Annotated in this window: 51 protein-coding genes, 1 tRNA gene and 2 pseudogenes; 32 read left to right on the top strand and 22 right to left on the bottom strand. The window is 65.0% G+C overall.

The features are described 5' to 3' along the window. Together RTN46_RS04365 and RTN46_RS04360 are read right to left on the bottom strand one after the other, a co-directional pair. Positions 1–599: NAD(P)H-dependent oxidoreductase (locus RTN46_RS04365; protein WP_312179306.1), on the bottom strand; the 599-nt coding region annotated here is incomplete at its 3' end. A gap of 2 nt (positions 600–601) precedes the next feature. Then, positions 602–1174, bottom strand: a complete 573-nt coding sequence (locus RTN46_RS04360) for a TetR/AcrR family transcriptional regulator (RefSeq protein ID WP_312179305.1) — start codon at positions 1172–1174, stop codon at positions 602–604. Between the two features lie 192 nt (positions 1175–1366). Between RTN46_RS04360 and RTN46_RS04355 the strand changes: the two genes are divergently transcribed. The 3 genes from RTN46_RS04355 (at position 1367) to RTN46_RS04345 (ending at position 3819) form a co-directional block, all read left to right on the top strand. Then, a complete protein-coding gene (locus RTN46_RS04355; protein WP_396157306.1) occupies positions 1367–1921 on the top strand; it encodes a putative immunity protein in 555 nt (184 codons plus the stop codon). A 130-nt stretch (positions 1922–2051) separates the two neighbouring features. Further along, positions 2052–3098, top strand: coding sequence for a helix-turn-helix domain-containing protein (locus RTN46_RS04350; RefSeq protein ID WP_312179309.1), 1047 nt, complete (start codon positions 2052–2054; stop codon positions 3096–3098). Positions 3099–3396: 298 nt separating this feature from the next. Continuing rightward, positions 3397–3819: a hypothetical protein gene (locus RTN46_RS04345; RefSeq protein WP_312179302.1), complete on the top strand. Its 423-nt coding sequence runs from the start codon at positions 3397–3399 to the stop codon at positions 3817–3819. Here RTN46_RS04345 and RTN46_RS04340 read toward each other — a convergent pair. Both RTN46_RS04340 and RTN46_RS04335 read right to left on the bottom strand, forming a co-directional pair. Continuing rightward, positions 3816–4178 carry a hypothetical protein gene (locus RTN46_RS04340; RefSeq protein ID WP_312179300.1) on the bottom strand — a complete coding sequence of 121 codons (363 nt, stop codon included), beginning with the start codon at positions 4176–4178 and terminating at the stop codon, positions 3816–3818. The two genes, RTN46_RS04345 and RTN46_RS04340, sit on opposite strands and share 4 nt — an antisense overlap. A 73-nt stretch (positions 4179–4251) precedes the next feature. Continuing rightward, a complete protein-coding gene (locus RTN46_RS04335; protein WP_312179299.1) occupies positions 4252–5121 on the bottom strand; it encodes a PhzF family phenazine biosynthesis protein in 870 nt (289 codons plus the stop codon). Positions 5122–5254: 133 nt separating this feature from the next. Between RTN46_RS04335 and RTN46_RS04330 the strand changes: the two are divergent. The 5 genes and pseudogenes from RTN46_RS04330 to nrfD all read left to right on the top strand — a co-directional run. Then, positions 5255–5455, top strand: a pseudogene (locus tag RTN46_RS04330) (VOC family protein); the annotation flags it as partial. Positions 5456–5528: 73 nt separating this feature from the next. Continuing rightward, on the top strand, positions 5529–6098 hold the full coding sequence (locus RTN46_RS04325; protein WP_312179298.1) for a dihydrofolate reductase family protein: 570 nt from the start codon (positions 5529–5531) through the stop codon (positions 6096–6098). 34 nt (positions 6099–6132) lie between these two features. Then, positions 6133–9438 carry a formate dehydrogenase gene (fdh, locus tag RTN46_RS04320; protein WP_312179297.1) on the top strand — a complete coding sequence of 1102 codons (3306 nt, stop codon included), beginning with the start codon at positions 6133–6135 and terminating at the stop codon, positions 9436–9438. Continuing rightward, on the top strand, positions 9435–10421 hold the full coding sequence (locus RTN46_RS04315) for a 4Fe-4S dicluster domain-containing protein (protein ID WP_312179295.1): 987 nt from the start codon (positions 9435–9437) through the stop codon (positions 10419–10421). Before fdh ends, RTN46_RS04315 begins: the two co-directional genes overlap by 4 nt. Then, a complete protein-coding gene (gene nrfD, locus RTN46_RS04310; RefSeq protein WP_312179293.1) occupies positions 10418–11500 on the top strand; it encodes an NrfD/PsrC family molybdoenzyme membrane anchor subunit in 1083 nt (360 codons plus the stop codon). The genes RTN46_RS04315 and nrfD overlap by 4 nt, the downstream gene beginning before the upstream one ends. 37 nt (positions 11501–11537) lie before the next feature. Here nrfD and selD read toward each other — a convergent pair whose 3' ends face one another. Beyond that, complete coding sequence (gene selD, locus RTN46_RS04305) at positions 11538–12542, bottom strand: selenide, water dikinase SelD (protein ID WP_312179291.1); 1005 nt, start codon at positions 12540–12542, stop codon at positions 11538–11540. A gap of 42 nt (positions 12543–12584) precedes the next feature. Between selD and RTN46_RS04300 the strand changes: the two genes are divergently transcribed. From RTN46_RS04300 to RTN46_RS04275, 6 genes are all read left to right on the top strand, one after another. Further along, positions 12585–12679, top strand: a tRNA-Sec gene (locus RTN46_RS04300). Positions 12680–12715: 36 nt separating this feature from the next. After that, positions 12716–14047: an L-seryl-tRNA(Sec) selenium transferase gene (gene selA, locus RTN46_RS04295; RefSeq protein ID WP_312179290.1), complete on the top strand. Its 1332-nt coding sequence runs from the start codon at positions 12716–12718 to the stop codon at positions 14045–14047. Between the two features lie 2 nt (positions 14048–14049). Further along, positions 14050–15867, top strand: a complete 1818-nt coding sequence (gene selB / locus RTN46_RS04290) for a selenocysteine-specific translation elongation factor (protein ID WP_312179289.1) — start codon at positions 14050–14052, stop codon at positions 15865–15867. A gap of 295 nt (positions 15868–16162) precedes the next feature. Continuing rightward, entirely contained in the window at positions 16163–17959 is a 1797-nt protein-coding gene (locus tag RTN46_RS04285; RefSeq protein ID WP_312179288.1) for an ABC transporter family substrate-binding protein, read from the top strand. 202 nt (positions 17960–18161) lie between these two features. After that, a complete protein-coding gene (locus RTN46_RS04280) occupies positions 18162–19703 on the top strand; it encodes an ABC transporter permease (protein ID WP_312179286.1) in 1542 nt (513 codons plus the stop codon). Next, on the top strand, positions 19700–20722 hold the full coding sequence (locus RTN46_RS04275) for an ABC transporter permease (RefSeq protein ID WP_312179285.1): 1023 nt from the start codon (positions 19700–19702) through the stop codon (positions 20720–20722). Before RTN46_RS04280 ends, RTN46_RS04275 begins: the two co-directional genes overlap by 4 nt. A 35-nt stretch (positions 20723–20757) precedes the next feature. On the opposite strand, the gene RTN46_RS04270 is transcribed toward RTN46_RS04275, so the two are convergent. After that, a complete protein-coding gene (locus RTN46_RS04270) occupies positions 20758–21387 on the bottom strand; it encodes a PH domain-containing protein (protein WP_312179284.1) in 630 nt (209 codons plus the stop codon). Positions 21388–21478: 91 nt separating this feature from the next. On the opposite strand from RTN46_RS04270, the gene RTN46_RS04265 reads away from it, so the two are divergent. From RTN46_RS04265 to RTN46_RS04255, 3 genes are all read left to right on the top strand, one after another. Then, the gene (locus RTN46_RS04265) at positions 21479–23311 is read left to right on the top strand and encodes an ABC transporter ATP-binding protein (RefSeq protein WP_312179282.1); all 1833 of its coding nucleotides are present in this window, start codon (positions 21479–21481) and stop codon (positions 23309–23311) included. Between the two features lie 274 nt (positions 23312–23585). Next, entirely contained in the window at positions 23586–25508 is a 1923-nt protein-coding gene (gene typA, locus RTN46_RS04260) for a translational GTPase TypA (RefSeq protein ID WP_066295748.1), read from the top strand. A gap of 10 nt (positions 25509–25518) precedes the next feature. Then, positions 25519–26070 carry a hypothetical protein gene (locus RTN46_RS04255; protein WP_312179280.1) on the top strand — a complete coding sequence of 184 codons (552 nt, stop codon included), beginning with the start codon at positions 25519–25521 and terminating at the stop codon, positions 26068–26070. Here RTN46_RS04255 and RTN46_RS04250 read toward each other — a convergent pair. Continuing rightward, a complete protein-coding gene (locus RTN46_RS04250; RefSeq protein ID WP_312179279.1) occupies positions 26067–26564 on the bottom strand; it encodes a winged helix-turn-helix domain-containing protein in 498 nt (165 codons plus the stop codon). The two genes, RTN46_RS04255 and RTN46_RS04250, sit on opposite strands and share 4 nt — an antisense overlap. A gap of 42 nt (positions 26565–26606) precedes the next feature. After that, positions 26607–26849, bottom strand: a complete 243-nt coding sequence (locus tag RTN46_RS04245) for a hypothetical protein (protein WP_312179278.1) — start codon at positions 26847–26849, stop codon at positions 26607–26609. Positions 26850–26973: 124 nt separating this feature from the next. Here RTN46_RS04245 and fdxA point away from each other — a divergent pair, with 124 nt between their 5' ends. The 3 genes from fdxA (at position 26974) to RTN46_RS04230 (ending at position 29927) form a co-directional block, all read left to right on the top strand. Further along, complete coding sequence (fdxA, locus tag RTN46_RS04240; protein WP_312179276.1) at positions 26974–27297, top strand: ferredoxin; 324 nt, start codon at positions 26974–26976, stop codon at positions 27295–27297. Continuing rightward, a complete protein-coding gene (dapC, locus tag RTN46_RS04235) occupies positions 27294–28448 on the top strand; it encodes a succinyldiaminopimelate transaminase (RefSeq protein ID WP_312179274.1) in 1155 nt (384 codons plus the stop codon). The genes fdxA and dapC overlap by 4 nt, the downstream gene beginning before the upstream one ends. A 186-nt stretch (positions 28449–28634) precedes the next feature. Next, positions 28635–29927 (top strand): citrate synthase, encoded by a 1293-nt coding sequence (locus tag RTN46_RS04230; protein WP_312179272.1) that lies wholly within the window; start codon positions 28635–28637, stop codon positions 29925–29927. A gap of 87 nt (positions 29928–30014) precedes the next feature. On the opposite strand, the gene galE is transcribed toward RTN46_RS04230, so the two are convergent. The 3 genes from galE to dapD form a co-directional block, all read right to left on the bottom strand. Then, complete coding sequence (galE, locus tag RTN46_RS04225) at positions 30015–31028, bottom strand: UDP-glucose 4-epimerase GalE (protein WP_312179271.1); 1014 nt, start codon at positions 31026–31028, stop codon at positions 30015–30017. Positions 31029–31070: 42 nt separating this feature from the next. Next, positions 31071–31898 (bottom strand): hypothetical protein, encoded by an 828-nt coding sequence (locus tag RTN46_RS04220; protein WP_312179270.1) that lies wholly within the window; start codon positions 31896–31898, stop codon positions 31071–31073. Positions 31899–31967: 69 nt separating this feature from the next. After that, complete coding sequence (gene dapD / locus RTN46_RS04215) at positions 31968–32939, bottom strand: 2,3,4,5-tetrahydropyridine-2,6-dicarboxylate N-succinyltransferase (RefSeq protein WP_312179268.1); 972 nt, start codon at positions 32937–32939, stop codon at positions 31968–31970. Between the two features lie 33 nt (positions 32940–32972). On the opposite strand from dapD, the gene dapE reads away from it, so the two are divergent. Next, positions 32973–34064, top strand: coding sequence for a succinyl-diaminopimelate desuccinylase (gene dapE / locus RTN46_RS04210; protein WP_312179266.1), 1092 nt, complete (start codon positions 32973–32975; stop codon positions 34062–34064). A gap of 85 nt (positions 34065–34149) precedes the next feature. On the opposite strand, the gene RTN46_RS04205 is transcribed toward dapE, so the two are convergent. The 4 genes from RTN46_RS04205 to RTN46_RS04190 all read right to left on the bottom strand — a co-directional run bounded on the left by RTN46_RS04205 (position 34150) and on the right by RTN46_RS04190 (position 37482). Further along, positions 34150–35022 carry an amino acid ABC transporter permease gene (locus RTN46_RS04205; protein ID WP_312179265.1) on the bottom strand — a complete coding sequence of 291 codons (873 nt, stop codon included), beginning with the start codon at positions 35020–35022 and terminating at the stop codon, positions 34150–34152. Next, positions 35019–35693 (bottom strand): ABC transporter permease subunit, encoded by a 675-nt coding sequence (locus RTN46_RS04200; RefSeq protein ID WP_312179264.1) that lies wholly within the window; start codon positions 35691–35693, stop codon positions 35019–35021. The genes RTN46_RS04205 and RTN46_RS04200 overlap by 4 nt, the downstream gene beginning before the upstream one ends. A gap of 97 nt (positions 35694–35790) precedes the next feature. After that, positions 35791–36636 (bottom strand): glutamate ABC transporter substrate-binding protein, encoded by an 846-nt coding sequence (locus tag RTN46_RS04195; RefSeq protein WP_312179263.1) that lies wholly within the window; start codon positions 36634–36636, stop codon positions 35791–35793. A 96-nt stretch (positions 36637–36732) separates the two neighbouring features. After that, a complete protein-coding gene (locus RTN46_RS04190; RefSeq protein ID WP_312179307.1) occupies positions 36733–37482 on the bottom strand; it encodes an amino acid ABC transporter ATP-binding protein in 750 nt (249 codons plus the stop codon). A gap of 196 nt (positions 37483–37678) precedes the next feature. On the opposite strand from RTN46_RS04190, the gene RTN46_RS04185 reads away from it, so the two are divergent. From RTN46_RS04185 to RTN46_RS04165, 5 genes are all read left to right on the top strand, one after another. Then, positions 37679–38449, top strand: a complete 771-nt coding sequence (locus tag RTN46_RS04185; protein ID WP_312179261.1) for a TIGR00730 family Rossman fold protein — start codon at positions 37679–37681, stop codon at positions 38447–38449. A 51-nt stretch (positions 38450–38500) separates the two neighbouring features. Further along, complete coding sequence (locus RTN46_RS04180; protein WP_312179260.1) at positions 38501–38968, top strand: DivIVA domain-containing protein; 468 nt, start codon at positions 38501–38503, stop codon at positions 38966–38968. Then, positions 38965–39540, top strand: a complete 576-nt coding sequence (locus RTN46_RS04175; protein WP_312179258.1) for a DNA-3-methyladenine glycosylase I — start codon at positions 38965–38967, stop codon at positions 39538–39540. The genes RTN46_RS04180 and RTN46_RS04175 overlap by 4 nt, the downstream gene beginning before the upstream one ends. 195 nt (positions 39541–39735) lie before the next feature. After that, the gene (locus RTN46_RS04170; RefSeq protein WP_082413265.1) at positions 39736–39903 is read left to right on the top strand and encodes a DUF3117 domain-containing protein; all 168 of its coding nucleotides are present in this window, start codon (positions 39736–39738) and stop codon (positions 39901–39903) included. Between the two features lie 72 nt (positions 39904–39975). After that, a complete protein-coding gene (locus tag RTN46_RS04165; RefSeq protein ID WP_312179255.1) occupies positions 39976–41577 on the top strand; it encodes a leucyl aminopeptidase family protein in 1602 nt (533 codons plus the stop codon). Here RTN46_RS04165 and RTN46_RS04160 read toward each other — a convergent pair. Then, the gene (locus tag RTN46_RS04160; RefSeq protein ID WP_312179253.1) at positions 41574–42242 is read right to left on the bottom strand and encodes an O-methyltransferase; all 669 of its coding nucleotides are present in this window, start codon (positions 42240–42242) and stop codon (positions 41574–41576) included. The genes RTN46_RS04165 and RTN46_RS04160 overlap by 4 nt on opposite strands. A gap of 350 nt (positions 42243–42592) precedes the next feature. On the opposite strand from RTN46_RS04160, the gene sigE reads away from it, so the two are divergent. The 4 genes and pseudogenes from sigE (at position 42593) to RTN46_RS04145 (ending at position 44615) form a co-directional block, all read left to right on the top strand. Continuing rightward, positions 42593–43204, top strand: coding sequence for an RNA polymerase sigma factor SigE (gene sigE / locus RTN46_RS04155; protein ID WP_312179251.1), 612 nt, complete (start codon positions 42593–42595; stop codon positions 43202–43204). A 5-nt stretch (positions 43205–43209) separates the two neighbouring features. Then, positions 43210–43302, top strand: a pseudogene (locus tag RTN46_RS17020) (zf-HC2 domain-containing protein); the annotation flags it as partial. Positions 43303–43359: 57 nt separating this feature from the next. Beyond that, on the top strand, positions 43360–44130 hold the full coding sequence (locus tag RTN46_RS04150; RefSeq protein WP_312179249.1) for a hypothetical protein: 771 nt from the start codon (positions 43360–43362) through the stop codon (positions 44128–44130). A gap of 50 nt (positions 44131–44180) precedes the next feature. Continuing rightward, positions 44181–44615 carry a sec-independent translocase gene (locus tag RTN46_RS04145; RefSeq protein ID WP_312179248.1) on the top strand — a complete coding sequence of 145 codons (435 nt, stop codon included), beginning with the start codon at positions 44181–44183 and terminating at the stop codon, positions 44613–44615. A gap of 149 nt (positions 44616–44764) precedes the next feature. Here the strand turns inward: RTN46_RS04145 and RTN46_RS04140 are convergent, their stop codons facing one another. Genes RTN46_RS04140 through RTN46_RS04130 form a run of 3 tightly spaced genes read right to left on the bottom strand, consistent with a single transcriptional unit; the run spans position 44765 to position 49019 of the window. Beyond that, positions 44765–46483, bottom strand: coding sequence for an amidase (locus RTN46_RS04140; RefSeq protein ID WP_312179247.1), 1719 nt, complete (start codon positions 46481–46483; stop codon positions 44765–44767). Then, a complete protein-coding gene (locus RTN46_RS04135; protein ID WP_312179245.1) occupies positions 46480–47517 on the bottom strand; it encodes an agmatine deiminase family protein in 1038 nt (345 codons plus the stop codon). Before RTN46_RS04135 ends, RTN46_RS04140 begins: the two co-directional genes overlap by 4 nt. Further along, entirely contained in the window at positions 47517–49019 is a 1503-nt protein-coding gene (locus tag RTN46_RS04130; RefSeq protein WP_312179243.1) for a cytosine permease, read from the bottom strand. Before RTN46_RS04130 ends, RTN46_RS04135 begins: the two co-directional genes overlap by 1 nt. A 106-nt stretch (positions 49020–49125) precedes the next feature. Here RTN46_RS04130 and RTN46_RS04125 point away from each other — a divergent pair, with 106 nt between their 5' ends. Next, entirely contained in the window at positions 49126–49794 is a 669-nt protein-coding gene (locus RTN46_RS04125; protein ID WP_312179241.1) for a TetR family transcriptional regulator C-terminal domain-containing protein, read from the top strand. A gap of 130 nt (positions 49795–49924) precedes the next feature. Here RTN46_RS04125 and RTN46_RS04120 read toward each other — a convergent pair whose 3' ends face one another. The 3 genes from RTN46_RS04120 to RTN46_RS04110 are packed head-to-tail and all read right to left on the bottom strand — an operon-like array spanning position 49925 to position 52955. Then, complete coding sequence (locus RTN46_RS04120) at positions 49925–51079, bottom strand: Mrp/NBP35 family ATP-binding protein (protein WP_312179239.1); 1155 nt, start codon at positions 51077–51079, stop codon at positions 49925–49927. Between the two features lie 3 nt (positions 51080–51082). Continuing rightward, positions 51083–51676, bottom strand: a complete 594-nt coding sequence (locus RTN46_RS04115) for a DUF1003 domain-containing protein (protein WP_312179237.1) — start codon at positions 51674–51676, stop codon at positions 51083–51085. Further along, positions 51669–52955, bottom strand: coding sequence for a magnesium transporter MgtE N-terminal domain-containing protein (locus RTN46_RS04110; protein ID WP_312179236.1), 1287 nt, complete (start codon positions 52953–52955; stop codon positions 51669–51671). The genes RTN46_RS04115 and RTN46_RS04110 overlap by 8 nt, the downstream gene beginning before the upstream one ends. Before the next feature lie 132 nt (positions 52956–53087). On the opposite strand from RTN46_RS04110, the gene RTN46_RS04105 reads away from it, so the two are divergent. Beyond that, the coding region (locus RTN46_RS04105) for a general stress protein (RefSeq protein ID WP_312179235.1) at positions 53088–53843 on the top strand (756 nt) is incomplete at its 3' end.

Here is a 53843-nt window from a genome sequence, read left to right as displayed (position 1 = left end):
AAAGCGGAACCGATCTGGCGGGCAGACTGCAGGCCGGTCTCGCGCATAACCGTGTTGTGGTCGCCTTCGACGTCGTAGATCAGGTGGCTCTCGACGTCGTCGATGCCGCAGTACGCGAAAATCCCGACGTCGAGCTGGGTGCGCATCGCCTCGGCGTAACCGTATTTGTTGTAGGTGCGTTCCTTCGATCCGCCGACGCCGATCAGCGTGGTCGGAATGCTGGGCAGGAGTGCGTTGAGCGGCTCTTTGCCCCGGTCTGCTGTCCCTGACCCATACTGGTAGGCCCACCCGCCGGTGAAGACCCGTTCGATCCAGCCCTTCATCAGTGCCGGCATGCTCCACCAGTAGACCGGGAACACGAACGCCAGGCGGTCGGCAGCCTCGACGCGGCGGTGCGCCTGCTCGATGCCGTCGGGGATCGGCCCGCCCCAGAAATGGGCATGGTCGGCCTCGGTGAACCTTGGATCGAAACCTTCCTGATGCAGATCGAGAATGTCGATCGAATGATCGTGTTGCCGGAAGGGCTCGTGAAACGCGTCCATCACGGCGGCGGGATAGCTCGCGGCGATCGGGTGGGAGAAGACGGTCAACAAATGCATTCTTAGCGGCTCTCTTTCGGGGTGTTGTCGTTTGGTGCGTGAGTGCTGCCGCGGCGGGCCAGGGACACCAGGGCCTCAGCTGCGGAGGCGGCAGCTCGAATCGCCCTGGTCCCGTGGTAGGACGAGGCCGAGACTGCGCCCTCGAACAGGACGAGGATCTGCTCCGCCAGCTCGTCGTCGTCCCTGCCCGTTTCGAGCCGGACGATGCGGCGGACCAGATCGTGCAGTTCTCGCCGATAGGTCGAGACGACCGAGGAAATACTGCTGTCCTCAGCGAGCCCCTCACCCTGCGCGCGCAGGAACAGGCACCCGCGGGCGCCTTCGGCCTCGGTCCAACTGGCAAGCGAGCTAAACAGGGCGGCAACGGTCTCGACGTCGAACGCGGTGAAGAACCTGGTGCGGCGGGTCTCCAGGACGACGGCGATGAGTCCGCTCTTGCTGCCCAGGTGCTTGTACAGGGTTCGGGAAGAAACGTTCGCGGCGGCCGTCAGCTGATCCATCCCGGCCGCGGTGAATCCACGGCGGTCGAAGACCCGTTCGGCGGCAGTGACTATGTCCGCTCGTGTTGTGCTCATCGGGCGACGGTACAACGTTCGTTTTACCTAGTCAAAGTCGTCGCTCCCGTGTGCCTTGCTGTTGATCAAAGCCGGAAAGTCGAGAAGGTCCGCTTCAACGTCTTAGCCGTTTAGCTCCGAGGATGACCAAACAGATGCTTGTGCTGGCTTCATGACCTCCCGGCGGCACCTCCCGTGTGACAGGGTCTGAGCGTGGCCTCCCTGCAGACTCTTAGCGATCCGGACCGGCGGACAGCCGCGCGGTGGGCCGTCTGCTGTGCCCAACATGTGCTCCCGCTCTTTGACGGTGACGCAATGTCGAAAGAGCAGGTGCTGGATGCCCTGGCCCGCGCGGGTGCTTACAGCCGTGGGGAAAGCTCCGCAGCCGAGGAGATCGGCAAACGCATGGCCGCCGTGAAAGCGGCGGGTGCCGCGGCGACTCCTGCAGGTGCTGCGGCCGCCCGATCGGTTGCACAGGCTGCAGCGGTCGCTCACATGGGGGCACATGCGCTGGGCGCGGCCGCCTATGCTGCTAAGGCCGTCGCGCTCGCAAACCCCGGCCGGCCGGAGAGGGTGCAGGAAGAGATCCGCTGGCAGCTGGAGCAGCTGACCCCTGAAGAGCGAGCAGTGCTTCGGCGTCTTCCCCCGCTTGGCGCCGACACCTCCGGACCCCTCGGCGCCGGCCTGCTCTCAAGCGGGATCCTGGGCACTGCCATCCGGGAAATCCAGATGCAGCTCAACCGGGTACAGCCCGGTTTGCAGGGGTAGAGACCAGGCGTTCCCGGAACCCCGGTCTGGAACGTCGTGGAAGCACGGGGTAACAGTTCCCGGGGCCGTCCTGCGGGGATGCCATTATTTAGGCTCGGGTTACGTTAAACCGGAAGGTTCCGTGAACTTTATGCTTCCTGCCTGTGACGATGCTCCCGGCTCGAGTTCAGGGTTGCCGCGACGGGGTCGCCTCACCCGTTATCGTGTCCCGGGCAGGTTAAACCCGGACGAGAAATTCGAGCACTGGCGCACGTGGTACGGCTCAGCCGTTGATTTACCCATGCGCCTGGAGAAAACCGACAACGTGGTGCGCCGCAGCTTTAATCCAACCGCGGTAAGCCTGAGCGGCTCGGGGTTCAGCCTTGTGGAACTCACTAATGAGCCGGTCGCCGGCTACTGGGACGGGGATACGCCTTCCGAAGAGATCCGGTTGGTGCATTTCAGAACTGCCTGCGCAGGGTTCACCTTCTCGGGCCGATCAGAAGCCGTTGTGCCAGGTGCGGTGAGGTTTATTGATCTTTCGTCTTCCGGTAGTTTCCACGCGCCAGCCGGACTCGGGGCGGTGCAGATAAATATAGACCGCGGGCTGCTGGGACTGGACGAAAAGTCCGTGCAGCGATTGCAGGCGCTGACAGATATTAGGTCAAACCCTGTGGTGAGATCTCTGATCGTTCCAGTGCTGTCGGGCTGGCAGCATCCGGACATGGATCAGGAAGTGGATCGCCTCCAGCCGGTCGTCCGATCAGTCATGGCGGCCTTGATCGGCTCGCTGTTCGACACACATACTGACGACGCCGACCTTCGAACGGCCCGCATCCTGACGATCAGGAAATTTATGCGGAAGAACGCCAGAAACCCAGCACTGGATGTGGACGCTGTTGTGGAGTACTCGCATCTTTCACGCCGCGCTCTCTACTACCTTTTCGAAGACGAAAAGTTACAGGTAAATGGCTACATTCGGGCGCTCAGGGCGCTGGAGGCGCTGGAGCTCCTCAGTGCCCCGAACCCGCGGAAGACCTCACATACGGCGATAGCTGAAGCGAGCGGATTTCGCAGCGCGGCAGCGATGCGGCGGGCTGTCGAAAGGGCCACGGGAGCCTCCCTGGCGGAAATACAGTCTGATCCTGAAGGACTGCGGTCGGCGACCCTGGTGCTCAGAAAATCGATCGGATTCTAAGGAACTCGCGAACCTCGATGATTCCGGTTGTGGTCCACGCCATTCGCAGTGCACGCGATGGTTATTTTGGCGCACAAGTCTGCACGAAATGGATGGCCTGCTCCTGTTTGGCGGGGTAGGAAGTCCGTAAAATTGATGCAGGCCGGCGGCGGGCTTCCCAGGTGGATACCCCCAAATTCCTGCCTGGTGAGTGTTGCCCCGTCGCCGGCCGGCCAGCGACAGCATCTTGGCTTCCAGAGGTCCGCCTTGTTTGTCTGGTTTCCCCAATTCAGCGATCAAATATGTCTCAAGGCTGCACGTGATCTCAACATACGAACCGAATGGCATCGAAGGCGAACGCCCAGCCTCTACCCAGTCCTGTCGGCCCGAGATCGAGCTCATGCCCAACGGTGTCCTTCTGGTTTGCTGGCCCCCGAATGCAACAATCGAAGTTCCAGAGGCACTGGCTGCCATTGCCCACCTCGAGCAGCTGGGCGGGAACGCGCCACGACCGGTACTGGTGGATATGTGCGGCATGCGTTATGCCAGCTCCGCGGCGCTGAATCGGTTTGCCCGAACCATTTCCGCTACCCGAATGGCCCTGGTCGGGACCTCTCCCGTTGAAAGAACCATCGTGCAGTTCTTTCAGGCTATCCATCGGCCGTCCTACCCGGTCGCATACTTCGCCCAGAACGCGGAGGCTCTGGAATGGCTCGCAGCTGTGGAAACTACCGGTTACTAACGCCGCCGTCGCAGTTCCCGCCAGGCACTCACGACCAGCCCCAGAGACCAGACGCTCCACATCCGCTCCACAGGTGAGCGGGAGACCGCATTCATGACTGTCCCTAAGACGCCGAGTGCAAGGCATCCGCGGAGGGCTGTCCGTCGTGCACCGGGGGAGGTGCGGGAAGACACGAGCGCCCCTGCGCCGGCAGCATAGACGATGGTGGCCACCGCACTGGTGACCCGCAGCGGAACCGGCAGCCTGCCCGGGTGCTGCCCGCCGAATGCGGCACGTCCCCACGGGGCGCCGGCGGCAAGGGAAGCTTGAAAGGCCGACAGGGTGGTGAGCAGCAGGGGAGCAGCGGGGCTGGTTCGCATGCGGTCATGCAAGCATCCCCCGGCGGTTCCGCAAGCCCTCCGTCCGCGGGATAGTTGGGGACCCAGTCCCGAGTCACATGGCTGGCTGGGCCTGTTCGATCTCGGTGGCCGTGCCGGAGACCCGGATGCCGCCGGCGGCGGGGATGTCCACGGTCAGGAGGCTGGGGCGGCCCACATGCCGGCCCTGATGGATAAGCACCCGCCCGGGAACCTCTACCAGACCCAGCTCGCGCAGGTAGGCCCCCACGGAAGCCGCGGCGGAACCGGTGGCCGGGTCCTCGGTAATGGCACCCACCGGGAAGAGGTTGCGCGCCTCAAACTCATTGGGGGAATGAACACGCAGAACGGTCACGGTACCTTTCCAATCCTGTTCATCCATCAGGCCGCGCACGGCGGCCGGAGCGAATGTGAAGCCGTCAAAGACCGCCGTCTCTGCCAGCACGAGAACTGGATGGGTGTTGCCGGCAAAGGACAGCTGCACCGGGTAGGCCTCGTGCAGGTCCGCAGGTGCCAGATCGAGCAGGCCGAGCAGCCGGTCCAGGACACCGGGATCCATGTGCGTGACCTTCGGCTCCACGCTGGTGAAGGAAGCCGTGATCCCGGCGGGCGAAGGGGACGTCGTAATAGGTACTTCGCCTGCGGCGGTCTCGAAGACAAAGTTGTCCGCGACGCCGCGTTCGGCCAACGCGACGGCGGTCGCCACGGTTGCATGACCGCAGAAGGGCACCTCCGCAACGGGTGAGAAATAGCGGACAGCGATCCGGCCCGGTTCCCCGACAGCGCCGGGACGCGTCACGAAAGCGCTTTCCGCATAACCGACCTCCGCCGCGATCCGCTGCATCTGATCTGTGGACAGCGACGATGCATCCAGCATCACCCCGGCAGGGTTGCCGCCGTTGGGCGTGGAAGCGAAGGCGGTCAGACGCAGGATCTCGGGTTTCATAGCGTCTATTCTCCCAGAAGGCGTCCCATTGCTGGATTTACCTGCCGGTACCAGGGCCGGTCAACCACAGGCCCGAGCCTGTGCCTGCCTCGTCGCTGCCCCAGCCCCTGGCCCAGGCTTATATCCGCGGTTCCCGACGCCACCCAATGAGATTGGCATGCACCGCGTCGCATTCTCCGTCGATGATCTGGACAAGGCCCTTGAAATTGCGGCCAAACACGGTTGCCTTCCGCTGCGCGGGGTGGCAACTTATCGGGACGTCTATCGGCTGACGTATGTCCGCGGGCCCAGCGGCATCATCGTGATGCTCGCGGAGGAACTAAGGAAGGCCTGAGGAAGAACCGACTGCGTACCGGGCAGCCGGGGTCGCCGGCGAGGCGAGGCGAGGCGAGGAGATTGGAACGGCTATGGGAACCCTGATATTTACGGCGAACGTGTCCCTTGACGGCTACGTCGCCGATCAAAATGGAGACTTCCAATGGACGGGCCCGGCCGATGAGATGTTTGCAATGCACATCGACCGGATGGCCGAGGTGTCGACTGAAGTGCTCGGCCGGAAAACCTATGCGTTGATGGAGTACTGGGAGAACCTCCCGGACACTGAAGACCAGCCCGCGGCCGAGAGGGAGTTCGCCCGCCGCTGGCGGGGCATCAGCAAGGTGGTGGTGTCATCGACCATGGCGGCCGGGGACCTGGCGTCGGACCGCGCGCGCCTCGTGCCGGACCTGAGCCTGGCCGAGCTGCAGCGCATCGTGGAGGATGCCGAGGGCATGGTCGAGATTTTTGGACCCACGACCGCCGCGGACGCGATCCGTGCCGGCCTGGTTGACGAGTTCCGGCTCTTCGTGGTTCCGAAGCTGGTGGGCGGCGGCCTGCGCGCACTGCCCGACGGCGTCCAGCTCGACCTGAGCCTCGCCGAACAGAGAATCTTCGCGAACGGCACCGCGTACCTGCGGTACCGAACCCGCCGGGTCTGAGCCAAGAGAGAAACGATCAGCTATGGTGGGAGGCATGTCACGGTTCAGCTTCCTTGAGTGGCCGGTGGTACGGCAGTTCCGGTCGGGTGATTCACTCGGCCGCGGAGACGCCGTGACCTCGGCCCAGACCCGTGGGATCACCCCCAGGACGTCCACTGCGGACCGGGTTGTGCAGAGCGTCTGCCCCTACTGCGCCGTGGGTTGCGGGCAGCGCGTCTTCGTCAAGGACGAAAAGGTCGTCCAGATTGAAGGCGACCCGGATTCCCCGATTTCCCGGGGGAGGCTCTGCCCCAAGGGCGCCGCCAGCGAGCAGCTGGTCAACGCTCCGGGCAGGCAAACGAAGGTCCTCTACCGGGCTCCGCACGCCAAGGACTGGCAGGACCTGGACCTGGACACCGCCATTGAAATGCTGGCCGACAGGTTCCTCGCGGCCCGCCGGAAAAACTGGCAGCAGAACGATGAGCAGGGACGGCCGCTGCGCCGCACCATGGGCATCGCCGGCTTGGGCGGGGCCACGCTGGACAATGAAGAGAACTATCTGATCAAGAAGCTCTTCACCGCCGCGGGAGCAATTCAACTGGAGAACCAGGCCCGTATTTGACACTCCGCCACGGTTCCCAGTTTGGGAACCTCATTTGGGCGGGGCGGCGCCACACAATCGCTCCAGGATATGGCCAATGCCGATTGCATTGTCATCCAGGGATCAAACATGGCCGAATGCCATCCCGTGGGCTACCAGTGGGTAACTGAGGCCAAGGCCCGGGGTGCGAAGGTCATCCACGTCGACCCCCGGTTCACACGGACCAGCGCTGTTGCGGACAAACATGTGCCCATCCGCGCCGGTTCGGACATTGTGCTGCTTGGCGCCCTGATTAACTACGTGCTCAGCAACGAGCTGTGGTTTCAGGAATACGTGCTTGCCTACACCAACGCTTCGACGCTGGTCAGTGAAGACTTCCGCGACGCCGAGGACCTCGACGGGCTGTTCTCCGGGTACGACCCGGAGACCGGACACTATGAGACGTCTTCCTGGGCCTACGAGCGGAAGGCCGGCACGGACGACGAACCCGGCCGGCACGAGCACGGGCACGACACCTCGAAGCGTGCCGCCGGCGACCAGTACGGCAGCGGCGGACCGTCCATGGGCAGGCCGGACTTTGAACAGGACCGCACCCTGGAGAACCCGCGGACCGTGTTCCAGATCCTGAAGCGGCACTATGCCCGCTACACCCCCGAGATGGTCCGGGAGGCCTGCGGCATTTCCCTTGAGGATTTCGACTATCTGGCACGGGCCATCACGGAGAACTCCGGACGGGACCGGACCACCTGCTTCGCGTACGCCGTCGGCTGGACGCAGCACACCCTGGGCGCCCAGTTCATCCGGACCGCCGCGATTCTGCAGCTGCTGCTGGGCAATGTGGGGCGGCCCGGCGGAGGGATCATGGCGCTCCGGGGCCATGCCAGCATCCAGGGTTCCACCGACATCCCCACCCTGTTCAACCTGCTGCCGGGCTACCTTCCGATGCCCAAGGCGGAGATGGAGACGCTGGATTCGTACCTGGCCGGAATCGCCTCACCGCAGCAGAAGGGCTACTGGGCGGCTGCCGATACCTACACCATCAGCCTGCTCAAGGCCTGGTGGGGCGACGCCGCCAATGAGGAAAACGAATGGGGCTACCAGTACCTGCCCCGGATCAATGGCCCGCACGGAACGTACAACACGGTCATGAGCATGCTGGACGACGACGTTGACGGCTACTTCGTCTTCGGCCAGAATCCCGCCATCGGATCAGCCAACGGCCGCATGCAGCGGCTGGGCATGTCCCACCTGAAGTGGATGGTGGTGCGGGACTTCAGCCTGATCGAATCGGCGACCTGGTGGAAGGACGGGCCGGAAATCGCCTCGGGCGAACTCAAGACCGAAGATATTGCGACGGAAGTCTTCTTTATGCCGGCAGCAACCCATGTGGAGAAAGCCGGCTCCTTCACACAGACGCAGCGGATGCTCCAATGGCGCCACCAAGCTATTTCGCCGCCGGGCGATTGCCAGAGCGAACTGGAATTCTTCCATGAACTGGGCAAGCGCATCCGCGCCAAGCTTGCCGGGTCCACGGATGAACGGGACCGGCCGCTGCTGGACCTGACGTGGGACTACCCGCTGCTGGAAAACGGTGATGTCGACCCAGAATCGGTGCTCGCCGAGATCAACGGCATGCACCTCACCGGGCCCAAAGCCGGCACCCCGCTGTCCTCCTATACCGAGATGCGCGCCGACGGCTCGACGTCGGGCGGTTGCTGGATCTACACCGGAGTCTACGCAGACGGCATAAACCATGCCGCTGACCGGAAACCGGGGCAGGAGCAGGGCCCCGCCGCGCCCGAATGGGGCTGGGCCTGGCCCGCCAACCGGAGGATTCTCTACAACCGCGCGTCAGCGGACCCCGAGGGCAAACCGTGGAGCGAACGCAAGAAGTACATCTGGTGGGACGCTGAGCAGAACAAGTGGACCGGCGACGACGTGCCGGACTTCCCGGTTGACCGGGCGCCGGGCTCCAGGCCGGACCTCGACGCGGGTGGAGCCGCGGCGCTCGCCGGCGACGACCCGTTCATCATGCAATCTGACGGCAAGGGCTGGCTGTTCGCGCCGAAGGGCATGGTGGACGGCCCCCTGCCGACCCACTACGAGCCACAGGAGTCCCCGGTCGCCAACCCGCTCTACCACCAGCAGGCGAACCCTGCCCGGCTGACCTATCCGCGTGCGGATAACCTCAGCGCGCCCAGCGCCGGAGAGGCCGGCGCATCCGTCTACCCCTACGTGTTCACCACGTACCGCCTGACCGAGCATCACACGGCGGGCGGGATGAGCCGATGGCTGCCCTACCTCTCCGAGCTGCAACCGGAGATGTTCTGCGAAGTCTCCCCGGAACTGGCAGCGGAACGGGGACTGGAGCCCTATGGTTGGGCCACCATCATCTCGCCGCGCTCCGCGATCGAGGCCAAGGTGCTGGTGACCGATCGGGTGAAGCCGCTGACCGTGAGCGGCCGGACCTTCCACCAGATCGGGTTGCCCTACCACTGGGGCGTCGGGCAGGAAGCCGTGGTTTCCGGCGACGCCGCCAACGATCTGCTCGGAGTCACCCTCGATCCAAACGTACAGATTCAGGAGTCCAAGGCCGGGTCATGCGACATCGTCCCGGGGCGGCGGCCGCGGGGCCCCGCACTCCTCACGCTGATCACGCAATACCAGGACCGGGCAGGGGTGACACCGGCGACCGGCAACCAGAAGCTCAGCGGTCCCGGCCCAGCACCGGGCCCCGGGACGAAGGGAGACACAGAATGAACCCGCTGACCGAATCTCCGGACCACCTCCGGCATACCGGGCACCCCCGGAAGGGTTTCTTTACCGATACCTCGATCTGCATCGGCTGCAAGGCCTGCGAGGTCGCGTGCAAAGAGTGGAACCGCAACCCCACCGATTCGGACTACGAACTGCTCGAGTCGTCCTATGACAACACCGGATCCTTGGGAGCGGACACCTGGCGGCACGTCGCCTTCGTCGAGCAGGACGGCGAGCAGATCGACCGGGCCCGCGAATCGGGCCGGGCGCTGGTCAATCTCGGCATGCCCAAGATCGGCGCACCGGGACAGGGCAACCTGGCCGGCACGGACACCACCCCGCCGGATACCCCCGACTTCCGCTGGCTGATGTCCTCCGACGTCTGCAAGCACTGCACCAACGCCGGTTGCCTCGACGTCTGTCCCACCGGAGCCCTGTTCCGGACGGAGCATGGGACCGTCGTCGTGCAGGAGGACGTATGCAACGGCTGCGGAACCTGTGTGGCGGGCTGCCCTTTCGGCGTGATTGAGCGGCGCCAAAACGGCACGGTCCAGCCGAAGAGCGACCGCGACTTCACCCCGGGGGAGCAGGCCCCGACACACAACGTCGGCGTCGCCCAGAAGTGCACCCTGTGCTACGACCGGATCGTCGAAGACCAAACCCCGGCGTGCGCCCAGACCTGCCCCACAACCTCGATCAAGTACGGCGAGCGCGATGACATGGTGGCCACCGCAAAGGAACGGGTGGCCGAGCTGCATGCGCAGGGGATGACGGAGGCAAGGCTCTACGGCGCCAATGATTCCGACGGCGTCGGTGGTACCGGATCCGTCTTCCTGCTGCTGGATGAACCGGAGGTCTATGGGCTCCCGCCGGATCCCCGGGTGCCGACGGCGGACCTGCCGCGGATGTACAAGCGGGCAGGCCTCGCCGCCGCCGGTATGCTGGCGGCTGCCGCCGCGGCGTTCCTTGTAGGAGACCGGGCTTGACCGTCTCCGACTTCGATAGCTACCGCCCGCCCGAACCGCCGCGCCGTCGCAGGCGGGGCGGTAAACGCCGCCGCGCCGGAGCCGGTGGAGGCCGCGGCGAAGTGCCAATGGTGCCGGAAGCGGAGTTCACTTCGTATTACGGCCGTCCGGTCGTCAAGGCCCCGCCGTGGGGGAACCCGATCGCCGCCTACCTCTTCCTGGGCGGCGTGGCCGGCGGGTCGGCACTCCTCGGCGTCGGGGCGCAACTGGCCGGCAAACCACTGCTGCGCCGTAACAGCCGGCTGGGTGCGCTGGCTGCCGTTGGGGTTGGTTCCGTGGCGTTGGTTGCGGATCTGGGCCGGCCGGAGCGGTTTCACCATATGCTCCGGACCTTCAAGCCCACCTCTCCGATGAGCGTCGGCTCGTGGATTCTCGCGGTCTTCAGCGCCGGAGCCGGAGTTGCAGGGGTCTCCGAAATTGACCGGCTGACCGGTTCGCGGCTCCCGCTGGGCCCGTTGCGCCGGCTGCTGCGGGCCTTGGAAGGACCTGCGGGGGTTGAAGCAGCCGTCTTCGCCACCCCTTTGGCTGCCTACACCGCCGTCCTGCTCTCGAACACAGCGAACCCGACGTGGAACGCCGCGCGGGAGGACCTGCCGTTCGTCTTCGTCAGTTCTGCCAGCCTCGCCGCGGGCGGCCTGGCCATGATCACCACCCCGGTCCGCGAGTCCGGACCGGCCCGGGCGCTGGCAGTGCTTGGGGTCGCCGGTGAGCTGACCGCCGTCCGGATCATGGAAAAGAACATGGATCCCATCGCTGCTGAGCCGCTTCACCTCGGTGATCCGGGAAAGATGCTCGTTTGGAGTGAGCGGCTGGCCGTTGCCGGCGGGATTGGCGCACTCCTCGGCGGACGGAACAGGGTCATCGCTGCGATCTCGGGAGTGTCGCTGCTCGCGGCCTCGGCTCTCACCCGGTTCGGCATCCTGCGCGCGGGCATCGCGTCCACCGAAGATCCCCGTTACACGATCGAACCGCAGAAGAACCGTCTGGCAGCACGCCGCCGCGCCGGAATCATCCACGACTCGATTACAACCGGCGAATGATCCCCTCGTAGTCGGCCGCTAGCGGACGGCGATGCCGCTAGCGCACCTCGATGCCGGCGCCCTCGGTTGTGTGTCCGATGACCGGGTACCCGGGCAGTTCACCGACCACCAGCAGGCCGCCGGAAGTCTGGGCATCGGCGAGCACCAGCAGGTCCTCTTCGGAGACCCCCGGGCCGGGCCGCAGATGCGGGCGGACCCAGTCCAGGTTGCGGCGCGTCCCGCCGGAGATGTAACCGTCCCGCAGGGCTTCCAACGCACCGGAAACCAGCGGCACGGCGTTCCGGTCGATGACCGCACCCACGCCGGAGGCCCGGCACATCTTGTGCAGATGCCCCAGTAAACCGAAGCCGGTGACGTCCGTTGCGGCCCTGAAACCGTGCCGCACGGCGGCCTCGGCAGCGTCCCGGTTCAGCTCCACCATCGTCGCGATGGCCTCAGGGAATACTTCCCCGGTTTGCTTGTGCCGGTTGTTCAGCAGCCCCAGGCCGATCGGCTTGGTCAAGGTGATCGGCAGCCCGGGCTGGGCGGCATCGTTACGGAGCAGTTTGCCGGGGTCAGCAATGCCGGTCACCGCCATGCCGTACTTAGGTTCCGGGTCATCGATGGAATGGCCTCCCGTCACCGGGCAGCCGGCTTCGGCGGCAACCTCCAGACCTCCGCGCAGCACCTCGGTCAGCAGCTCCAAAGGCAGCACGTCCCGCGGCCAGCCCACCAGGTTGATGGCGCTGATGGGGCGACCGCCCATGGCATAGATATCCGAGATGGCGTTGGCGGCCGCGATCCGGCCCCAGTCATAGGCGTCATCGACCACCGGAGTAAAGAAGTCCGCCGTCGAGAGCACCGCGAGGTTCTCGCCCACCAGCACGGCCGAGGCATCATCGCCGCCGTCGAGCCCCACCAGGACATTCGGGTTGGCCTGTCCCACCAGTCCCCGGACAACGTCTTCGAGCTCTCCCGGGGGGATTTTGCAGGCGCACCCTCCGCCGTGCGCATAGCCGGTAAGCCGGAGAGTTTCCTGGTCAGGGGCGATGTTCCCGTTCATGGCCCACAGTCTAGGAGAAGCCCGCAGTGTTAGCATCCTCATGGAGGCGTCCGGGTCCTGGTGGGCCCCCCGGTCTTCAAAACCGGTGAGACCGAGCATCTCGGTCTGGCGGGTTCGATTCCCGTCCGCCTCCGCCAACTTCCGCCGCCGAAAGCAAGCACCAAAGGAGGGACGTGGGCAACGACGACCCGCGTAGGCTCATCCCGCGCACCGACAAGATGCTTGCACATCCGGTTCTCCAGCGAGCCCGAAAACGCCTCGGCGATGAACTGATCCGTTCCATCGTTCAGGAACTGCAAGACCAGGCGCGCCGGGGCGAGCTGGCACCGGGAGAGGTGGAACCCGGGGTTCTGGCCGCAGTCTCATCCCGGACAGCGACCTCCCTGCGGCCGGTGCTCAACGCCACCGGCGTCATAGTGCACACGAACCTGGGCCGCGCCCCGCTCTCGGACTCCGCACGGCAGGCCCTGCTGACGGCGGCCGGCTATGTCGACGTCGAACTGGACCTGCAGTCGGGGATGCGGTCCCGCCGGGGGACCGGAGCACGCCAGGCCCTGCTGCGGGCCTGTCCCGCCGCCGAGGATGCCCTCATCGTGAACAACGGGGCGGCCGCGTTGCTGCTGGCCACCACCGCCCTGGCCGGCACCGGCGAAGTGATCGTCAGCCGCGGGGAACTCGTGGAAATCGGCGCGGGCTTCCGGCTGCCCGAACTGATCGAATCGACCGGTGCACGCCTGCGGGAAGTGGGCACCACCAACCGGACCCACCGGCAGGACTATGAGTCAGCCATCGGCGCGCAGACCGGATGCCTGCTCAAGGTGCACCCGAGCAACTTCCTGGTCAGCGGCTTCACCTCCAGCGTCGGCGTCAGCGAGCTCCGTTCCCTGGCAGAGACACACGATGTTCCCCTGGTGGTGGACCTCGGCAGCGGTCTGCTCACCCCGGACCCGGTGCTGCCGGCGGAACCAGACATCGCCACCGCGCTGGCCGACGGCGCCGACGTCGTTATTGCCAGCGGTGACAAACTCCTGGGCGGCCCCCAGGCCGGGCTCCTGCTCGGACGGGCCGACGTTATCGCCCGGCTGGCGCGGCATCCACTGGCCCGGGCGCTGCGGGCGGACAAACTGACCCTGGCGGCCCTGGAAGCGACGGTGTCCGGTGAAGTGCCGCCGGTGGCCCAAGCCCTGCATGCCGACCCGGCTCGCCTCCGCCAACGCACCGAGGCGCTCGCCGACGCCGTCGGCGGCGAGATGGTCCAGCACGACGGGAGGGTCGGTGGCGGGGGAGCGCCCGGTGTGCCGCTGCCGGGTTGGGCGCTGCGGCTTCCGGAGGGCACGGCCCCAAGGCTGCGCACAGGCAATCCCGCGGTGCTGCCCCGGGTTCACGGCGGCGCCTGCCTGCTGGATTTGCGCTGCATCCCGGAGAACGATGACGAGGTGCTGACCGAAGCTGTGCGGGCCGCACTCGCGTACGCCGGTGAACGGCTCGAAACCGAAGGCAGCTGAAAGTGTTCGTAGTGGCCACCGCCGGTCATGTGGATCATGGCAAGAGCACCCTGGTACGGGCCCTGACCGGGATGGAGCCTGACCGGTGGGCCGAGGAACGCCGCCGTGGATTGACGATTGACCTGGGGTTCGCCTGGACCACGCTGGCGTCGGGCAGGGACGTGGCGTTTGTGGACGTCCCCGGGCACGAACGGTTCCTCGGCAACATGCTGGCCGGGCTGGGGCCGGTTCCTGCCGTGTGTTTTGTGGTCGCGGCCGATGAAGGCTGGCAGGCCCAGTCCAGCGATCACCGCGACGCCATCGCGGCCTTGGGGATCACCCACGGGATCGTGGTGCTCACCCGCAGCGACCGGGCGCCCGGTGGTGTGGACGAGGTCCTCGCCCGGGTGCGGGCCGAACTGGCGGGGACCGGGCTGCGGGATGCGCCGGTAGTCACTGTGTCAGCGGTGACCGGGGCAGGGCTCGAGGAGCTGCGCAGCACTCTGGATAACCTGGTGGCATCCTTGCCCGGGCCGGAGCCGGACACCCGTATGCGGCTGTGGATCGACAGGTCTTTCACCATCAGCGGAGCCGGAACGGTCGTGACGGGAACCTTGGCCGCCGGGACCCTCACGCAGGGCGACCGGCTGCTGCTCCTGGGCCATGACAGCGCCGGAACCGACACCGCCAGCACGGTGTCTGTGCGGGCGCTGCACAGCTGTAACCGGGCCGTGGAGTCCATTGGTCCCACCAGCCGCGTCGCGGTCAACATCCGGTCGGGCGTCCCTGCCGATGCCATCCACCGAGGCGATGTCCTGGTGCTGGAAGATAGCTGGCCGGTAGTGGACACCGTCGATGTCCGCCGCACCATGGGCGCCTCCTTCGAGGACGCTCCGGGGCAGCTGGTGGTCCACATCGGTGCCGCTTCCGTGGCGGCTCGAATCCGCCCCTTCGATGGGGACCACGCCCGGCTGATGCTCGACCGCCCGATCCCGCTGGAACTGGGCGACCGCCTGGTACTGCGGGCGAGCGGCAGCAGAGCTGTCCTGGCTGGGGCGCAGATTCTCGACGTCGATCCGCCCGCGCTGAGCCGCCGAGGTGACAGCAGCAGGCGGGCCGGAGCGCTCGCAGCCATGTCACCCGCAGGAGACGCGCTGACCGAAGTGGCCCGCCGGGGAGCGGTACGGGTCCAGGAACTACGCCGGATGGGTGTTTCCGGGCTGGACCAGCCACCCGCCGGCGTGTTGAACGTCGGCGAATGGTGGGTACACGAACCGGTCCTTGAGGGCTGGACGAAGCGGTTACGCACCGCCGTCGAACAGCTCGCTGAACGCGATCCGCTGGCAGCAGGACTGTCCCTCGGCGCCGCACGGGACCTGATCGGACCGGCCGGGGGAGCGCTGGGTGCGCTGCTGGAAACCATTGTCCAGGCTGCGGGACTGGAGTACCGGGCGGGCTTCATCAGCCTCCCGGGAGAGAGCTCCGGTCTGGGCCCGGCCGAGGCGGGGATCAGCGCGCTCGAGCACCGGCTAAGGACCGAGCCGTTCGCCGCCCCGGAAGCCTACGACCTGGAAATCCTCGGCCTGGGTGCCCGGGAACTGGCGGCCGCTGAACGCAGCGGGCGCCTGCTGAGGCTGGGCGACGGCGTCGTCCTCCTGCCGCGGGCACCAGCCCTGGCCATGCGCGAGCTCTCCGCCCTGCCACAGCCGTTCACCACGAGCGAGGCACGCAAGGCGCTGGGCACCACCCGGCGGGTCGCAATCCCTCTGCTGGAACATCTCGACAGCCGCGGCTGGACCCGCCGGCTCGATGGGAGCCGGCGCACCATTGCGCGGGGCTAAATGCGCAAAGGCGCAGGGAGTGTGCCTGCGCCGTCACTTTTTGAGGAAAGCCAAAATCGAATGAGACGGGAAATAATAAGCCATGGTTTCGCTCCGCGCCAGAGATCGGCACGAACTGTAATTATCCAGGTTGCAAACGTGTAACAACCGTGTCGTCCTGGGAACCAAGTTACGGCCCGGTAGGGGTCACAGGCTTACTCTCTTACTCATATGCGATAGAGACGCGCAGGATCTGCGCTGTCCATAATTCCGGTAATCCCGCCGGAGCCACCCGCACTGAGAAATAGGAGGCGGAATGCGTTTTGGACGTATTTCCAAAGCAGTGGGAGTCGCGGCAGCAGCTGCGCTTGCACTGAGCGCCTGTGCTGCCAACCAGGGGACCACCGATAACGGTTCCACTGACAGCGAGAGCACCGGCGGTGAAGTCCGCGTTGTGGAGGTTAACGCCTTCAGCTCGTTCAACAGCCAGACGGCGAACGGCAACGTTGACGTCAACAGCAAGATTGCGTACGCAACGCACTCCGGGTTCAACTACATCACTGATGAACTTAAGGTGGTGCCGCAGGAAGAATTCGGCACCTACGAAAAGGTTTCCGATGATCCGTTGACCGTCAAGTACACGGTGAACGAGGGCGTTAACTGGTCCGACGGCGAGCCCGTCGACGCTGATGACCTGATGCTGATGTGGGCCGTCAACTCCGGCCACTTCAACGACGCCACGCTGGATGAAGAAGGCGCGACCGTCTCCGGAACCAACTACTTCGACTACGCCGGCGACACCTCCGGCCTGGCCCTGACCGATGTGCCCGAGGTCGGCGACGACGGCCGGTCCATCACCATGACGTACTCCAAGCCCTACGCTGACTGGGAAGTTGCGTTCGGCTCCATGTCCGACGGCGGCGTCAACGTGCCGGCGCACGTGGTTGCCGAAAAGGCCGGACTGGCCGACGGCGACGCCCTGATCAAGCTGATTCAGGACACCCCCGCTGGAGATCCGGCCAGCCCGGCTCCGGCCAACGCGGAGCTGAAGGCTGCTGCCGACTTCTGGAACACCGGTTTCGAAACGAAGTCCCTGCCGTCGGATGCGTCCCTGTACCTCTCCAACGGCCCGTTCATCGTCTCGGCTATTGATCCCGAGAACTCCATGACGCTGGTCCGCAACGAGGACTACAACTGGGGCCCCGAGCCCAAGGTTGACGAGATCACCGTCCGCTACATCGGCGAGGCCCCGGCGCAGGTCCAGGCCTTGAAGAACGGTGAAGTTGACATCATCGCCCCGCAGGCTTCCGCCGATACGGTGGAGCAGCTCGAGGCAATTGATGGTGTGACCATTAACAGCGGTAACCAGATCTCCTATGATCACCTCGACCTGAACTACTCGGGCGTCTTCGAGGATGAAAACGTCCGCAAGGCCTTTATGAAGACTGTGCCGCGCCAGGCGATCATCGATGCCATCACGAAGAAGCTGAACCCGGATGCCGCACCCCTGGACTCCGAGATCTTCCTCTCTGACCAGCCCGGCTACGACGAAGCTGCAGCTGCCAACGGTTCAGCCGATTACGCAGAGGTGGACATTGAAGGGGCCAAGGAGCTCCTCGCCGGTGCTACCCCGGAAGTCCGCATCATGTACAACAAGGACAACCCCAACCGCGTTGATGCCTACACGCTGATCGCGCAGTCCGCTTCCGAAGCCGGCTTCAAGGTCGTCGACGGCGGCCTCGGCAAGTCCGACTGGGGCTCTGCCCTTGGCGGCGGCACCTACGACGCGTCCATCTTCGGTTGGATCAACTCGGGCGTCGGCGTGGCCGGCGTGCCGCAGATCTTCAAGTCCGGAGCAGCTTCCAACTACAACGGCTTCTCCAGCCCGGAAGCTGATGGCCTGATGGACCAGCTGATCCTGGAAATCGACAAGGACAAGCAGAAGGACCTGCAGATCCAGATCGACAAGCTGATCTGGGAATCCGGTTACGGCATCCCGCTGTTCCAGTCCCCGGGCGTTGACGCGCACAGCGACAGCATCGGCGGCATTGATTCCTACATGCCGAACCAGACCGGTGTCTGGTGGAACTTCTGGGAGTGGGAAGTAAAGTAACACCCGCTTCGGCCTAACGGCCAAGCAGTACCCGCAAGGCGCCGGGGCCTCCACGGCCCCGGCGTCTTGCTTTTTTTATGACCGTCCGGCGATGCCGGACAAGTGATTGGGATTCATCAAATTCCTTGTCACTATGACCTGCACTACACTTCTGCGAGTGCCGGGAGAATCCCCGGACCCTTTCAAACGAGGCTGACACTCTATGGTTACCTACATCGTCCGGCGGCTTTTGACCGCCGTGCTAATCCTCTTCGGGGCATCGTTCCTGGTCTATCTCCTGACAGCGGCGTCGGGGGATCCCCTTGCCGACCTGCGCGAGAGCCCTGCCCCCAACAGAGACGACCTGATCCGGGCACGCACCGAGCTCCTGGATCTGGACGTCCCGGCGCCGCTGCGCTATTTCCACTGGCTGGGCGGGGCCGTCAAGTGCCTGGCACCCTTCGCCGCCACCTGCGACCTGGGGCAGAGTGTTCAGGGTGAGGCCGTCACAGATGCCCTCGGCCGGGCCATGGGAGCCACCATCCTGCTGGTCACCACCGCTACGGTCCTGGCCATCATCGTCGGTATCTCCCTGGGCATCATTACCGCCCTGCGCCAGTACAGCTCGCTGGACTACGGCGTGACGTTTATGGCGTTCCTGTTCTTCTCCCTGCCGATCTTCTGGCTCGCCGTCCTGCTCAAGGAATACGGCGCCATCGGCTTCAACGACTTCCTGGCCGACCCCTCGATACCGCTCTCCGTCGTCCTCGGCGTGGCACTGGTCAGCGGCCTGATCTGGGTCGTTTTTGCCGGCGGTTCCTGGAGGCGGCGCGGTATTGCGTTCGCAGCCGGCTTCGTTGTTGCAGCCGTCATCCTCTACCTGCTCGGAGCCACCGGCTGGTTCACCGCACCCAGCCTCGGCCCGGTGGTGATTGCCCTGACCGGTGTTGCGATCGCCTACGGCGTGACCCTGCTGAGCGCCGGGTTGAAAAACCGCAAGGCCCTCTACTCCGCGCTGATCACCGTGGCCATCGGCCTCGTGGCTTACTACGCCGTCCAGCCGCTGCTGAACCAGGCCACCTGGGCCATGGTCCTGCTTCTGGCACTGGCAACAGTCGCCGTTGGCTGCCTGGTGGGGTACCTGATGGGAGGCTACGACCGCGGACAGAGCATGCGCGGAGCTGCCCTCACCGGTCTGCTGATGGGCGGGCTGATCATCCTGGACCGCTTCCTGTACACCTGGCCCGCCTACGTGGACAACTCGCGGGTCCGCGGCCGGCCGATCGCCACCGTGGGGGCCTCGACACCCGGCCTCGACGGAGACTTCTGGGTGAGCGGACTGGATACCTTCACGCACCTGCTGCTGCCCACCATCGCGCTGCTGTTGGCCTCACTGGCAAGCTACAGCCGCTATTCCCGGGCCTCCATGCTGGAAATCATGAACATGGACTACATCCGCACCGCCCGGGCCAAGGGTCTCTCCGAGCGCACCGTGGTGATGCGCCACGCCTTCCGTAACGCCCTGATTCCGCTGGCCACCATCGTGGCCTTCGATATTGGTGCACTGATCGGCGGCGCCGTGATCACCGAACAGGTCTTTGCCTTCAGCGGTATGGGCCAGATGTTCGTCGATGCCCTTAACCGCACGGACCCCAACCCGATCATGGGATTCTTCCTGGTGACCGGCATCCTGGCACTGGTGTTCAACCTGGTGGCCGACCTTGTTTATACCGTCCTTGATCCGCGCGTAAGGGTGAAGTCATGAGCACTACGTATTCCGCCGAGACCCCGTCCAATCCGCCCGGAACGGACCCCGAACTCCCCGCGGCGAAAGCGAAGACCAAGGGACTGTCCCAGGGGCAGATCGTCCGCAAACGCTTCTTCGACAACACGGCCGCAATCGTTTCGCTAGTCGTGTTCGCCCTGATCTGCATCCTGGTTTTCTCCTCCATTGGTTTCGCCGGGATCCCGGGCTGGTGGAAGTATGACTACCGGCAGTTCACCGAACAGGTCAACGGGGGCGCCCCCACCTTCGTCAACATCTTCAATTGGGGCGAGCACCCCTTCGGCCAGGACCGGATTGGCCGGGATATGTTCGCCATGACCATGCGCGGCGCACAGCAGTCCATCATTGTGATGTTCCTGGTCGGTGCGATTGCCTGCCTCGTCGGATCCGTGGTTGGAGCAGTCTCCGGCTACTTCCGCGGCTGGGTCGAAGCTCTGCTGATGCGCCTGACCGATATCGTCATCATCATTCCGATCATCGTCCTCGCAGCCGTCCTCGGACGCACCGCCGACAGGCTGGTCGGTGAAGGAATCGGAGTGGTCCTGCTCGGGATTTTCCTGGGCCTGGCCACCTGGACCTCGCTGGCCCGCCTGGTCCGCGGAGAGTTCCTTTCCCTGCGGGAGCGGGAGTTCGTTGACGCGGCCCGGATCGCCGGTGCTTCCAACAACCGGATTATCTTTAAGCACATCCTGCCCAACGCTGTAGGTGTGATCATCGTGAACACCACCCTGTTGATGTCCACAGCCATCCTGCTGGAAACCTCGCTGAGCTACATCGGCTTTGGTGTCCAGCCTCCGGATGTATCACTGGGCCTGCTGATCAGCCAGAACCAGGAAGCGTTCCAGACCCGGCCGTGGCTGTTCTGGTGGCCGGGCCTGTTCATTGTGATGATCTGCCTGTGCATCAACTTCATCGGCGACGGACTCCGGGACGCCTTCGATCCGCGGCAGAAGAAATTCAATGCCAAGCGGATGAAGACGACGGCGGCTGGCAAGTAGTGGCGCCGCAGATGCCGGACGCGGGGCGGGCTGGGTTAGGCCAGCCCCGCCAAGGCGAAGAGCACCACTGCCAAGGCCGGCAAACCCAGCAGCCAGCTCCAGTTGACCGTGCTGCGGACAGCAGCTGCATTCGTCTGGTCAGGATCGATCAGTCCGGCGTTTACCTGGGCCTCCCAGCGGCTGCGGACCATCCGGGCAGCCTGCCCGGAATCGGTATGGCTCAGGTCCCCGGGCCGGATGGAACCACCCGCTCCGTAAGTGGTTCCGGGCAGATTGCGCACATGTTCGGGCTTCCCGGCATGGGTGCCCCAGACACCGGGAGCCGGAGCGGCCCAGGCCGTGTAGGAACCCGACGGCGTCACGAGCTTAAGCGCGAACCGGGTGTCCACATGGATCAGCGCTGCCCAGGGAACCTCTATGGTGCGGAACGGGTTGTGCAGGGCCACTCCGGCGGCGCCCACCCGCACACACGGATACCAGAACAGCCAGCAGGCCACGGCCGGGATGAGCAGCAGCGGAGCACTGGCCAGCAGGCCGGAGAACCCGGTGCTCAGTACAGCGGACACCATGGCCACCACGGCCAGCAGGCCGGCAATTCCGGTGAACCACAGAGTGGTTCGCGGACGGAAAACGGCGGCCTCGGGCTCGTTCAGCGGGATCGACATACCCCCATCGTTACAGCATTTCCAGGTACCTCTGTAATCCGCCCGATGACCCGGGACCGGCTTGCAGCCTGGACGGAAGGAAACCACGGCAATGACTGAAACCTTCATCGGCAGCACGGATACGGCGAGCCAGCAGGGCCGGCCGCCGGTCCTTGAAGTGCGCAACCTGTCGGTCGACTTCGGCGTGGACAAGGAATGGGTCCCGGCTGCCATCGATTTGAATTACCACGTCAACGCCGGTGAAGTCCTCGCCATCGTGGGCGAATCGGGTTCCGGCAAGAGCGCCAGCTCCATGGCGCTGCTTGGCCTGCTGCCCACGAACTCCCGGGTGACCGGAGAGGTGCTGCTGGACGGACAGTCCCTGCTGGGACTGTCCCCGCACAAGCTCCGGCAGGTCCGCGGCAATGACGTTGCCGTGATTTTCCAGGAACCGATGACGGCCCTCAACCCCGTCTACACGGTGGGATACCAGATCATCGAGACGCTCCGGCTGCATAACGAGATTTCCCCCGCTGAAGCCAAGCAGCGTGCACTCAAGCTGCTGGCCATGGTGGAGCTGCCCGACCCGGACAAGGCATTCCGCTCCTACCCCCACCAGCTCTCGGGTGGCCAGCGCCAGCGCGCCATGATCGCGCAGTCACTCTCCTGCGATCCGAAGCTGCTGATCGCCGACGAACCGACCACGGCCCTGGACGTAACAGTGCAGGCCGAAATCCTGGACCTGATGCGCAACCTGCGCAATAAGCTCAACTCGGCGATCGTGCTGATCACGCATGACATGGGCGTGGTGGCGGACCTGGCGGACCGGATCGCCGTGATGCGCCACGGCGTCATCGTGGAAACCGGGACGGCGAAGGAGATCTTCGCCAACCCGCAGCACCCGTACACCCGCGCGCTCCTGGAGTCCGTCCCGCACCTGGGCCAGGGCGCCGAAGGTGAGGACGTTGACGTGGTCGCCGCACTGGCAGCGGCAACCAACGTTGAGCTGGACTCCGTGGACCAGGCGGAACTCGAACGGCGCGAGCAAATTGTGCTCGCAGGGCTCGAAACTGCTTCCGCCGCAGCCGGCGCCCCGGCTGCCGAACCCGTACTGGTACTGGAAAACGTAGCCATCGAGTATCCGAAGCAGGGCCGGGTGGCCGCTTTCCGCGCGGTGGAAGGCGCCAACCTTTCCATCCTTCCCGGCCAGGTAATGGGGCTCGTGGGCGAGTCCGGCTCGGGCAAGACCACCATCGGCCGTGCCGCCGTTGGCCTCCTGCCCGTGGCCGAGGGAGAACTGCGCGTGGTCGGCACGGACATCTCCGAGCTGAAGCCCAACTCCAAGGCGCTGCACCAGCTGCGCCGCCAGGTGGGCATGGTCTTCCAGGACCCGTCCTCGTCCTTGAACCCGCGCCTGCCGATCGGTGAGAGCATCGGCGAGCCGATGTTCCTGGCAGGGGAGGCCAAGGGGGCTGCCCTCCAGCAGCGCATCGAAGAACTGCTGGACCAGGTGGAGCTGCCCCGTGCCTACCGGAACCGGTACCCGCATGAACTTTCGGGCGGTCAGAAGCAGCGCGTCGGCATCGCCCGGGCGCTGTCGCTGAAGCCGAAGCTGATGGTCGCGGACGAGCCGACGTCGGCCCTGGACGTATCAGTGCAGGCCAAGGTGCTGGAGCTGTTCCAGAACCTGCAGCGCGAACTGGGCTTCGCCTGCCTGTTTGTTACCCATGACCTGGCGGTGGTGGACGTTCTGGCGGACCACATCTGCGTTATGCGCAACGGCCGGATCGTGGAGCAGGGCACCCGCGACCAGATCCTGCGCAACCCGCAGGAAGAATACACCCAGCGCCTGATCGCAGCCGTGCCGCTTCCGGATCCGGAAAAGCAGCGCGAGCGGCGGGAGCTGCGCGCCAAGTTGAATGCAGGTTCCGGCGTCGTTTCCTAGTCCTCGACGGCGGCTGATCAGCGGAAAGGCCCTTTCCCGGCTATGGTCGGGGAGGGGCCTTCCTGCATGCTGCGCGGGGTGCGGCAGGGGCGCATTAGGGAACCTTTGGCAAAACGACTAGAATAGTATGGTGCCCGCTGACGGCGGCCTCTCGGCGATTTCTTACACGTGTGTTCCTACGCAGCATTTGTATAGAACTGCCGGATACTCCGGATCGACTCCGGACCACTGTGAACCATCCCCGAACGTTAATCTATGAATTGAGTCTTCACGCATGTCAGAAACCAACACGGCTGTGAACAGCGCTGTGCGAAGCGACCTCCGGAACGTTGCTATTGTGGCCCACGTTGACCACGGCAAAACGACCCTCGTCGACGCCATGCTCAAGCAGACGAACTCCTTCGCATCCCACGGAGACGTTGAAGAACGCGTGATGGATTCTGGTGACCTGGAACGTGAAAAGGGCATCACCATCCTGGCCAAGAACACGACCGTGTTCTACAACGGCCCCGCCGCCAAGGGCGAAACCATCACCATCAACGTGATTGACACCCCCGGCCACGCCGACTTTGGTGGAGAGGTCGAGCGCGGCCTGTCCATGGTCGACGGCGTTGTGCTCCTCGTGGACGCCTCCGAAGGCCCGCTCCCGCAGACGCGTTTCGTGCTGCGCAAGGCCCTGGCCGCGAAGCTTCCCGTCATCCTGCTGGTCAACAAGACCGACCGCCCCGACGCGCGCATCGACGAAGTCGTCAGCGAAGCCATGGACCTGCTCCTGGGCCTGGCCTCCGACCTGGCCGATGAGGTTCCCGACCTGGACCTCGATCTGGTGCTCAACGTTCCCGTGGTTTACGCCGCCGCCCGCGTTGGTGCTGCTTCCCTGGAGCAGCCGGCCGATGGCCAGGCCCCGGCCAATGACAACCTGGAACCGCTGTTCCAGACCATCATTGACCACATCCCGGCTCCGACTTACGATCCCGAAGGTGTCCTGCAGGCGCACGTCACCAACCTGGATGCTTCCCCGTTCCTGGGCCGCCTCGCGCTGCTGCGTATCTTCAACGGCACCCTGCGCAAGGGCCAGCAGGTTGCCTGGGCACGTGCTGACGGCACCATGAAGACGGTCAAGATCACCGAACTCCTGGCTACCAAGGCTCTGGAGCGCGTTCCGGCCGAATCCGCTGGTCCCGGCGAAATCGTTGCCGTTGCCGGCATCGAAGACATCACCATCGGCGAAACCCTCACCGACGTCGACAACCCCAAGCCGCTGCCGCTGATCACCGTGGACGATCCCGCGATCTCCATGACCATCGGTATCAACACCTCGCCGCTTGCCGGCCGGGTTAAGGGTGCCAAGGTCACCGCACGCCAGGTCAAGGACCGCCTCGACAAGGAACTGATCGGTAACGTCTCACTGCGCGTCCTGCCGACCGAGCGTCCCGACGCCTGGGAAGTCCAGGGCCGCGGCGAGCTCGCCCTGGCCATCCTCGTGGAGCAGATGCGCCGCGAAGGGTTCGAGCTGACCGTCGGCAAGCCGCAGGTTGTCACCAAGATGGTCGACGGCAAGGTCCACGAGCCGATGGAGCACATGACCATCGACGTGCCTGAGGAATACCTCGGCGCCGTTACCCAGCTGCTGGCCGCCCGTAAGGGCCGGATGGTCAACATGGCCAACCACGGCACCGGCTGGGTCCGCATGGAATTCATTGTTCCGGCACGTGGCCTGATCGGCTTCCGCACCCGGTTCCTCACCGAAACCCGCGGCGCCGGCATCTCCGCCTCCATCGCCGAGGGCTACGAGCCGTGGGCCGGTCCGATCGAATACCGCACCAACGGTTCGATGATCGCCGACCGTGCCGGTGTGGTGACCCCGTTCGCCATGATCAACCTGCAGGAACGCGGTTCCTTCTTCGTGGAGCCGACCTCCGAGGTTTACGAAGGCATGATCGTGGGCGAGAACTCGCGCGCCGATGACATGGATGTGAACATCACCAAGGAAAAGAAGCTCACCAACATGCGTGCTGCTTCCTCGGATACCTTCGAGAACCTGACCCCGCCGCGCAAGCTGACCCTCGAAGAGTCGCTTGAATTCGCACGCGAGGACGAGTGCGTGGAGGTTACCCCGGAGTCGATCCGCATCCGCAAGCTGATCCTCGACGCCAACGAGCGCGCCAAGGCCAACCGCGCACGCGCAAAGGCCTAGCACTATCTCCATGGCACTGAGCCCCGATCACCGGGTCCCGCGTTGGCGGGGCCCGGTGGCCGTGGTGCTCGGTGCCCTGGTGGCGGGCATCCTGGGTACGTCCCTGCATGCCCAGGTGTTCTACGCCGGGGAGTCACCGCTTCCGCTGGGTGCGGCCGCGGCCCTGGTGTTTAGCGCCGCCGTCGCTGTTTTCACCGGCCTGTGGGCACGTTCAGTCCTGGTCAGTGCCCTGACCGGGGTGCTGACCTACGTCCTGCTCGGCCTGTTCACCCTCGAAGTATTCGGCAATCCGCTGATTGTCACCGGAACCGTTTCAGACCTTGACCTCCCGGTCACAACAGCCGGGCTTATCTGGCTCTATGGCCAGGCGATAGCTACTGTGGCGGCGGTCCTTGTCACTGCCGCCGTCCTGCGGCGTGAGGCGCGGCACCAGCGCACCGTGGCGCCTCCAGCGCCTCAGGCCGGTTATGGGACAGACCCGGGCTACCGGCCCGGCGGTCCGGGAACTGTGCCCGGACCAGTCCAGGGACCGGGCACCGGCCCCGGCGACCCGCGCTCCTAGGCGCCGGTAGGGTCCAGGTGATGGGCCAGCAGCAGTGATGTCGGCGTGCCGTCCGCATCCGGCCCGCGCAGGGCATATTCATTGAAAACGGCCCGCAGTTTCTCCATCATTTCGAGCCGGTTCTCATCGTTGAGGGATACTCCCATGCGCATAACGTCAATCTCCGACGGCGCCAGCCCCTCGATTTCCTGCAGGAACGTTTCCACCAGGACCGCGTTCGAGCCTTCGGGCAGCGACGTCCGCCAGCTCAGGCCCGTGGCCCGGTAGGGGATTTCCTTTGCACCGCGGTTGCCGGTGCGCGGCTCTCCGGCGGCCAGGAATCCGGTGTTCAAGAGCGTCCGCACATGATGCAGTGCGGTAGCCGGATTGAGGCCAAGGAGCTCCGAAATTTCCTTGTTGGTCCGCTCCCGGTGCAGGCAAACGCGCAGGATGCGCAGCCTCACAGGAGAACTCAGGGCCCGTCCACGGGCCTGGATTACCTCATCGCTTGGCATCAGTTCAGCTTACCGCCGTATTTACGGTCCACCGGACAGGAATCAGGCCTCCGGACGCAGCGGGCGGCGTCGTGCCGGTGCGTCCGGAACCGGTTTACCGGCGGTAACCAGTTCCCAGCGGATTGTCACCGGGCCGGTCCTGGTCTCCAGGGTGCAGCCGTCGGCGTCCAAAGCGGTGATGGTCCCCAGCGCATCGGTCAGGCCGCCCTCAATCCGATACCGGACGACGGCGCGGCGCCCGGTTCCGGCCTCGCGGAGGCGGGATTCGGGGGTCTGGGAACTCATCGTTACATAGTACGCGGGCGCCACCCGGCTGGGAGATAATGGTGGTGGCTACTAACGTGGAAGCATTACCTCGTGGCGATCCGCAGATCAGCGGAGACCCACACACCAAGGAAGGCAAAGGGACGTGACGTACGTAATTGCGCAGCCATGCGTGGATGTTAAGGACAAGGCATGCATCGAGGAATGCCCGGTGGACTGCATCTACGAAGGTGAACGTTCCCTCTATATCCACCCCGACGAGTGCGTGGACTGTGGCGCCTGCGAGCCGGTGTGCCCCGTTGAAGCGATCTACTACGAGGACGACACCCCCGAGGAATGGGCCGACTACTACAAGGCCAACGTCGAGTTCTTCGATGACCTGGGCTCCCCGGGCGGCGCTGCCAAGCTCGGCAACACCCACAAGGATCACCCGCTGATCGCCGTCCTGCCGCCGCAGAACCAGGGATGAGCGGGACCGTCTCCCGGAGCTTCGGACTGAATCTCCCGGAGTACCCCTGGGAAGCCATGGCCCCGTACGTCCGGCAGGCTTCCAACCATCCCGGCGGCGCCGTGAACCTGTCCATCGGAACACCGGTGGACCCAACACCTGACTTTATCCAGCAGGCCTTGGCCGGTGCTGCTGACGCCCCCGGATACCCCACCACACACGGAACCCTGGAACTTCGCCGGTCCATCGCGCAGTGGTTTGCCCGCCGCCGCTCCGTTCCGGGCCTGGATCCGCAGGACATCATGCCGACCGTCGGGTCCAAGGAATTGGTGGCCTGGCTGCCACTGCTGCTGGGGCTGGGGGCCGGGGACGTCGTCGTGCGTCCTACCGTTGCCTACCCGACCTATGACATGGGTGCCGCCCTGGCCGGCGCCACTGCTGTCGCCGCGGATGACCTCGACGACCTGGACGAGCAGACCCGCGCTAGGGTCCGGCTGGTCTGGGTGAATTCGCCGGGCAACCCGACCGGAATTATCCGCGGAGCGGAATCCCTCGCCAAACTGGTGGAGCAGGCCCGGGCGCTCGGCGCCGTCGTCGCCTCCGATGAGTGCTACGCGGAACTTGGCTGGGGAGAATGGGACACCGCCCGCGGCGGCTCGCCGGTTCCCTCGGTCCTGGATCCCCGGGTCAGCGCCGGGAGCCATGATTCCCTGCTGGCCGTGTACTCGCTCAGCAAACAGTCCAACCTGGCCGGCTACCGCGCCGCCTTCGTTGCCGGAGACTCCGCGATCATCGCCAACCTGGTCAACAGCCGCAAGCATGCAGGCATGATCGTCCCAGCACCGGTGCAGGCTGCCATGCAGGCCGCATTGTCCGAGGACGGGCATGTCGCGGCCCAGAAAGAGAAGTACCGGGCGCGGCGGGAACTGCTGGTTCCGGCGCTGGAATCGTTCGGCCTGCAAATTCGGCACTCCGAAGCAGGGCTCTACCTCTGGGCCACGGCCGGGGAGGACACCTGGCGGACCGTTGAGCGGTTCGCCGAACTGGGAATCGTCGTCGGGCCTGGCGTGATTTACGGCGATGCCGGGGCTGGATTCGTACGGGTCGCCCTCACGGGCAGCGATGAACGTGTTGCCGCAGCGGCACGGCGGCTGACGGACGCCGCGGGCTGATTGGCCCGTGGCACACGGCTGCCATGTTGCGCTTGCACAACAGAATGGTTACCGATTAGTGGTATCGCCCGGTCAGCCGGTAGCGTTTTAGCGAAATAGATTAAGCACCGAATGTGTACTATGGGCGCTTCCCTCACGAGGACGAGGGCCCGTAGCAGTGGGTTCTTCAACTCCTGAAGGAGAAAAATGACTGAGCGACCAAGTGCCGAGCTGCACTATGGGACCAACCCGGGGGACAAACTCGAGCTGCCCCGCATCGCGGCGGAAGAAGGCAACGACGGTTTCGACGTATCGAAGCTGCTGAAGCAGACGGGGACGGTCACCTTCGACCCCGGCTTCATGAACACCGCTGCCACCACCTCGGCGATCACCTACATCGACGGTGACGCGGGAATCCTGCGCTACCGCGGGTACCCGATCGAACAGCTGGCCAAGCACTCGAGTTTCCTCGAAACCTCCTACCTGCTGATCTACGGCAACCTGCCCACTCCCACGGAGCTGGAAAACTTCGACCACCGGATCCGCCGGCACACGCTGCTGCACGAGGACCTCAAGGGCTTCTTCGGCGGCTTCCCGCGGGATGCCCACCCGATGCCGGTGCTCTCCTCCGCTGTCAGTGCCCTGTCCACGTTCTACCAGGACTCGCTGGACCCCTTTGACGAGGAACAGGTGGAACTCTCCACCGTCCGCCTCATGGCCAAGCTGCCGGTCATCGCTGCCTACGCGCACAAGAAGAGCATCGGCCAGCCGATGCTGTACCCGGACAACTCCATGAACCTGGTGGAGAACTTCATGCGGCTCTCCTTCGGCCTGCCGGCCGAGCCGTACGAACTCGACCCGAAGCTGGTCAAGGCCCTGGACCTGCTGCTGATCCTGCACGCAGACCACGAGCAGAACTGTTCGACGTCGACCGTTCGCCTGGTCGGAAGCTCCAACGCCAACATGTTCGCTTCCATTTCCGCCGGCATCAGCGCCCTCTTCGGCCCGCTGCACGGCGGCGCCAACGAAGCCGTGCTGAACATGCTGCGGGACATCCAGTCCAACGGCATGAAGCCGGAAGACTTCATGGAGAAGGTCAAGAACAAGGAAGACGGCGTGAAGCTGATGGGCTTCGGGCACCGCGTCTACAAGAACTACGATCCGCGTGCCAAGATCGTCAAGGCCACCGCACACGAGATCCTGGCGGACCTCGGCGGCAACGACGAGCTGCTGGACATCGCGATGCGCCTGGAGGAAAAGGCCCTGGCGGACGACTACTTCATTGAGCGCAAGCTCTACCCGAACGTAGACTTCTACACCGGCCTCATCTACAAGGCGATGGGCTTCCCGGAGAAGATGTTCACCGTGCTCTTCGCCATTGGCCGCATGCCGGGCTGGATCGCCCAGTGGCGCGAAATGATGCAGGATCCGCAGACCAAGATCGGCCGTCCGCGCCAGCTGTACACGGGTGTGCCGGAGCGCAACTACCCGGAGCGCTAAAAATATGCGAAAGGGCGGGCCTGCTTCCTCGAAACGAGGAAGCAGGCCCGCCCTTTGCTGTAGGCGGCTGTTGCTGGCTGTGGATAGTTAGGAAGCGTAGCCCTGCGGGTTCTGCTTCTGCCAGTTCCAGTGGTCCCGGCACATGTCATCGAGTGAGCGGCCGGCGGACCAGCCGAGCTCAGCCAGTGCGGCCGAGGGATCGGCGTAGCTGACGGCGGCATCGCCGGGACGGCGCGGGGCGAACTCGTAGGGGACCTCCTTGCCGGCGGCCTTGGAGAAGGCGGCAAGCACCTCCAGGACGGAGGAGCCGTTGCCGGTGCCCAGGTTCCACCGCTTGACCCCCTTGCGGGACGCGATGTAGTCCAGTGCAGCGAGGTGGCCGGCGGCCAGGTCCATGACGTGGATGTAGTCGCGCACGCCTGTTCCGTCCGGGGTGGGGTAGTCGTTCCCGAAGACCATAACCTTCTCGCGGCGTCCCACTGCCACCTGGGCGACGAAGGGGAGCAGGTTATTCGGCACACCCGTCGGATCCTCGCCGATGCGGCCGGACTCATGGGCGCCGACCGGGTTGAAGTAGCGCAGCAGGGCGATACTCCAGCGTTCGTCCGCCGCACCCAGATCGGCCAGGATGTCTTCGATCTGTTCCTTGGTCCGGCCGTAGGGGTTCACGGCGTCCATCGGCATTTTTTCGACCAGCGGTACTTCCTCAGAGGCGCCGTAGACGGTAGCCGAGGAGCTGAAAACGATGGTCCGTACGTCGTGCCGGTCCATAACCTCGAGCAGGTTCAGGGTGCCGGCAACGTTGTTCCGGTAGTAGTACAGCGGTTTCGCCACCGACTCGCCTACGGCCTTCAGCCCGGCGAAGTGGATTACCGCTTCGGGGGAGTGTTTGGCGAAGATATCCTCGAGCGCCTGCGGATCCAGCAGGTCCGCCTGGACGAACTCCGCTGTGCGTCCGGAAAGTTCCTGGACACGCTTCAGGGATTCGGTGCTGGAGTTGGCCAGGTTATCCACTACGACGACGTCGTGGCCCGCCTGGAGCAGCTCCAGCGTGGTGTGGGAGCCGATGTAACCGGTTCCTCCGGTGACTAGTATTCGCATGCTTCCAGCCTAATGGGTGGCGGCCGCCGCTCCCGGCAGCTGCTAGCCGACCCCTACGGGCGCAATGTGGATGGCGACCTGGGAATCGGGGGCGTCGGATGCGGTCCATTCCCCGGATCCGCGGGTCCAGGTCTTGGAATCGTAGGAGACTTCATTGATGCCCAGGGTTGCGGCGTTCGCGACGGCCCAGTGGGCCAGGGACCAGCCGTAACCGCTGGAAGCGCCGACGAGCAGCACGTCTCCGAGCACCGCGGCCTGCTGTGTGCCGTACAGGGCTTCCATGGCGGCCAGGATTGTTTGGGGATTTCCTGGGACTGCGGCGGGGTTCAGGACACAGGTCAGTGCTGCCGGGGACTGGCCGGTAAGGGCTGAGGCGAATGCCCGGCCCTCAGGCTCGTGGTCGGCGTAGGCATCCGGGTAGGCGCTGCGCTGGACGGTCTGGGCCGCCACTGTTATCGGCAGGTCCTGGTAGCCCTCCACTTTGACGAGCGCGTCGAAGAAAGCGTTGGCGGCGTAGACCGGGTCCATCACCTGCTCCTGGGTACCCCACCCCGAGGACGGACGCTGCTGGAACAGGCCCCGGGAGTCCGGGCCGGCTTCGTCTCCGTAGTTCAGGTTCCGCAGCCCGGATTCCTGGACCGCCGTCGCCAGCGCGATCGACGCCGCCCGCGGTGGAAGTCCGCGGGCGACGGCGACGGACGTGATGGTCGCGGCATTTGCGGCCTGCTCAGGAGTCAGCTGCCAGGAACTGTCATCGACGGACGCGGTGCAGCTTTCCCGGACCGGCCGGTCTTCACCGGAGCCGGCGAGGATGAGGACGTAGAGAGCCACCACTGCGGCTCCGGCACCTGCCAGGAGCAACACGCTCACCCGTTTCCGCCGGGCGGACAGCTGAGGGTTGCGGCGGTCCACGTCTCTCCTCCGTTGGCCGCGGCGCGCCTAGTTGGCGTGCAGCGCCGCGTTCAGTTCAACGGTGCGGGCCAGCCGGGGGAGGACCTCGACGGCGCCGGTCACCGAGTTGCGGCGGAACAGCAGGCCGGGGACGCCGGAGAGGTCGGCAGCCTTCACCGTCCGGGCCTCGCCGCTTTCCGGATCCACCACGCTGACCCTGGTGCCGGCAGTGATGTAGAGGCCGGCCTCCACGACGCTGTCATCGCCAATGCTGATGCCCACGCCTGAGTTGGCGCCCAGGAGGACGCGTTCCCCGACGGTGATCCGTTCCTTGCCGCCACCTGAAAGCGTGCCCATGATCGAAGCCCCGCCGCCGACATCGCTGCCGTCGCCGACCACTACGCCGGCGGAAATGCGGCCTTCAACCATCGACGTGCCCAGCGTGCCGGCATTGAAGTTGACGAAGCCTTCGTGCATCACCGTGGTGCCTTCGGCCAGGTGGGCGCCGAGGCGGACCCGGTCCGCGTCGGCAATGCGGACACCCGAAGGCAGGACGTAGTCCACCATCCGCGGGAACTTATCCACGCCGTACACGCTCACCTGGCCGCGGGCGCGCAGGCCAACACGGACCTGGTCGAACCCGGCCACCTGGCAGGGGCCGAAGTTGGTCCAGACGACGTTGGGGAGGACACCGAAAACGCCGTCGAGGTTGATGGTGTTGGGAGCGGCAAGCCGGGCGGAGAGGACATGCAGGCGAAGGTAGGCGTCGGCCGTGGACCCCGGAGCTGCATCCAGGTCGATCTGCGTCTGAACGACCTCGCCGCGGGTGCCGCGGACATCGTCTGCCATGGCTTCGGCGGCCTTGTCCAGCTCAGTGGCCAGCGCGGCGTCGGCTTCGAAGGGGGACAGCAGCGGCCGCGGGTACCAGACGTCAAGGACGGTGCCGTCTGCGGCTACGGTAGCCAGTCCAAGGCCGGAGGCGGTGCGGGCGGTCGGGGCTGATGAAGTGCTGGAAGTCATGGGTTCCACTCTACCGAGCGGTAGTCTGGTTCGGTGACTGTATTACCTGTTAACCGCCTGGACCTGGAGGGCGACGTCGCTGCCCTCACCGCCACGCTGATGGACATCGAAAGTGTCTCCGGAAACGAGGCAGCCATCGCCGACGCGGTCGAAGCCGCGCTGCGCGCCCTGGACCACCTGGAGGTGGTGCGCGACGGCGATTCGATCATGGCGCGGACCAGCCACGGCCGGGCCGAGCGGGTGATCCTGGCCGGACACCTGGATACCGTGCCGCTGCCGACCGTCCCCGGATCCCGGGGCACCGTGCCCTCGAGCTGGGACGGCGAGGTGCTGTACGGGCGCGGGGCCACCGACATGAAGGGCGGCGTTGCCGTCCAGCTGGCCCTCGCCGCGCAGCTAACCGACCCCACCCGGGACATCACTTTCATCTTCTACGACCATGAGGAAGTGGATGCCTCGCTCAGCGGCCTGGGCCGGCTCGCGAAGAGCTACCCGGACTGGCTGCAGGCAGACTTCGCGATCCTGCTGGAACCAACCGACGGCACGGTGGAAGGCGGCTGCAACGGGACCATGCGGTTCCAGGCCCGGACCAGCGGGAAGGCGGCGCACTCGGCACGCGCGTGGATGGGGGAGAACGCCATCCACGCCGCAGCGGAAATCCTCGTGCGGCTGCGGGACCACCAGCCCGCGACCGTTCAGGTCGAAGGGCTGGACTACCGCGAATCGCTCAACGCCGTCCGCATCAGCGGCGGCACCGCGGGCAACGTCATCCCCGACGCCGCCGTCGTGGAAATCAATTACCGGTTTGCCCCGGACAAGGACCTGGCCCAGGCGGAAGCCTACGTCCGGAACCTGCTGGACGGCTTCGACCTGGTCCTTACGGACGCGTCCGCCGGGGCCCGGCCGGGCTTGGACCGTCCCGCCGCTGCCAGCTTCGTGGCCGCCGTGGGAGCGGAACCGAAACCCAAATACGGGTGGACCGACGTCGCCCGCTTCAGCGCACTGGGGATCCCGGCCGTGAACTTCGGCCCGGGGGATGCGCTGCTGGCGCATTCCGACAACGAGCACGTGCACGCAGATGCCATCCGCGAGTGCCTGCGGGCGCTGCGGACGTGGCTGGGCTAGCCCACCCGAATCGAGATAGCAGAAAGTGCCCTTTAGAAGCTTCTAAAGGGCACTTTCTGCGTTTCAATAAAATCAGCCGGTGCTGTTACCTCGTGGGGGCGGGAAGGCCTTCCGGCTCCACGGCCTCCTCGGTCCTGAGCAGGTTTCCGGACCGGGCGCCAAGGCGCCGGGACAGGCGCTGCGCGGCGAACGTCAGCAGCATGTTCAGCACGATGAAGATCGCGGCTGTAACCAGCAGTGCCGGCAGGATGTTGCCTTCACCTGCCGCCAGTCTGCGGGCGTAGGCCAGCAGATCGGTATAGCCGATGAAAGTTCCCAGGGCGGAGTCCTTCAGGATCACGACGAACTGGCTCAGCAGCGCCGGCAACATGGCCACGAGGGCCTGCGGCACCTCGATCGAGCGCAGTGATTGGCTCGGGGTCAGGCCGATAGCCAGCCCGGCTTCACGCTGGCCCTTGGGCAGCCCGAAGACGCCGGAACGCACCAACTCGGCGATGACCGACCCGTTGTAGAGCGTCAGGGCCAGGACCACTGCCACAAACGGCACCTGGTCCGAGGCGACAGGCGTCGACTTCGAAAGGAACTGGTAGAAGAAGATCATCATCAGCAGCACCGGAACGGCGCGGAAGAACTCCACGATCACTCCGGAGGTCCAGCTGATGGCCTTGACCGAGGACAGCCGGCCGAGCCCGAAGATCAGGCCGAAGAGGATCGAGGTAATGATCGCAACGCCTGCTGCCCGCAGCGTGGCCAGCAGGCCCGGGAGCATAAAGAACTCCCAGGTGCGCCACTCAAGGAACGGAGCCCACTTCGCAGCGTCAAACTGGCCCTTCTCCGCCAGCCCGTTCACTATCAGGGCGATCAAGGCCAGGATAAACAGGACGCCGAGGATATTGCCGAACATGATCCGGCGGCGGGCCCGGGGCCCCGGTGCGTCGAAAAGAACACTCTGGCTCATCGGGCCACCGCCAGCTTCTTCGAGGCCCACGTGGTCAGCAGGCCGATCGGGATCACGATGAGGACGAAGCCCATCGCGAAGGTCAGGAAGATCTGCGTCATGAGGTCCGGACGGAATTCAATCATGGTCTTCATCAGCCCCGACGCTTCGGCCACGGATGCCGTAGCGGCCACCGTGGTGTTTTTCGCCAGGGCAATCAGGACGTTGCCCAGGGGTGCGATGGCGCCGCGGAAAGCCTGCGGCAGAATGATCAGCCAGGCGGCGGGCACAAATGAGAGCCCGATGGAGCGGGCCGCCTCCGCCTGTCCCAGCGGAACAGTGTTCACGCCGCTGCGGATCGCCTCGCAGACGAACGCCGCGTGGTAGACCGACAGGGACAGGATGGCGATCCGGAAGAAGTTGAGATTGAAATCGCTGGACAGGCTGAACTGGAGCTGGGACCACAGGGCCAGCGCACCGAAGACCATGATGATGGTCAGCGGGGTATTCCGAAAGATGTTCACGTACGCCGTACCGAACCAGCGCAGGCTGGCAATCGGCGAAATCCGCATCACGGCCAGCAGGGTGCCGAGCACCAGCGACCAGATACCGGCCCAGAACGTCAGTTGGATGTTGACCCAGAAGGCCCCGACGACGTCGTATTCGCCGAACAGTTCGAGAAAACCTTCCATATGCCACCTCTTCCGTGGAGATAAAGTGCGGAGCCCGGGGCGGAGCCATGGCCCCGCCCCGGGCTTTGCCGCCGAGAACCCGGCGGAGGTGTTGCTGCTAAGCGCAGGCCGCCGGCGTCGGCGGGTTCAGCTCAGCGTTGAAGGTGTAATCGGCACCCTCGGTGTTCTTCTTGATGGCTTCTTCCCAGGCACCTGAGTCGATCATCTTCTGGATAGCGGCGTTGATGTCTTCACACTTGTCGCTGTCCTTCGGGATGCCGACGCCGTACTGCTCTTCGGAGAAGGTGTTGCCGACAACCTTGAACTGGCCCTTGTTCGCTTCGGTGGAGGCAAGGCCGGCAAGGATGATGTCATCGGTCGTGACGGCGTCGATCGAGCCGCCCTGCATCGCGGTCACACACTCGGCGTAGCTCGGCTGCTCCATCAGGTTCACGTCGGAGGCCAGGGTGTCCTTGATCTTCTGGGCGGACGTGGAACCGGTGACGGAGCACAGGTTCTTGCCGTTGAGATCCTCGGGGCCCTTGATGTCGTTGTTGTCGGAGCGGACCAGCAGGTCCTGGCCGGCCACGAAGTACGGTCCGGCGAAGCCGACCTTTTCCTTACGGGTATCCGTGATCGAGTAGGTCGCGAAGATCATGTCGACCTGGTCGTTTTCGAGCATATTCTCGCGCTGGGCGGAGGGGCTCTCCTCGAACTTGATCTGGTCTTCGCTGTAGCCGAGCTCGTTCGCGACGTACTTGGCGACGTCGACGTCGAAGCCGCTGAAGGAGCCGCCTTCATCGAAGCCCAGGCCGGGCTGGTCGTACTTGATGCCGATGCGGATCTTCTCTCCGTCACCCTCCGCGGAGCCGGTGCTCTCGCTGCCGGAATCCCCGCCGCAGGCGGACAGGGTGAGTGCAGCGGCAGCAGCCATTGCCGCAGCGGCATAGAAAGTCTTGCGCATTTTTTCTCCTTGCATAGCGGCAGGATCCTGGTGGGCCCTGCCTTGCCTCATTTGGTGGACGAAAAACTTGTGCGGTTCGGCCCTGGGCGCAGGGGCCTAGTTGGCCAGGATCTTTCCGAGGAAATCCTTGGCGCGGTCGCTCTTCGGGTGCGTGAAGAACTCTTCGGGAGTCGCCTCTTCCACGATCTGTCCGTCGGCCATGAAGATCACGCGGTCCGCTGCCTTACGGGCAAAGCCCATCTCATGGGTAACCACGATCATGGTCATACCCTCATTTGCCAGTTCGACCATGGTGTCGAGGACCTCGGTGATCATTTCCGGGTCGAGGGCCGAGGTAGGTTCGTCGAAGAGCATGACCTTCGGCTTCATCGCCAGGGCACGCGCGATGGCTACACGCTGCTGCTGGCCGCCGGAGAGCTGGGCCGGAAGCTTATTCGCCTGGTTGTCGACGCCTACCCGTTTCAGCAGCTTCATGGCCTGTTCCTTGGCCTCAGCGGACTTTGTCTTCTTCACCTTGACCGGGCCCAGCGCCACATTGTCGAGGATCGACTTGTGGGCAAACAGGTTGAAGGACTGGAAGACCATGCCGACGTCGGCGCGGAGCTTGGCGAGGCCCTTGCCCTCGGCAGGCAGGACCTTGCCGTCAATGGTGATTTCGCCGTCGTCGATCGTCTCCAGGCGGTTGATCGTCCGGCAGAGAGTGGACTTGCCTGAACCGGAAGGGCCAATCACTACAACCACTTCGCCTCGGGCCACATCGAGGTTGATGTCCCGCAGCACGTGGAGGTCCCCGAAGTGCTTGTTTACGTTCTTCAGCGAGACGAGCGGTGCCGCTTGGTCAGGCATAGGCTGCCCGGGTGTTGTGTCACTGGTCATACGTAGAAGATAGCGAACAAATCAGTACACTGTGCTCTCCATCACTCTGCGGGTCGCAAATCGTGACTCAAGAGAAACAAACACAAATCCGTGCAAGAGCCTCCTGTGGTGCAACGGAACCGGCCAGATGGGGAGCGCGGCCACTCCTTCCAGCTAGCCTTGGAGCATGGCAATCAGCGACGAACAGGACCTCAGCAACGCGGTATCGGCGAAGCGCCGTGGCCCGGTGGAACTACGCCGGGGGCAGGCACGGGTGCCGCAGTCGGACCGGTTCCTCCTTGATACCCAGGATGGAACGCACTTCACGCATACCGACCCGTGGCGGGTCCTGCGGATCCAGAGCGAGTTCGTGGAGGGATTCGGAACGCTCTCCGAACTGGGGCCGGCAGTCAGTGTCTTCGGCTCTGCCCGGAGCGTTCCGGGTTCCCGCTGGTACAAAATCGGTGAGGAGGTGGGCCGGTTGCTGTCCGAGGCCGGCCTGGCTGTGATCACGGGAGGCGGACCGGGCTCGATGGAAGCGGCCAACAAGGGCACCGTCGAAGCCGGCGGCGTTTCCGTGGGCCTTGGCATTGAATTGCCGTTCGAAACCGGTCTCAATGACTGGGTGGATCTGGGGATCAACTTCCGGTACTTCTTTGTCCGCAAAACCATGTTCGTCAAGTACGCGCAGGGCTTCATTGTGCTTCCCGGAGGCTTCGGAACGCTGGATGAACTCTTCGAGGCGATGACCCTGGTCCAGACCCAGAAGGTGACCTCCTTCCCCATTGTGCTTATCGGGACGGATTTCTGGTCGCCGTTGCTGGACTGGGTCCGTGAAAGCCTGCTGGAGGAAGGCATGATCTCCGAAAAGGACCTGAAATTGATCCATGTGGTTGATGATCCTGAGGAAGCGGTCCGCCTGGTCATCGCCGACAGCGCGGGGCATATCTCGCTCTAGCTGTCCCCCCTGATCGTCCCCGGCGGCCCGATCTGGGACGATGGAGCGGTGATGATCCTGCTCGCGTTCCTCGCCATCGCCGTCGTCGGGGCTGTGGCCCTCCTTGCGGCCGGACAAATCGGTCCCGGCCGGTGGCGGGGCCGCGCCGCGGAACCGGACACCGGAACACAAACCCAACTGGGCCCGGGGGACCGGAACGCTGAAAGCCGCTTCCCGGCCGCGGCCGGACTCGCAGAACCCGATCCGCGCCTGCCGCCGGTCCTCCTGCCTGACCATCCGGTGGCCGCCGATGTGGGAGACCTGCGTTTCTCCGTGGCCCTGCGCGGCTATCGGATGGATGAGGTGGACGAAGTTCTCGAGCGCCTGGCCGCGGCGCTGCTGGAACGCGACGCCGCCCTCGCCGAACTGCGGGGGCCGCGTTTTGCCGCGGGTGCCGGGACCAACGACATGGGACCGGGCGAAGCCGGACCGGGCGAAAGCGCGCCGGCCGGAGTGGACGAAAGCCGCCCGGAACAGTGAGCGTGCAGGCCGGCCCTGACGGCTTGCCCCGCTGCCCCTGGGCGCTGGGCAGCGCCGATTACCTTGCCTACCACGACGAGGAATGGGGCCGCCCCGTCACGGGTGAGGCGGCGCTCTTCGAACGCCTTTGCCTGGAAGGTTTCCAGGCCGGGCTGAGCTGGATCACGATCCTGCGCAAACGCGAAGCGTTCCGCGAGGCATTCGCCGGATTCGACCCGGCAATCGTGGCGCGGTTCGGTGAGGACGAGATCGGGGAACTGATGGCGAACCCGGGCATCGTGCGCAACCGGGCGAAAATCCAGGCCACGGTTTCCAACGCGCGTGCCCTGCTGGCGCTTCCGGACGAAGAGTCCCTGGAGGCTTTGCTGCAGAAGCACCGCCCCCAGCCCCGGCCGGCACCGCAGGCGACGGCTGACGTCCCGGCGGCCACGCCCGAATCCAAAAGCCTGTCCAGCGAGCTGCGGGCCAGGGGCTTCCGCTTCATCGGGCCGGTCACTGCCTACGCCATGATGCAAGCCACCGGATACGTCAACGACCATCTGGCAGACTGCGTCGTCCGCAGCCGCTGGTAGCAGATCCTGCCCCCGCCCGAGTCCGTCTGTGGCGTCAGACACACCGAAATTTCGCCTGCTTAGCATTTGTGCGGAATAATGGTCCCAAAATGCAGCTCGGTACCCTAAGCAATGGCTTGGAGGCCGATCCGCAGCAGTACTGGTGACTACTCGGGGAACATCCCCGCGGTGCACTTTTGAAAGGGGAACTTCAAGATGGCTGCGATGAAACCGCGTACGGGTGATGGACCTATGGAGGTCACCAAGGAAGGGCGCAGCCTGATCTTGCGGGTGCCGATCGACGGCGGCGGACGCCTGGTTGTCGAACTCAATGCCGAGGAAGCCGGCAAGCTCAAGGAATGCCTCCTGGGCGTCACCAGCTAGGCTGGGTGCATGCGTCCTTCCAGGCAAGTTTCCAAGCCTGCGGGTTCCTTGCAGGCTCCCCGCAGGATGTCCATGACGGCTGTTTCGGCCGGGCCGCCTCAGCCCCGGGCAGGTGAACCTGCCGGGGGCACCGGGATTGAGCCCCGGCCGGACGAGGGTGTGGACGTACTTGCTGTGGCCATCGCTCCGGGCCCTGCCGCGGAGTCTGCCCAGGAAGGGATGGCCGACGGCGCGCGGCCGGTTCCTGAGCCCCGGCCCGGGGCGGTTGAAGCCGCCGTGCGCTACGGCATTGATGTAGCTGCGCGCGCAGATGCCGCCGGTGTCAGCGGGCGGGCGGGCGAGCATCTGGTGGTTGAACCGCCGCGGGGAAGTCAGGGCCTGCCCGGGAAGCTGATCTACCTGGGCGTCGGAGATGAATCCCACCAGCACCTCAGGCGTGCCGGCGCCGCCTTGGCCCGTGCAACGTTCGGAGCACAGAAAATACGCACCACCGTGGTGGACGGACTGACGCCGCAGGCACAGCAGGCGTTCCTTGAGGGCTTCCTGCTTGGCGGCTACCGGGCCCCGAAGACGGGGCTCACCGACGCGGCCAAACCGATGGCTGCGCAGATGGAAGTCGCCGGGCTGAATCCCCAGGCGCTCGCGCTGGCAGAAACCAGTGCACGTGCGGCTTGGCTTGCCCGTGACCTCACTAATACTCCGCCCGACATAGCCACGCCGGCCTGGATGGCTGCACAGGGCCGCGCGGTCGCGGAATCCGCCGGACTCGAATTTGAAGAGTGGGATCCGCGGCGGCTGGCTGCCGAGGGTTTTGGCGGCCTGAACGCAGTGGGTTCGGGGTCCGCGAACGGCCCGCGGCTGGTGCGGGTCACTTACCGCCCCGCTGCCGGCGCAGCCGGAAAGAAATCCGGCCGGGTGGTCCTGGTCGGTAAGGGCATAACCTTCGATTCAGGCGGGATCTCGCTCAAACCGAGGGACTCCATGCCGGCCATGAAGATGGACATGGCCGGATCAGCCGTTGTTCTGGCTGCCGTCCAGGCCGCGGCCGAACTGCGGCTGCCTTTCGAAGTGACGGCACTGCTTGCGCTGGCAGAAAACGCGATCGGCGCCGCGTCCTACCGTCCCGGGGACATCGTTACGACCTGGAACGGCACCACAGTGGAAATCGGCAACACCGACGCCGAAGGGCGGATGGTCCTTGCCGATGCGCTGGCCTACGCCGTGGACCGTCTGAAGCCTGACGCGCTGATCGACGTCGCCACCCTCACTGGTGCCGCCGTGCTGGGATTGGGCAAGCGCCACGCGGCACTGTTCGGCAACGACCCTGCGCTGCTCTCCGCGTTCGAAGCGGCCGCCAGCAGCTCCGGAGAGCCGCTCTGGCAGCTGCCCCTGGTGCCGGACTACGATTACCTGCTTGAATCCGATTCCGCCGACCTGGCGCACGTGGCCCCGGTGGGTGCCAAAGCTGGTGCGGGCGCGATCCTGGGCGCACTGTTCCTGGAAAAGTTCGTTGCCGGTACTCCATGGATCCATGTGGACATCGCCGGGCCCATGGAAGCGGCAGGGGACAGCCACGAGTATGCCAAGGGTGCCACCGGTTTCGGTGCCCGGCTGCTCATTGCGTTCCTTCGGGCCCGGGCCGCCCGCAGCCTGGCAGGATTCGACGCTTCCTAGCGGGCGGGGCGAGTCCGGGGATCGCGGGCCGGCTGGAGCTTGACGGCCAGCAGGAGGCCGTCGCCGGTCGGCAGCAGTGCGGAAACCAGGGCCTCGTTCTCCCGGATAGCCTTGCCCACCTGGCGCATCGTGTTCGTGAGCGGTTCCCTGGCGGCCGGATCGGCAACCCGGCCGTTATCCAGGGCCCCATTAACGATCAGCAGACCTCCGGGCTTCAGCAGCCGGACGGCCTGCTCGGTGTAGACGGGGAAGGCCGGTTTGTCGGCGTCGATGAAGACCAGGTCATAGGCGTTTTCGGTCAGCCGGGGAAGCACCTCGGCGGCACGCCCGGAGATCGTGCGGGTACGGTTTCCCGGGATCCCTGCTTCCGAGTACGCCAACCGTGCAGCCCGCAGATGGTCGACGTCGGAATCAATCGTCGTCAGGACTGACTGGGGTCCCAGCCCGCGCAGCAGGCAGACCCCTGAAACACCGGCACCTGTCCCGACCTCCACAACGGTCTGGGCCTTCGCCGACGCGGCCAGGACGGTCAGCGCCGCACCAACCCCGGTGCTGACGGGGCTAACACCGAGTTCATGTGAACGTTCGCGTGCGCGAAGCAGTACTTCATCCTCGAAAGGCAGCGCCTCCGTGTAGGACCAGTTGGTCTGCTTGTCGGCGCTCATCGGCGATACGTCTCTTTCGGTCAGGAAGTCTGTCTGGAAACAAAGAAGTGCGGCCCGCTTGGCTGGTCTGCCGCTGGGCGCATTACCAGCTTAAGGCCCGCCGCGCCGCAATACGGGCTGGCGCGGCCGTGCGGCGCATCCGTGAAGTGAGCGACGGCCACTGAACGGGTGAGCACGCTTCGGAAAGCGCCGTCGCTTGTGTGCCGAACCCCGGCATGCTAACAGCGAACTCTCAGAAACATGCGCGAACATTGATGCTGAAGCTGGCGCCAGGGCGTACCCCAATACATCCGATACGGAACATCCGGTACAGAAGGGCAGCTGACTTGCGCTTTGGAGGGAGGAAGACCGTGACGGGGACACTGGACGTTTCAGCGGAAGCATCGGCAGGGGCCGAATGGGTGCGTCCGACCTGGGAAGAAGTGGTGCAGGCACACTCCTCGAAGGTCTACCGCCTGGCATACCGTCTGACGGGCAACAAACACGACGCGGAAGACCTCACGCAGGAAGTCTTTGTCCGCGTGTTTCGATCGCTGGCCAACTTCCAGCCCGGAACCCTCGACGGCTGGCTCCACCGGATCACCACGAACCTCTTCCTGGACCAGGCCCGGCGGCGAAGCCGGATCCGGTTCGATGGCATGAGCGAGGAAGCCGAGAGCAGGCTTCCCAGCCCCGGACCGGGGCCCGAGCGGAGCTTCGAATTCAACAACCTCGACGTTGATATCCAGCAGGCGCTGGAAGAGCTTCCCCCCGATTTCCGTGCCGCCGTTGTGCTCTGCGACCTTGAGGGCCTCTCCTACGACGAGGTCGCACGTGCCCTCGGCGTCAAACTTGGTACCGTCCGTTCACGCATTCACCGTGGACGCACGATGCTCAAGGAAAAGCTGGCCCACCGGGATCCCGCCCAGCCCCGCACTCCGGCCGTAAGCCTCAAGATTCCCCGCGTGGTGGGAGCCGGATAGCGAATATGCGCCACCCCCGACGCCTTATCCGTGAGTTCCTGGACGCGGAACTACCAGAGCGTAAACGGACAGCGGTTCAGGCCCACCTGGATCGCTGTGCGCACTGCCGGTCCCTCGTCGAAGAGGAACGGCGCCTGCGCATCCGCCTGCGGGCAATGAGCGTACCGCGGCCGGGGGAGGACCTGGCCCGGCGAATTGTGGCCGGCAGTGCTTCCCTTCCGACAGCAGCGGAGGCCAAACGCCCCCGGTCCCGCGGCCGCTACGTCGTCGCCTTTGGCAGCATCCTGACCCTTGTTTCAGGCTTCGTGCTTGCCGGGGCCTACGTCCTCGGAACCATGGCGGACGAGCCTCTTTCCTCACCCCAGCACGCCTACTTGCTTGCCGGCTGGAACCAGATCGCCGAGAACCCGTCAGAGGACCTCTCGAGGGAGGCGCTGCAGGAGCTGCGCGACTCCGGCTGGTCCTGCCCGGAACTCTCAGAACTCGGTTTCACCCTTGAGGGAGCAACCACCACGCAGGTGGCAGGACAACCCGCCGTCGCCCTGTCCCTCGAACGCAACGGCGAGAAGATCAAACTGTACGAACAGCGTCCGGTCCATGGAGAGCGCACCCCGGATGTCCTGCATGCCGTCAGCGAACGCCCGGTGGCAGAGGAGGGGTTCACCCTCCAGACCGGTAATTCTGCAACGGCGCCGCAGGTCTGGCAGAACGCCTCCCGGCCGGGCGAAGCCGTCCTCTCCACCGGGAATGTTACTTACACCATTGCGTCATCTGCGCCGCACGGTACTGTGGCCGGGGCAGTCAGCGAACTCTCACTGACGGAGTCCGCGCAGCTGCTCGTCCCTGCCAGGGACCGGGATTCCGGGCCTGTGGACCGGGTCATGCGCGGCTTCTCACTGTTGGCCGGGGCCGGACGTTCACTTTGACTCCGCTCCGGAAGTGGCCTCAATCGAGCGGGAAAAGGTAACCTTCAGAAGTGTTCGGAATAAATGGCTATGAGCTGATCGTCCTGGCAATCCTTGCCGTGGCCATTCTCGGCCCCGAACGGCTGCCCGAATACGCTTCCCAGCTGGCACGCCTGGTCCGCGAACTCCGACGCATGGCGAGCGGAGCACGGGAGCAGCTGCGCGAAGAAGTCGGCCCGGAGATTGATGACGTGGACTGGCGCAAGCTTGATCCACGCCAGTACGATCCGCGGCGGATTATCAAGGAAGCCCTGCTGGACGACGTCGAATCGGCGGTCCGTCCCGCACCGCGGCAGGGCACATCCGGGCATCCTGTCCGCAGCTCCGCCGCAGCGCCCGCGGCAGCAGCACCGGCAGCCCCAGTGCAAACAGCACCGCCACCCGTGCAGCGCCTCGAACGGCTCGCAGCCGGGGAATCCGCACCCTTCGATGTAGAGGCCACCTAGCCTCTTCACCGGGGAGCACCACTACGCCAGGCTCATCGCCATCCCCACGACCCGATTAGAATCGGCGGAACGAACCCGATGAAGACCAAGTAATTACCTCCGCTCTGATACCTCACAGACATGTCTGTGAGGTATCAGAGCGGAGGCTCTTACGGGGTTCGGCTGGGGGGAACCCGCCTGCCCCGGGTGCGCTCGAAGGCAGCAGCGAGGGTGAGGAGGCTTACGTCGCTGTAAGGGGTGCCTGCGAAGGTTAGGCCTACCGGCATCTGGATATCGCTCATGACGCCCAAAGGGACAGTGACGGTGGGGATGCCGAAGTGGCGGATCGCAATGTTGCCGTTGGCGACCCAGACCCCGTTCTTCCACCCGGCTTCGGCGGAGGCAGTGTTCACATCCATATCGGCAGGACCGATATCCGCGACGGCTGGGAACACTACGGCGTCGAGCCCTTGTCTTTGTATCCATTCGTCGAAGTCCAGGCGCCGCGTTTCCTCCAGCCCAGCGATCCCGTCCGCCAGGAACGGAATGTCCGTGAAATGGGTTCTCGGATTGTCCGCGACAACCGCCGGGAACTGCTCGACGCCGTCTTCGAACCCCTCGTACCGATCGGGGAGGGCCCCGGGCGGTTCCGGAAAGATCCGGTCACCATCGATCCGGGAGAGCGAAGACAGGTTCGGATCGGCGTTCGCGTTGAGGAAGTCCTCCCAGGCCCAGGCCGCAAGATCCACGAGCTCCGCCTGCAGGTAGTCAGGGCTGACGAGCCCTCGGGACTTAATCGTCGGGGCACCTGCCCGGTCCCCTTCGTAGTTCGAGACAAGCGGAAAGTCTACTTCGACGACCGTGGCGCCGGCCGTTTCAAGGTCGCTGCGGGCGGCTTCCCAGAGGGCGAGGATCGATGCCCTGGTCTCGATGCGTTGCCCGGTTGGCCCCCCGATCCCTCCGGGGATTCCGGTACCGGCCTCTGGGTCCTGGTTGATATACATGCGCGGCACACCGAAGCGTTTGCCCCGCAGACCGGCGCGTGCTGCCGCCTGGCTGGCAGGGGCTGCCGACAGATAGCTTTCCGGGCGGTGTTCCAGAACGTCGGGAATGTCGAGCCAAGGCTGGCTCCGCCAGAAATCGCCGCGGGTCTCACTGTCGGGCTGGACGATGGTGTCGAGCAGGATGAGCAGGTCCTCCATGCTTCGGGTGTGAGGTACGACGACGTCCATGGTCGGCGTGAGTGGCCAGTTGCCGCGCATCGAGATGATGCCCCTGCTCGGGGTATACGCGCAGAGCGCGTTGTTAGAGGCCGGGGCGCGTCCACTGGACCAGGTCTCCTCCCCGAGCCCAAAAGCGCACAGTGACGCCGCGGTGGCGGTTCCGGAACCGTTCGATGATCCGGAACCGAACGCCGAAGTGAGCCATTTGGCGTTGTAGGGGCTTTCCGCTCTGCCGTATGCACCGCGTTGCATGCCCCCGTTCGCCATCGGCGGCATGTTCGTGAGGCCGAGGAGCACGGCGCCCGCTTCCCGGAGTCGTTCAATAGTGAAGGCATCTCGCTGGGCGACCAGGCTGGTGAATGCTGGCGAGCCTGCTGCTGCGGTGAGGCCGGACGCGAGGTAGCTGTTTTTCGCCGAGTAGGGGATGCCGTCGAGGAGCCCGATTGTTTCGCCCCGAGCTCGACGCTCATCCGAGGCGATGGCGTCGGCGCGGGCACCAGGGTTCATCACCACGAAGGAGTTGAGTTCTGTTGCCGTTCCGGGAACGTCGTAACGGCGGATGCGTTCAAGGTAGGCATCGAGCAGGTCCACCGCCGTCGTGCGGCCGTCTTGGAGTGCGGCTGCGAGGTCGCGGATGGAAGCTTCGACGACGTTCACGGCGCTCATGCTGCGGAGACCTTCGGCTGTTGTTGGGTGATGCAATGGATTCCTCCGCCATCGGCGAAGATAGGCCGGGCTTCAACCGTGATCGCGCGCCGGCCCGGGTAGGCGGCTTCGAGGATTTCCCGGGCGTGCGCATCAGCAACGGGTTCTCCGAAACCGCAGGCGATGATGCCGTCGTTGACGACAAGGTGGTTCACGTAGCTGTAGTCGACAAATCCTTCGTCGTCCCGGAGGACCGTCGGTGCAGGAAGCTCAGTGACCTGCAGTCTGCGCCCGGCGGCATCGGTGGAGTTTGAGAGCACCGCGTGCAGCCTTCTGGAAACTTCGTAGTCGGGATGGTCAGGGTTGGTCTGGGAATGCAGGAGCACTTTCCCAGGGGACGTGATCGTAGCCAGCATGTCGACGTGCCCGTTCGTCCCGAAGTCCTCATAGTCGCGGGCGAGCCCGCGGGGCAGCCAGATCGCCTTGGTCGCACCAATTGTGCGGGCGAGCTCGGCCTCGATTCGTTCCTTGTCGGCGTAGGGGTTGCGACGGGGGTCGAGCTGCACGGTCTCGGTGAGCAGCACCGTGCCTTCACCGTCGACATGAATGCCACCGCCTTCGTTCACCATCATGGAGCTCACCCTGGTTGCACCGACGAGATCGGCGACGAATTGCGCATTCTGATTCGCTCGTTCCCAGCGCGACCAGGAATGGGCACCCCAGCCGTTGAAGACCCAATCCACGGCACCGAGTTCACCGGGGCGCTCGTCATCGACGACGAAGGTTGGGCCGTGGTCGCGCATCCAGCACTCGTCGATCGGGGTTTCGAAGAGTTCGATCTCCGAATTCAGCAGGGTGCGGGCGCGACGCGCCTCCGAGGGATCGACCAGCATGGATACCGGTTCGAATTCGGTGATCGCGTTCGCGACGTCTGCCCACGCCCGGTAGGTGTCGGCGCGGCTGGCTTCGCTGCCGCCGAGCGCGGGTCCTTCGCAGGGGAACGCCATCCAGGTGCGCTCATGCAGATCGGTTTCGCTGGGCATTCGCCAGTTCATCAGTGTTCTTCCAATCGGTTGTTGTGTTCGGTGGCTTGAGTGGTGGACTCCTGGAGGTCGTGGGCTCCTCCCGGACGCAGTTTCGGGTCTGCGAATGGTTTGCTGGAATACCACAGCAGCGCGTAGAGGGCAGCAGCGAGTATTGGCGCCACGATCGCTGACAGGTCGGCTCCGCCTAAGGCCTGCGCGATCGGACCCATGTAGAGCGTGGTGTTCGCCATGAGGACTGCCGCTGTTGTGCCGACAATCTGCGCGATAACGCCCGGCCAGAACCAGCCGTTGGAGTACCAGAAAGGGGAGCCCGGCCGCTCGTCGTTCAGCGCGATGCCGTTGTAGCGGTTCCTGCGCAGGATGATGTCCACCGAATAGATCGCAATCAGCGGCCCGAGGACCGTGACAGTGAGTTCGAGGGCGTACTCCATCGTGTCGAGAAAGCCGGGAGACAAGAAAGTGAGCCAGTAGGAGGCTCCTGTGGCGATGACGGCAGTGATCAGCACCATGAGGACCCGGGGCGCTTTGAGCCCGAGCCCCTGGGCCGAGAGTCCCGCAGAATAGGCGACGACGGCGTTGTTGGTGATGCAACCGATGATCACGATCCCGAGGAAGATCGGGGTGAACCAGGGCGGCACGATCTCTTGGATCGTGAGCTGGGGGTCCGTCATGTCGATCGCAGTCGCTGCGAGGATCCCGATGATGCTGATGAAGAGGGTCGGGATCAGTCCGCCGAGGGCGGTCCACCAAGCGACCGCGGTCTTCGAGGTGTTCTCCGGAAGGTACCGCGAGTAGTCGGCGCCGGTTCCCCAGGAGAGCGGGCCGGACGCCACGATGGCGTATCCGAGAAGCAACGCGGCCCAGTGGTCCTTCGTCCCGAGCGGCTCTGGTGTGAAAGTGAAATCCGCTGAGCCGATGACGAAGAATCCGAGCACGATAAACGCGATCGCAAGCGTGGCAGACAAGTAGGGTGAGGCCTTCACGATGGCGTCGTACCCGTACACGCTGAGGATGTAGCTCAGGAAGGCAATCGCCAGAAGCAGGATCCAGCCGGCGTGCGGCGGGATTGGAAAACCTACGAGTTCGAAGAGCGCGAGTGTGGCAAACGTGGCGACGGTGATGTTGATGACTTCGTAGAAGAGCCCGATGACCAGGCCTTGGCCCGCGCCGAACACCCGGTTGCCCCGAATCCCAAACATTGAGCGCATGACAGTGACGCTGGGGGTTCCCGATGCTGGGCCGCTGACTGACAACCAGCCCACGGCGATCCACCAGAGGTTGCCGAGCAGCGTCACGATGATCGCTTCCCACACGCTCAACCCGATCAGGATCAGCAGGCCCCCGAAGGTGAATGACAGATAGTTGACGTTGGACCCCATCCAGACCCAGAACAGGTCAAACGGACGCCCGTGCCGCTCTTCATGGGGGATGAAATCGATGCCATGCACCTCAACAAGGGATGAACTGGCACCACGTTTATTCCCGTCCGCCGCCTCACTGTTTGTAGGCATGTTCTGGGCACCGTGCCTGAAGTTCATGAATAACTCCCCCTCGGGTTCGACCTAATTTATCGCGTGATAAATTAGATTGTGACTATAGTCATAGACAGGAGGGGCAATGTCAACCACGGTAAGTTCGTCCAACAAGGGCACTGCGCGCAAGGCCCCGGCTGAACGGGCTGCGGACATCCTGGACAGCGCCTGCAAGCTTGCAGTAGAGCAAGGCCTGTCATCTCTGACGCTGCGCTCAGTTGCGGCGCGTGCGGGGGTGACCTCCACCCTGGTCGCCCACTACTCCGACGGGGTCGATGGATTGATTGCTGAAGTCTTCACCCGCATTGTCAGCAGGGAAATCGAGGAAGTTCGCGCGGCAGCTGCCGGGGGGAGAACTCCGACCCAGCGCCTTCGCACGCTTTGTGAAGAGCTGCTCGACGGCACCCGGGACAACACCACCCTGGTATGGGTCGAGGCTTTGGCCATGGGGTACCGCAACGAACGCCTCGCCACGTCGGTTCGGGCTTCGCTGGACGACTGGCAGCAGTTGTTCTCGAGTGTGATCGCGGACGGTGTGTCATGCGGTGAATTTGCCGTGCATTCTCCGGCAGCCGCAGCGTGGCAGATTCAAGGACTCATCGATGGAGTCAACGAGCAGGCACTGGTATTGCAGCAGGCACCTGCTTCACGCGGAGACCTGATCTATGGTGCGGCTGAGAGGATCCTGGGGTTGCAGCCGGGATCGCTGGACCTGAACCCTGATCCGACGGTGGTGGCGGGGCGCACTGAATGAGAAATGCCCTCGGCGCCGGACGTTTCACCCGGCCGCGGACGTCCTTGCACGATCGTGTACCGGCACGAAAGCCTCGATCAGGTAGCCGGTGATCATGAGCGTGATGGCCCCCGCCGCAGGTGCATCCCAGTCAGCCGCGCGGGGTGACGCCGAGGCTCAGGCCCGATAGCCCGCGCGGACGGCGGCCAAGTGCCTGGGCGATGCGCCGCAGTTCCGCGCCTGCGGTTCCGTCCTGGGCAGCGGATTCCGTCAGTACCACCGGCAGGCCGGCGTCGCCGCCTTCACGCAGACGGACGTCCAGCGGAATGCTTCCGAGCAGCGGAACATCGTAGCCGAGCGCGCTGGCCAGCCGCTCGGAGACCAGCTCACCGCCGCCGGAGCCAAAGAGCTCCATCCGCTCCCCGTTCGGCAGGCTCAGCCAGGACATGTTCTCGATGACACCGGAGACTTTCTGCCCGGTTTGCGCGGCCACGGTTCCCGCACGTTCGGCGACGTCAGCGGCAGCGGCCTGTGGAGTGGTGACCACTAGGATTTCGGCAGAGGGCAGCAGCTGCCCCACCGAAATGGCGATGTCCCCAGTGCCCGGGGGCAGGTCCAAGAGCAGTACGTCCAGGTCGCCGAAATACACATCGGTGAGGAACTGCTCCAGTGCCCGGTGCAGCATAGGTCCGCGCCAGGCCACCGGCTTGTTGCCGTCAAGGAACATACCGATGGAAATGGTCTTAATGCCGTGCGCCACCGGTGGAAGGATCATCTCATCGACGCGGGTCGGGGGAGCGGTGATGCCGAGCAGGCCCGGGACCGAGAAGCCATGGACGTCGGCGTCCACGATTCCCACCCGCAGACCGGAGGCAGCCATGGCTGCCGCGAGGTTGACGGTGACGGTGGATTTGCCCACCCCGCCCTTGCCACTGGCCACCGCGTAGACCCGGGTGAGGGAACCCGGACGGTTGAACGGTATGCCGCGCTCAGCACCCGGGCCGCGCAGCATCTCCTTGAGTGCCTCGCGCTGTTCGGGACTCATGACGTCCAGCTCGACGTCCACACTCGTAATGCCGGGCACCCCGGCGAGTTCGCGTTCGACGTCGCCGGTTATGGTCCCGCGCAGCGGGCAGCCCGCAATGGTCAGCAGCACGGAGACCCGGGCCGCTCCGGCGTCGTCCACGTCGACGCTGCGCAGCATGCCCAGCTCCGTAATGGGCCGCCGCAGCTCCGGGTCGATCACCCGGTCAAGGGCGGCGCGGGCCTGTTCCTGCAGGGTCTTGCCAGATTCGTTTACGGGCACTGCTTAGTCTTCTCCTGGTCCGGGCGCAATCTTGGGCAGCGCCGCAGTGGCGTCCTGGCCCCGGCGGCGCTGGTTCCGGCGGCTGGAGTCGTCCCGGCTGTCGTTCGCTTCCAGGAGTTCTTCCAGGAGGCTGCGGATCTCGGAACGGACATAATCGCGGGTTGCCACTTCGCGCAACGCGATGCGCACCTCGGCGATTTCCCGTGTGAGGTATTCGGTGTCCATAAGGTTGCGTTCGGCGCGTTCGCGGTCCTGCCGCACGGAAACGCGGTCCCTGTCATCCTGCCGGTTTTGGGCCAGCAGCAGCAGGGGCGCGGCGTACGAGGCCTGGAGCGAGAGCATCAGGGTCAGCAGCGTGAAGCCCAGTGCAACGCTGTCGAAGCGCAGTGAAACCGGGCCCCATGTATTCCAGCCCAGCCAGAGGACACAGAAAACCGTCATGTACAGCAGGAACTGCGGGGTGCCCATGAAGCGGGCAAAGTTCTCTGTGGCATGGCCAAAGGCATCGGGGTTCGGGGAGAGCCGCGGCAGCCACCGGGTGCGGGCGGTGCGAGGGGTGTCCAGGCCGTCGGCACGAGGACGGTTCTTGTCAGCCATTGTTCCTTCCCTGCCATGTGATGGGGCCGGTTTCGTCAGAGGCGCGCCAGTCGTCGGGGAGCAGATGGTCCAGCACGTCATCCACCGTTACAGCTCCCACGAGCCGGCCGCCGTCGTTCACTACCGGTAAAGAGTTCAGGTTGTAGGTTGCGAGCATCCGGGAGATCTCGCTGATGTCCGCGTAGTCACGGACCGGCTCCAGATCGGTGTCCAGGATATTTCCCAGGGCCTCGGGCGGAGCCGAACGCAGCAGCTGCTGGATGTGGACGACGCCGAGATAGCGCCCGGTGGGCGTTTCCAGAGGCGGCCGGCAGACATAGATCGAGGAGGCGAGAGCCGGGGTAAGCTCTTCCCGCCGGACGTGCGCCAGGGCCTCGGCCACCGTTGCCTCCGGGGGAAGGATGACAGGCACCGGGGTCATGACGGATCCGGCGGTGTCCTCTTCGTACTCCATCAGGCGGCGCACGTCGCGGGCATCCTCGGGCTCCATCAGCTGCAGGAGCTCTTCCTTCTGTTCCTCGGGCAGCTCGTTCAGCAGGTCAGCGGCGTCGTCCGGATCCATTTCCTCCAGCACGTCGGCTGCACGCTCCAGGTCCAGGGACTGCAGGATCTGGACCTGGTCGTCATCGGGGAGTTCCTGCAGCACGTCGGCAAGGCGTTCGTCCTGCAGCTCACTGGCTACTTCGATGCGTCGCTTGCCGCTCATTTCATGCAGGGCTTCGGCGAAGTCCGCTGCCTTCAGGTCATCATGCTTGGCCACGAACTGCGTGGCTGCCTGCGGACCGCTGATGTCCCAGTGGTAGATCTCCGCCCAGTCCACAATCAGCAGTTCGCCGCGCCGGCGCAGTCCGCGCAGCCGGGTGGTATGCCCGCCGCGCCGGACGAAGAGACTGGAGACGTGCCAGTCCCCGGCTCGGTTCTGTTCAATCGCGATGTCTTCGATGGTGGCTTCGCCGCCGCCGTCCGCGAGGACGACCTTACTGTCGAAGAGTTCTGCGACAACCAGCATCTCGGCCCCGCGCTGCTGGAAGCGGCGCAGGTTCACCAGCCCGGTGCAGATGATCTGGCTGGGGTCCATGGAAGTGATCCTGGTGATCGGCACAAATACCCGTTTTTTGCCCGGAACCTCGACGACGATTCCCACAGCCTGCGGCGGCCGGCCCGCGCCGCGGTCCAGGACGACGGCGTCGCGAAGGCGGCCCAGACGGTCCCCGAGGGGGTCAAAGACATCCAGACCGAGCAGCCGTGCGATGAAGACGCGGGTAGGGTTTGTGCTCACCCTTCTCAGGTTACTTGGCAGTGGCTGGATCGTCGTATTGCGGCGGCTCTAATGGGCCGGTAAAGAGCAGCCGGCGTTCACTGCGAGCGATACATTCGCCCACAACCGGTCCAACTGCGAAAGAATGATGGAATGTCGAACCTATTTGGTGGATCACCGCAGCGGGACCTGGGGCGCAACCTGCCCCGGGGAGAACTAGTGGGACGCTACACCGCGTACCTGGACGCACAGAAGGCCGTGGATTATCTGGCTGACTCCAAGTTCCCTGTCCAGCACGTGTCGATTGTCGGTAACGAGCTGAAATCGGTGGAACGGGTAACCGGGAGGCTGTCCTACCCGAGGGTGGCGCTGTCCAGCGCCGCGACCGGCGCCTGGTTCGGCCTCTTTGTGGGACTTGCCCTGATGCTGTTCGGCGGCGGGGACTCCTACATTTCACTCATTCCCTCGATGGCGCTGGGTGCCGTCTTCTGGCTGCTCTTCGGCGTGCTGGGCTACGCCTTCCAGCGCGGCCGGCGCGATTTCACGTCCACGAGCCAGGTCATTGCCACCAGCTACGACGTTGTGGTGGCATCGGAGGTGGCCAACGAAGCCCGGAGACTGCTCCAGCAGCTGCCCATGGTGGGGCAGAGCGGTCATCCCGCGCCGCCGCAGGGACAGCCGCCCTACCAGCAGCCGCAGGGACAGCCGCCTTACCAGCAGCCGCAGGGGCAGCCGCCCTACCAGGGCGCCCAGGGTCAGGCACCCCAGCAGGGACCGGCCCCGCAGCGTCCTTCCACATGGGCCGATCCCTACGGCACCCGCGGAGCCGGCGCCGGGGAAGCCGTGCCCAGCGGGTCCGGAGCACACGCCGCGACGGCACCGGGGCAGCCCTCCGATCAGCAGCCCGCT

Origin of the sequence: Arthrobacter sp. (assembly GCF_031988865.1) — a bacterium.
Lineage (GTDB): Bacteria > Actinomycetota > Actinomycetes > Actinomycetales > Micrococcaceae > Arthrobacter_B.
This window is presented reverse-complemented; position numbering and strand designations above follow the sequence as displayed.

Bases quoted from the DNA above. Each gene is read 5' to 3' on its own strand.
- RTN46_RS04360 (WP_312179305.1), bottom strand. From the start codon at position 1,174: ATGAGCACAACACGAGCGGACATAGTCACTGCCGCCGAACGGGTCTTC.
- RTN46_RS04350 (WP_312179309.1), top strand. From the start codon at position 2,052: ATGCTTCCTGCCTGTGACGATGCTCCCGGCTCGAGTTCAGGGTTGCCG.
- RTN46_RS04340 (WP_312179300.1), bottom strand. From the start codon at position 4,178: ATGCGAACCAGCCCCGCTGCTCCCCTGCTGCTCACCACCCTGTCGGCC.
- RTN46_RS04335 (WP_312179299.1), bottom strand. From the start codon at position 5,121: ATGAAACCCGAGATCCTGCGTCTGACCGCCTTCGCTTCCACGCCCAAC.
- RTN46_RS04325 (WP_312179298.1), top strand. From the start codon at position 5,529: ATGGGAACCCTGATATTTACGGCGAACGTGTCCCTTGACGGCTACGTC.
- RTN46_RS04315 (WP_312179295.1), top strand. From the start codon at position 9,435: ATGAACCCGCTGACCGAATCTCCGGACCACCTCCGGCATACCGGGCAC.
- selD (WP_312179291.1), bottom strand. From the start codon at position 12,542: ATGAACGGGAACATCGCCCCTGACCAGGAAACTCTCCGGCTTACCGGC.
- RTN46_RS04285 (WP_312179288.1), top strand. From the start codon at position 16,163: ATGCGTTTTGGACGTATTTCCAAAGCAGTGGGAGTCGCGGCAGCAGCT.
- RTN46_RS04280 (WP_312179286.1), top strand. From the start codon at position 18,162: ATGGTTACCTACATCGTCCGGCGGCTTTTGACCGCCGTGCTAATCCTC.
- RTN46_RS04275 (WP_312179285.1), top strand. From the start codon at position 19,700: ATGAGCACTACGTATTCCGCCGAGACCCCGTCCAATCCGCCCGGAACG.
- RTN46_RS04270 (WP_312179284.1), bottom strand. From the start codon at position 21,387: ATGTCGATCCCGCTGAACGAGCCCGAGGCCGCCGTTTTCCGTCCGCGA.
- RTN46_RS04265 (WP_312179282.1), top strand. From the start codon at position 21,479: ATGACTGAAACCTTCATCGGCAGCACGGATACGGCGAGCCAGCAGGGC.
- typA (WP_066295748.1), top strand. From the start codon at position 23,586: ATGTCAGAAACCAACACGGCTGTGAACAGCGCTGTGCGAAGCGACCTC.
- RTN46_RS04255 (WP_312179280.1), top strand. From the start codon at position 25,519: ATGGCACTGAGCCCCGATCACCGGGTCCCGCGTTGGCGGGGCCCGGTG.
- RTN46_RS04250 (WP_312179279.1), bottom strand. From the start codon at position 26,564: ATGCCAAGCGATGAGGTAATCCAGGCCCGTGGACGGGCCCTGAGTTCT.
- RTN46_RS04245 (WP_312179278.1), bottom strand. From the start codon at position 26,849: ATGAGTTCCCAGACCCCCGAATCCCGCCTCCGCGAGGCCGGAACCGGG.
- dapC (WP_312179274.1), top strand. From the start codon at position 27,294: ATGAGCGGGACCGTCTCCCGGAGCTTCGGACTGAATCTCCCGGAGTAC.
- RTN46_RS04230 (WP_312179272.1), top strand. From the start codon at position 28,635: ATGACTGAGCGACCAAGTGCCGAGCTGCACTATGGGACCAACCCGGGG.
- galE (WP_312179271.1), bottom strand. From the start codon at position 31,028: ATGCGAATACTAGTCACCGGAGGAACCGGTTACATCGGCTCCCACACC.
- dapD (WP_312179268.1), bottom strand. From the start codon at position 32,939: ATGACTTCCAGCACTTCATCAGCCCCGACCGCCCGCACCGCCTCCGGC.
- RTN46_RS04205 (WP_312179265.1), bottom strand. From the start codon at position 35,022: ATGAGCCAGAGTGTTCTTTTCGACGCACCGGGGCCCCGGGCCCGCCGC.
- RTN46_RS04200 (WP_312179264.1), bottom strand. From the start codon at position 35,693: ATGGAAGGTTTTCTCGAACTGTTCGGCGAATACGACGTCGTCGGGGCC.
- RTN46_RS04195 (WP_312179263.1), bottom strand. From the start codon at position 36,636: ATGCGCAAGACTTTCTATGCCGCTGCGGCAATGGCTGCTGCCGCTGCA.
- RTN46_RS04190 (WP_312179307.1), bottom strand. From the start codon at position 37,482: ATGCCTGACCAAGCGGCACCGCTCGTCTCGCTGAAGAACGTAAACAAG.
- RTN46_RS04185 (WP_312179261.1), top strand. From the start codon at position 37,679: ATGGCAATCAGCGACGAACAGGACCTCAGCAACGCGGTATCGGCGAAG.
- RTN46_RS04180 (WP_312179260.1), top strand. From the start codon at position 38,501: ATGATCCTGCTCGCGTTCCTCGCCATCGCCGTCGTCGGGGCTGTGGCC.
- RTN46_RS04170 (WP_082413265.1), top strand. From the start codon at position 39,736: ATGGCTGCGATGAAACCGCGTACGGGTGATGGACCTATGGAGGTCACC.
- RTN46_RS04165 (WP_312179255.1), top strand. From the start codon at position 39,976: ATGACGGCTGTTTCGGCCGGGCCGCCTCAGCCCCGGGCAGGTGAACCT.
- RTN46_RS04160 (WP_312179253.1), bottom strand. From the start codon at position 42,242: ATGAGCGCCGACAAGCAGACCAACTGGTCCTACACGGAGGCGCTGCCT.
- RTN46_RS04150 (WP_312179249.1), top strand. From the start codon at position 43,360: ATGAGCGTACCGCGGCCGGGGGAGGACCTGGCCCGGCGAATTGTGGCC.
- RTN46_RS04140 (WP_312179247.1), bottom strand. From the start codon at position 46,483: ATGAGCGCCGTGAACGTCGTCGAAGCTTCCATCCGCGACCTCGCAGCC.
- RTN46_RS04135 (WP_312179245.1), bottom strand. From the start codon at position 47,517: ATGAACTGGCGAATGCCCAGCGAAACCGATCTGCATGAGCGCACCTGG.
- RTN46_RS04130 (WP_312179243.1), bottom strand. From the start codon at position 49,019: ATGCCTACAAACAGTGAGGCGGCGGACGGGAATAAACGTGGTGCCAGT.
- RTN46_RS04125 (WP_312179241.1), top strand. From the start codon at position 49,126: ATGTCAACCACGGTAAGTTCGTCCAACAAGGGCACTGCGCGCAAGGCC.
- RTN46_RS04115 (WP_312179237.1), bottom strand. From the start codon at position 51,676: ATGGCTGACAAGAACCGTCCTCGTGCCGACGGCCTGGACACCCCTCGC.